A 56,359-nucleotide genomic window follows, 5' to 3' on the forward strand; every position below is an offset into this window, starting at 1 on the left:
CTGCCATATTGGCGTGCAATGCTGACCTGTTGTGGTTTGGCGGGATCGGTACATATGTGAAGGCCGCGTCGGAGAATCACATCGAGGTTGGTGACCCTGCCAATGACAAGATTCGCCTGGATGCGGAGCAATTGCGCGTGAAGGTGATCGGCGAGGGCGCAAATTTGGGGATTACCCAAGCTGCACGGATCGCCTTTGCGGCCAATGGCGGAAGGGTCAACACCGACTTTATCGACAATAGTGCCGGCGTCGATTGCTCCGATAATGAAGTCAATATCAAGATCGCGCTCAATCCGGAACTGGCCAGCGGTACTTTACAGCCCGACATGCGCAATAGCCTGCTGGAATCCATGACCGATGACGTTGGCGCGCTGGTGCTGGAAGACAACCGGCTGCAGGCCTTGGGTCTGTCCATCGCCGAAATGGGGGGGGCGAAATCGCTGCCTTCTTACATTCGCCTGATTGAGCAGTTTGAGGAAAAAGGCCAATTGAACCGGGCCGTGGAAGGACTGGCGAGCAATGAGGACCTGATCCGCAGGGGCCAGGAAAATCGAGGACTATACAGGCCCGAACTGGCCGTGCTGATCTCTACCGCCAAGCTGGTGCTGCAGGATGCCATTGAAAATAGTGATCTGGGTGATGATCCCGGACTGAACAGCGAGTTGCTCCAGGCCTTCCCGGCCGCGATGCAGGAAGGGCATGAAGCGGCCATACTCAACCATCAATTGCGTCGAGAGATTATTGCCACCAAGCTGGCAAACCGGATGATCAACCGGCTTGGTCTGATCGATCCGTTTGAATTGGCCGAAGAAGAAGGCTGTGCATTAGGAGAAGTGGCGCGCGCCTTTGTCATGGCCGAGCGCCTGTTCCACGCAGACCGACTATGGCACGCGCTGGAAACAGCCGACATTGCGGAAGATATCAGGATCATTCTCTTTGATCGCCTCGCTTATGTTTTGCGATCGCACATGGCAGATCTGATGCGGATCGGAGTCTCGGATGACCGGATTGACGATACCGTCAATATGCTGGCGCCGGGCGTGACCCTGCTCAACGAAAATGTCGAAAATCTGATTACCGCCGAAGGGCGCCTGCAGGCAACCAAGCAGATGAAAGCTCTGGTCGAGGCTGGAGCCACGCCGGAAATTGCGAACAAGATCGCCAATATATACAAGAATGATGGGGCGGCGGGCATTGCCTTTCTCGCCCACAGCCGGGGGATTGATGCTCTGGATGTTGCGGCTGCCTTTACCAAGCTGGGCAGCCAGCTTGGTCTCGACTGGGCACAAATAACGGCGACCCGAATCAATCCATCCGATCCCTGGGACCGCCTGCTTGTTACAGGCCTGGCGCGTGATTTTCAGCAGATGCGTCTCGATTTCCTGCGCCGGACCCGGGGCAAGGATATGCAGCAATTTGTAGAAAGCTGGGGCGAACGCAATATCGACCGCGTAGCTCAGTTCAGAAAAATCATGGACCGGGCGCAGCAAACACCCACACCGTCGATTGCCATGCTGGCGCAAATCGCAGGGCAGGCGCGGCTATTGCTCTCGCGTTAAATCCAGAGACCCAGTGTATGAAGGGACAAGCCGACCAGCCCGCCGACAAGGGTACCGTTCACCCGAATGAACTGTAAGTCGCGACCCACGGCATTTTCCACCCGGTCGGTGATGGTCTGGGCGTCCCAGCCGCGGATCGTCTCAGACACAAGTTTGACAATATTGTCGCCATAGCTGGCGACCACGCCAATGACTGCGCGCCTGCCGAACCGGTTGATCTGGAGATTGAGCTGCTTGTCCTGCTGCAGACTGTTACCCAGCTGGATCAGGGCGTCGCCAAATTGGCCAGCCAGCGCTGCATCAGGGTCGCGGGCCGCTCGGAGCAGCGCTTCCCGACCTTGCTCCCAAATGCCGTCAAGCCAGGAAGCGATGGCGGGATTTTCGATCATCTCGAGTTTCCACTCGTTCACTTTTTGGCGAAGCTCTGGATCATGCTGTAATTCGCCGGCGAGTTGCACGAGGCTCTCTTCGGTTTTGGCGCGGACCGGATGATGCGGGTCGGCGGCCATGTCAGCGAGCAGTTTGTAAAGGCCGTCGAGTACTTCATTCGCGACTCGGTCATCAAGACCAGTCCAGCGCATCACCGCATTGGCACGGTCAGTAACAATGTTGCGAATCACCGGTTCATTGCTGTCCAGCGTCCGATAGGCCCAGCGGATGGTGGAATCGATCAGTGGACCATGCCGTTTTTCAGCCATGACCGCAGCCAATATCTGTCCCATAGGTGTCGCGATGTCGAGGCCGACTGCCTGCGTCTTCACCGCACCTTTGAACATGGTTCCGAGGCGATCCTTGTCGAGTGATGCAATGGCGTCGCCCAGCAGTCGCGAGGCGCCGAATTTGAGTCTTCCTTCACCGCCGCTGGGTGATTTCAAAAAGCGTCCAATTCCGCTGGCCAGATCGACATTTCGCATGCGTTGGGCGACCAGACGCGAGATCAGGAAATTGTCCTTGAGAAAATTGGCCAGCGTGTCGCCGATCCGGTCCTTGTTCCGCGGAATGATCGCGGTATGGGGTATCGGCAGTCCCATGGGATGACGGAACAGGGCGGTAACGGCAAACCAGTCTGCCAGTCCGCCAACCATCGCTGCCTCAGCGAAAGCGCGGACAAAGCCTAGCGCCGGGTGAACCGCTTCATAGCTTTTCGAAGCAAAATAGATGACGGCCATGACCACCAGCATGCCGGTGGCGATAATTTTCATATCCCGGCCGGCATTATTGGCTTTCGTAGCAGAAGTTGATCCGTCGCCGCTGCCTGTTTGAGAAGAAATTGGCTTCACTCGGCGGGCTGAACCTCTGCGTCAGGATTGTCGTGCCGATCATCGCCGGGTTCGTACGTCAGCATTTTCCTGCGCAACCACGGTCCGGCCCGTCGCTCGAAACCGTCCGCCAGACTGAAGCCTGCGGGAACAATGACCAGGGTCAACAAGGTCGACACAATCAGGCCACCGATCACCACGATGCCCATCGGCGCGCGCCAAGCACCATCGCCTGACAGGGAAAGAGCGGTCGGCACCATACCCGCGGTCATGGCTACGGTGGTCATCACAATCGGCTGCGCACGCTTGTGTCCCGCATCCATGATCGCCTCGAACTTCGGCACGCCCTTCTGCATTTCCTCGATTGCGAAATCGATCAGCAAAATGGAGTTCTTACTGACAATTCCGAGCAGCATGAGAACGCCGATCAGTACCGGCATGGATACGGATGTGCCGGTAGCCCAGACCAGCAACATGCCGCCGAGCGGTGCCAGCGCGAGTGATCCCATGTTGACCAGCGGCGACATCAGCCGCTTGTAGAGCAGGACGAGCGTCGCGAACACCAGCAATATGCCGGCAATCAGAGCGATGATAAAATTGACCGCCAGTTCTGCCTGCCACTCGTCTTCGCCAAAGGCTTCATTAGACACGCCGGTTGGCAGGTTTTTCATGATCGGCAGTTCGAATATTTTGCCCATCGCCTCACCCTTGATCACATCTGGGGCCAGGTCGGCACCGACAAAAGTCCGGCGATTCTGGTTATAGCGCTGGATTGATGTGGGCCCCGAGCCGAAACTAACCGAAGCCACACGGCTGAGTGGCACGGTGCCGCCACTGGCAATCGGGATTGGCAGGTTTTGGATAGTGTTCAGATCAGTTCGCGATTCGAGCGGCAGCATGACGCGAATCGGAATCTGCCGATCCGACAGGGAAAATTTTGCCGCATTCTGATCGATTTCGCCCAATGTCGCGATCCGGATCGTCTGGCTGAGCGACGCTGTGGTCACGCCCAACTGGGATGCCAGATCCATATAAGGGGTAATGATGATTTCTGGCCGGCTGAGATCCGCTGCGACACGTGGTGCCCGCACCAGATTGATGTCTTTCATCTGCTCCACCAACTCGGCCGCCGTTGCATCAAGCAGGTTCGGGTCAGACCCGGTCAGCATGATGGAAATGTCGCGTCCCGTTCCACCACCGCCGCTTTGCGACTGAAAGGAAATCCGGGCATCGGGAATTTTCTGAAGCTCTGGCGCTAGGTCGCGTTCGAACTCGATCGATGTTTTCTTGCGATCTTCCTTCAAGCTGACGAAAACCGTTGCGTTCGTTTCGCGAACGCGTGTGAGAGCGCGATCGACTTCGGGCTGCGCATACATCAGCTCTGAAACCCGATCGGCGATTTTTTCGGTCTGTTCGAGCGTCGTACCGGGCACAACCTCGATCTGGACGCGGCTGTTATCTTCGTTGGTTTTCGGCTGAAATTCTGCGGGCGTGATCGCAAATAATATGACCGTCAAACCAAAGGCGACGATACCTGTACCCATCATCCACATGCGGTGATCATGGCCGCGCGCCCGGAAACGACCGGACCTATAGGCATACCAAAGAGCAAAACGGCCGCCAATGATACTCACCACGCGGTTGATTGCTTTGACCAGCAGAAGCGTAGCGAAGAAGCCAACCGCAACGCCGCAGATCAGGCTCAATATCGCTCGCAAAAAGTCGCTTGGCATCAAACTCGTCAGCATACCGTAGATCGAGACGCCTATCGCGCCTGATATTCCGGCGAAGACTGCAAAAATCAGTGCGAACAGAACAAAGCCTATCACATATTGCCACCACGCAGCTTTGGCTGGGACAAGTGTCTGCCGGATGCGATCGGCCTCTGAACGGTCCAATACCCACTGCAGCAACTGCATATATCGGTCCATCCAGACCCCTCCGCCATGCTCGGCCTGGCCTTTGGCCTTGAGGAAATAGGCCGCAATCATGGGCGTTATCATGCGGGCGACAGCGAGGCTCATCAGCACCGATATCACTACGGTGATGCCGAAATTCTTGAAAAACTGACCGGATATGCCGGGCATCAGGCCAACCGGCAGGAATACGGCGACGATACAGAATGAGGTAGCCACAACCGCGAGGCCAATTTCATCGGCCGCATCGATGGAAGCCTGGTAGGCGGATTTCCCCATGCGCATGTGGCGCACGATATTCTCGATCTCGACAATGGCATCGTCGACCAGCACCCCTGCAACCAGACCCAGCGCCAGCAGTGAAAGAAAATTGAGATTGAAACCGAGCAGATCCATGAACCAGAAGGTCGGTATCGCCGACAAAGGTATCGCGATGGCCGAGATGACCGTTGCTCGCCAGTCGCGCAAGAAGATGAAGACCACGACAACCGCCAATATGGCGCCTTCGATCATGGCCAGCATCGAGCTTTTATATTGCGATTTGGTGTAGGTAACGCTGTTGAAAAGCGGAATGAACTCGATTCCCGGCACTTCCGTTTTGATTTTGTCCATGACCTCTATCGCATTGTCATAGACGGTAACATCGGACGCGCCACGCGCGCGCGACATCGAGAAATTGACAACCTCGACGCCCTTGACCTTGCTGATGGAACTGCGCTCGCCAAATGAATCGTTCACCTCTGCGACATCGCTCAACTTGATCGTCTGGCCATTGCCCAGGGATATTTGTGTCTGTGACAGATCATACGCATCGTCAGCATTGCCCAAGACCCGGACCGACTGTCGCGTGCCGCCCACTTCTGCCCGTCCGCCGGCAGCATTGATGTTGATCTGGCGCAATGCGGCGTTCACCTGACTTGCTGTAACACCCAGTGCCTGCATCCGTTCGGGACGCAGAATGACCCTGATTTCCCTGTCGACGCCACCAAACCGGTCAACCTCCGCCATACCATCGACGGACAGCAGCCGCTTGGCGACGGTGTCATCGACGAACCAGCTAAGCTGTTCGACGGTCATGTCATCGGCTTTGACAGCAAAAAACGCGATCGGGCCACCCACTGCGTCGACCTTTGCGACTTGCGGTTCCAAAATACCTTCTGGCAAGGATCCGCGAACCTGATCGACCGCATTTTTCACTTCGTTGACGCTGTTGTTTACGTCCGCGCCAATTTCAAATTCTACAAATGTCCGGCTGCTGCCTTCGCTTGCCGTTGAGCTGATATTCTTGACGCCGCTGATCGAACGCACTGCTGCTTCCACCCGCTGGGTAATCTGGCTTTCGATCTCCGTCGGCGCAGCGCCCGGCTGGGCGATCTGCACAGAAACAGCCGGAAACTCGACCTCCGGGTTGTTTACGACATCCATGCGGTTGAAGCTTAGCAGACCCGCAAAAAGCAGGCCGGCGAAGAGTACCAAGGGGGCGACTGGATTGCGCGTGCTCCAGGCGGAAATATTGCGAAGGTTCATCGATCAGGCCTCAAATTGGCGCACAATTCACGTGCCGCTGGCTTTCTTTTGGACTTTCGGCTGAACGGTTTCGCCGGGGCTCAGGAAGCCGCCTGCCCGGAGCACCACCTTCTCGTTTCCGGTCAAGCCGGAAGTGATGGAAAGTCCTGCTGCCGATACTGCACCGATGACAACGTCGCGCCGCACTGCCTTGTTGTCCGGTCCGACAATATAGACAAAGCTGCCCTTGCTGTCATTTTGCAGCGCCGATTCGGGCAAAATTGCGACCTCGGAAGTTCCGCTCTGTATGCGTGCACTGGCGAAACCACCGGGTCGCAGGGCACTATCATAGCCCAGAGAAATTCTGGCGATGCCCTGACGGGATTGCGGATCGATCATCGGGGAAATCTGCCAGACATGTCCAGTCAGGACCTTGTCGGTGCCGACCGGGGTGACTTGCGTGGAAATGCCCACCGAAATATTGGCCAGATCACTTTCGCCCAGTTGCGCCTGCAATTCCATTTCGCCGTCTTGTGCCAGCAAGAATAATGTGCCGCTTCCTTGGGTTACCGTTTGTCCCGGTTCGACATTCCGTTCCAGAACAAAGCCAGATTTGGGAGCCACGACGTTCAATCGACTGTTGCGCGCACGGGTTTCGTTCAACTGGGCCTGCGACAGCCGCAAGCGGGCGGCAGCGGAATCGCGGGTTGCGGTCAACCGGTCCATATCAGCCTTGGAAATAAACCCCCGGTCCACCAGCTTTGCCGCACGATCCAGATTGGACTGCGCCAGATTGAGATCCGCGCGAGAAACGCCGACCGAAGCCTCAAGGCCAGCGGCTTGCTGGGACTGAACGGACCGATCGATGCTGGCCATGATCTGACCCTGTTTGACCCAGTCGCCAGCGTCGACAAAGACACTGGTTACCCGTCCGCCTTCACCCACGACACTGACCGGAATCTCTCGCCGTGCTGCAAGCGTTCCGGTCGCATTGATCGTTCTTGTAACCTGCTGTTTCCCGGGGGACATGACGGTAACCGTTGGGGCCTGGCTTGCAGAGTCATCTTCGACCGCACCGCCCGCAAAATAGTGATAGCCCATATATGCTAGCAGAAGCGCCACGACGACAACGCCAGCGATAATCAGCCGCCTACGGTTGGTAGCGCGTGCTTCGGTATCGTCCAGAATCGCGATATCTTCGCTGGGGATGGTGGATTCATAATTCATTTTATTACTCTTCAGTCGGGCTCTTATCGCATTTTCGCACTGCAATACATAAAAGAATCGCTGATTTCCCGGCCAATCCGGTTTTTCATCAGCTGTGTTACATCAATATGGCACTAGCAGCAAGCCGGAACAGTATTCGGCCAGTTTTTCAAGTCCAGGTTCGACCAACGACCAATGTCATCTTACAAAAAGGCCGATTCGCGAACGAACCGGCCCTTGATATTTCCAAGTTACGTGCCGAAAAGCGGCTTTTAGCGCACCCGGCCACGTTGGATGAGGTTGAGTATCAGCAACAGAACAACCGCGCCGACAAAAGCGGTGAGCAGCCCGGCGATCGAAAATTCCTGAATACTTCCGCCGAAGCCGAAATAGGCGCCGACGAAATTGCCGATCACCGAACCGATGATGCCGACGATAATATTCCAAAAGACGCCCATGGACGCATCACGCCCCATCACCATGCTAGCCAGCCAGCCTGCGATGCCACCGACGATCAATGCAATAATCCAACCCATATGTTCCTCCTGATTTTATGCGAGCGGAAATTTCTTGTGCTCGTAAATTCAGCTACATAGCGAATTATTGTGATGACTTGAAGGAATAAAAGGGACCGCCGGCATCCCGCCGACGATCCCTTCAATATTTTATGTGATTAAAAGCCCGTCAATATTTCTGCTGGCGCTCATACAAGTCGCGATAATGTTGGATTCGCGTGACCCGCAGCCCGGGCATGCCGGAACGGTCAACGGCCCGCTGCCAGGATGCAAATTCTTCCAACGAAAGATCGTAACGATCGCAGACTTCATCGACGGACAGCAAGCCGCCGTTGACTGCCGCGACGACTTCCGCCTTGCGGCGTACTACCCAGCGAGTCGTACCGGGTTTCGGCAAATCATCAATGGTGAGTGGTTCACCAAGGGGCCCGACAACTTGCGCTGGTTTTATTTTCTGGTTTTCAATCATACTACCCTCAATTTTGCCTTGCGGCATTTTACCCCGTTTTCCGTTACGTCTGGCCTTCGTAACGGTAGAGATTTTCGATTACCTGAACTGCCAAGGTAAACGTCGCGTTTATCAATTTGACTATTCTTTCATCTTGTTGATTTCCTGTTGGGCCAGATCAGGCCGAAAACTACCGGTCCTGAACAATATTTCTTCCTCTTGGCCGGCCATTTCGGAACGAGGCCTTCCGGCAAAAAAAGCCATCCGGTCATCCATGAAGGAGGCGCTGATCGCTCTCTTTGCACTTCCCAGTTCCTGCTTGGCCGCCACAAATTGCTGAGCCGACTGGCTGGATGTCTGTCTGGCAATGGCCTTCGCAAGCAACGCCTGTTGATCCGCGAACTGATCGGATACATCCTGGCCTTCATCAAGAACCAGCCATTCCAGGCCTTTATGGGGGAAGTTCATGTCCATAAATGTTGGTCTAGCAGCGAAGGTATAAGCTAGTGTAAAAGGGATGTTTACGAGGTCTTAGGACAAGTTAATCAATCCTTCCTTGTATCGCACCAATTCGTACCAAAATGGATCATATCGGGGCTCGGAAAGGGAAATGTTCGCTGCGCTGGCGCAAGCGGCGGGATTTCTTTAAGGGATGCAATTGTGATGATGGATTATATTAACGGAAATTTTCAGCTCGGCGACGATCTGACGGGCAAGCGCATTGTAGTGGCCATGTCGGGTGGTGTTGATTCAAGCGTCGTAGCGGCCCTGGCGGCCCGAACCGGTGCGGAAACCATTGGCATTACCCTGCAGCTTTATGACCATGGTGAAGCGGTCGGGCGCGTCGGCAGCTGTTGCGCTGGACAGGATATTCGCGATGCCCGCGCCGTAGCTGACCGGCTTGGCATCGCCCATTATGTCTTTGACCACGCCAGCCGGTTCAAGGATTCGGTGATGGATGTCTTTGCTGATGAATATATGGCCGGCCGGACACCGATTCCCTGCGTGCAGTGCAATATGGGTGTAAAATTCACCGATCTGCTGCAATTGTCCCGCGAACTGGGTGCTGACTGTCTGGCTACCGGTCATTATGTACGACGCGTTGCCGGTCCGGAAGGCGCAGAATTGCACCGGGCGCTCGATCCGGCGCGCGACCAGAGCTATTTCCTGTTTGCAACCACGCAGGATCAGCTGGATTATCTGCGTTTTCCGCTGGGGGACATGCCCAAGACGAAAGTGCGCGAAATTGCCGAAGAAATGGGGCTGGCGGTGGCCTTCAAGCCGGACAGTCAGGACATCTGCTTCGTGCCCAATGGCGACTATGCCAGCGTCGTACGCAAATTGCGCCCGGACGCAGACGATGACGGCGAGATTGTGCATATTGATGGCACGACTATGGGGCGACACAAGGGGCTGATCCATTATACTGTCGGGCAGCGCAAGGGACTGGAAATTGGCGGCCAGGCCGAACCGCTCTACGTTATTCGGCTGGAACCGGAAGCAAAACGCGTCATCGTTGGACCGAAAGCGGCTCTGGCGGTGGCCTCAGCATCGCTGCGAGATATCAACTGGATTGGCGGAGACTATGTCGGCCCGGTCGAGGTTAAGGTCCGTTCGATGGCCAAGCCAACCCTCGCTCGTTTAGAAGGGCAAGAGCTGCGATTCCACAACCCGGAATTCGGCGTTTCGCCAGGGCAGGCAGCGGTTTTTTATCACAAGGATCGGGTGTTGGGCGGAGGCTGGATCGACAGTACTGCTGCGGTTGAACAGCAGTGGCTGGCGGGCGTCGAAGTATAGTTTACTCGTTCGCCAGCTGATTGTCGGTGAGCATCACGCAGCCCCAGCCCTCGCGAAATTCAGCTGTAGCCGATTTTATCAACGGTACCGAAGCCGTCACCCTTTTGCGTTCTTCATCCACCGACAGGCCGATCAATTCCATGCCGGGTTCAAAATCTTTCCGGCAATCGTCGATATCGCGCCCTCCCACATAGTGGCAGGAACAGGCCACCCGGGCGCCATAAGCGGTGCCGACATTCAGCTGCCCTTTGATAAACGCATAATTATACGCCAGCACAGCGATCAGAATGAGCAGGAAAAGCGCTCCAATATGGACTGCCAGACGCCTTTTGGACAGCGGAGCACGTGATGTTCTTTTTACGGTTGCCATGGTGGCTTCTATTGGTGCAACGACATCGCATGCACAAGATTAAACTCGCTTTGATATCGGTTCTGACACTTGCTGTTTCCGGATGCGGCGGCACTCGGGATTCAGAGGCCGCACCGCATAAGACCGCTGCTGAACTAGCCTATATTTCTGACGCCAGCCCGATCGCCAAGGCACGGCTGGATGCAGCGATCGCACCGCTGTTCGAAAATCCTGAAATGGCTGAAACGCGGGCTTTCCTGGTTATGTACCGGGGAAAAATCATCGCCGAACGCTATGGTGAGGGCTATGATGAAGATACACGGTTCATCAGTTGGTCAATGGCGAAAAGCTTTACCGGAGCGCTGATCGGCTTTCTGGTTGCCGATGGCCGGCTGGTGCTTGACGATCCGGCACCAGTGCCAGCATGGCAAAGGCCTGGCGATCCGCGGGGCGAGATCACTTTGCGGCATTTGCTCCACATGTCCTCCGGTCTTGATCATACGGAAGTGCCCGAAGAGGGAGGCAAAACGATTTTCGAGGCTGACACCAACCGGATGCTGTTTCTGGATGGCGCTCAGGATGTTGCGGCTTATGCCGAAGCTCGCCCTATGGAGGCCAAAGCGGGAGAGAAATTCGAATATAGTACCCCAACCAGCATCATTCTCTCCGACATCATCACTCGGACGCTGACGAAGAGCACCGACCCGCAGGTCCGGCGCGATATCACCCTGCGCTTCATCCGCGGCCGACTGCTCGAGCCATTGGATATGGGCGGCACATTTCCGGAATTCGGGCCAAGCGGGACGTTTCTGGGCGGCAGCTTCATCCATGCAACCGCACGCGACTATGGCAAGTTCGGAGAATTTCTGCGCCACAATGGCGCTCGCAAAGGCGCTCAGCATTTACCCGTCAGCTGGGTGCGGTTCATGAAAAATTCGTCGCAAAATGATCCTGCCTATGGCGGCCATCTCTGGCTGAACAAAAGACGACCCGAGGGCCGCGGTCAGGTGCTGTTTCCGGACAATGGACCGGACACCATTTTTGCGGCACTAGGGCATCTTGGTCAGCAGATTGTGGTCTCTCCCGAACAGCAACTGACCGTGGTCCGGCTTGGCAAGACCCAGGACGATGTTCTGGAACCGATGAGTAACCAGATTGGCCGGATCATGGCGCTGTTCCCTATAAACGGGTAACTCCAGCCTCTATCAGGCTGCTACAGGCGAAACACGCCTTCCACTACGGTTATACATTTTCCGCCCAGCCAGGCGCGGTCGCCATCGAGGCGGCAATTGACGTAGCCTCCACGCTGGCTCGCCTGATAAGCGGTGAAACTATTGCGGCCCAACTGCTTGGCCCAAAAGGGTGTAAGCACCGCATGCGCAGATCCGGTTACGCTATCTTCGTCGACCCCGCCGCCTGGCACAAAAACCCGGCTGAGCACATCGGTGTCTTTTCCCGGCGCGGTGCAAATAAATTGCGCGTCACCGAGCGCAGCCAGCGCTTTCAGGTCGGGTTTTAGCGCCAGCACTTCATCGGCATTGGCATAGCGCAGCACATGATAACGCCCTTCGTGGAACTGGGTCTCGACAGGGCTGCCGCCAACCAATGCGACAATTTCGGGCATTTCTTTTGGCGCGGGGGCGTAAGAAGGCAAATCCAGTGCATAGCCGTCACCATCGCGCTTGACGGTCAAAATGCCTGCTTTTCTCGTCCGGAACGTGACTTGTTGCCGTTCGGGTTGTTGCGACAATATTATATGTCCGCTGGCCAGCGTTGCATGGCCGCAGAGTGCGATTTCCACCGTGGGAGTGAACCAGCGTAATTCGTAATCGGCATCGCCGCTCACATCGGGGAGATAAAATGCGGTCTCGGCGAAATTATTCTCTTCGCCGATTGCTTGCAGGACGTGATCCTCGAGCCAGCTCTCCAGCGGCATGACAGCCGCCTGGTTACCGGTGAAGGGGCGGTCGGCAAAGGCGTCTACATGATAATAAGGCAGGTTTGTCATGGGTAGAGCAGTCCTTCCGTCCAGTCGTCACCGTCGCGGACAAAGGTCCGCCGTTCGTGCAGCCGGTGCGCCCGGTCCTGCCAGAATTCAAACCGCGCGGGCGTCAGGCGATAGCCAGACCAGTGCGGTGGTCGCGGCACATCGCTTCCTTCGAATCGCTTGGTCATTTCCGCGAACCGATCTTCAAAGGTGGCACGATCCGCTAGGGAACGGGACTGATCCGATGCCCAGGCGCCGAGCTGCGAATCCCGGCTGCGCGAGGCAAAATAGGCATCTGCCAGATTATCTGCAACGGTCGAGATATGGCCTTCGATCCGGATCTGGCGGCGCAGGCTTTTCCAGTGAAACAGGATAGCTGCCTTGGGATTTTCCGCGATGTCGCCAGCCTTGCGGCTTTGCTGGTTGGTGTAGAAGATAAAACCATCGGGGCCGTGACCCTTTAGCAGCACCATCCGCGCCGACGGTTGTCCGTCGGCATCGGCGGTCGCGATGGTCATGGCGTTGCTGTCGTTGATCTCGGTTTCGCGCGCTTCGGCGAACCAGATCTCGAAAAGGGAAAATGGATCGGTCATGGCGCTTCCTCTAACATCCTGCCGGCGAGCGGCAAACAAACAAAATTTTGCCCGGCGACAAAGCGCTGTTTTCTGCTAGAAGCGCGGTATAGAGGGGGAGTTATGAACTGGGACCTGATATTTACGATCCCCAATAATTATGCATTGTTGATGTGGTTGATCCTCGCATTTGCACCGCGCACGAAAGCGATACTGACGGGGCTGTTCTATGGTGGCATCGGCCTACTGGCCTGTACTTATGCGCTGACCATCATCCCGTTGATGACGGGAATTGTCGACGGTGGCACCGCGGGTGTTCCTGATTTTTCGAGCCTGGCGGGTGTTCAGCAATTGCTTGCCAGCCCAGGCGGAGCGACCGTGGGATGGATCCACTATCTCGCCTTTGATCTGTTCGTCGGCCTGTGGGTCGCGCGCAATGCGGATAAATACGGGTTTGCACGCTGGATACAGATACCTATCTTGGCTTTTGTTCTGATGCTGGGGCCATTGGGACTGGTTCTTTATCTGCTGCTGCGTTTCACGCGACATAACAAGGTTGCAGATGCCGTTATACCCGAATAAGACAGTGGAGTTGAAAATTGGCGATAAATGCCAATCTCTGCATGGTAAGGATTTGAAAAAGGTCAAATAATGATAGATCCCTATCAAGCATTGGGTGTTGCCAAGGGTGCAAACGACAAGGAAATCAAGAGCGCCTATCGCAAGCTCGCCAAGGAACTGCACCCCGACAAGAACAAGGATAATCCCAAGGCGACGGAGCGTTTCTCCGACGTCACCAAGGCTTATGACCTGTTGCTGGACAAGGACAAGCGCGCGCAATTTGATCGCGGAGAGATCGATGGGGAGGGCAATCCTACCGCACCGTTCGGCTTCGGCGGCGGGGGCGGCTATCAGCGCGGTCCGGCTGGCCAGCAACATGATTTTGGCAATGCCGGTGCCGATTTTGGCGATATTTTTGAAGGCCTCTTTGGCGGCGGCGGCGGCGGTTCGCCTTTCGGGAGTCGTCAACGCAGCGCGCCGCCGCAAAAAGGCGCCAATGTAGCCTATCGGCTGAAGGTCGAATTTATCGCTGCAGCAACGCTACAGAAACAGCGTATCACGCTTGAAGATGGTAAAACCATTGATCTCAGCCTGCCCAAAGGTGTCGAGGAAGGCACGCAGATGCGGCTTAGCGGAAAGGGCCGTGCGGGTCCGGGCGGCAATGGCGACGCGATCGTGACGATTCATATCAATCCTCACCCATTTTATAAGCGCGATGGCGACAATATCACGCTGGAACTGCCGATCAGTCTGAAAGAGGCAGTGGAAGGTGCCAAGATCAAGGTGCCCACAGTGGATGGACCCGTGATGCTTTCCATTCCCGCTGGCTCGGATTCGGGCAAGACACTGCGCTTGAAAAACAGGGGTTTCCACGGAAAATCCGGTGCGCGTGGCAATCAGCTGGTCACTTTGATGATCACCTTGCCTGAAAAAGACGACAAGCTGGCAGAATTTGTGAAGGACTGGAATCCGAAAGACAATCCGCGCGCCAGTATGGGGGTTTAGGCTTGGCCGGGAATTTCCATGCCTGAACTCTCTCCCGAGGCTCGGCGCCGGGGCCAGAGGGATTTACCCGGCAATCGAACCGGAGAGGTGCTGGCCGATGAAGATCTGGCCGGTCGTGCCGCCATCATTATCAAGCGCACCGCAGTAGGTGTCTATTATGATGGTTTCACTTTTGCGGGGAATTTTGCCTATCTTTCGCTGCTGGCCGTATTTTCCTTCTTCATTGTTGCGGCTGCGGTAGTCGGCAGTTTCGGCCAGACCGCTGTCGGTACCGATTTTGTCGAGGCCTTTCTGGTGACCGTTCCGCCCTCGGTCGCAGCGGCGCTGCATGATCCGATCAATGACGCGATGACCGCCCGGACCGGCGCATTATTATGGTTCAGCGCAATCGTCGGATTGTGGACTACAACCAGCCTGATCGAGACGATCCGGCAAATTCTCCACCGTGCCTATGGTGTTCAGGCGCAACGCGCTTTCTGGGAATATCGCCTGACATCAATTGTGCTGATTTTATTCTCGGTGTTCTTTGCGATGCTGGCGCTCAGCGCGCAGTTTGTGGTGGCCGCTATCAGCGGGTTTCTGGGAACCTATTTCCCGGCGGTCGAGAGCGATGCGCTTTGGCTGTCGCTTTCCAACGCGATCCCTTTTCTGGTGCTGTTTGCGACTTTATATCTTTTGTTCCGCTTGCTTACGCCTCGCCAATATCGGTATCGCCAATATCCCAAATGGCCGGGTGCTGTTTTTATCAGCGGCTGGTGGCTGTTGATCACCGGATTGCTACCGGTATTTCTAAAATATGCGGCAAATTACCAGCTTACCTATGGCAGCCTCGCCGGGGTTATCATCACGCTCATTTTTTTCTACCTCGTCGGCCTCGGTATGGTTATTGGGGCAGAGATAAATGCTGCTTTGGCCGAGCGACCGTCGCGAAACGGGGCTAGTGAATGATCCGCTGGAAAATCATCCGGATAGCGTTTATCAGCAGCGATTATCTGATTTCAGGAGACCGGGGCAATGAGTGATTTAATGCAGGGCAAGCGCGGCTTGATCATGGGGCTTGCCAATAACAAGTCACTGGCCTGGGGTATCGCTCAGCGTCTGGCTGCGGATGGAGCCGAACTGGCGATCAGCTATCAGGGCGAGGTGATGGCCAAGCGCGTCAAACCGCTGGCAGAACAACTGGGCTGCGATTTCCTGATTGACTGTGACGTCAGCGATATGGACCAGCTGGATACGGCATTTGCCGAGCTTGAAAAACGCTGGGGCAAGATTGATTTTGTCGTCCACGCGATCGGTTTCACCAACAAGGAAGCGCTGCGCGGCAAATATTATGATGTGACCCTGGACGATTTTCTGATGACGATGAATATCAGCGTGTACAGCTTCACCGCCGTTGCCAAACGGGCTGCAGCACTGATGAGCGCGGGCGGATCCATGCTCACCTTATCTTATTATGGTGCCGAAAAAGTCATCCCTCACTATAATGTCATGGGTGTGGCTAAAGCGGCTCTTGAAGCCTCGGTCAAATATCTTGCGAATGATGTCGGTCCTGATGGCATTCGGGTGAACGCGATTTCCGCTGGGCCGATCAAGACACTGGCCGCTTCCGGAATTGGCGATTTCCGCTATATTCTGAAATGGAACGAGTTTAATGCACCGCTCCGGCGCAACGTGACAATTGACGACGTGGGTGCCTCGGCTCTTTATTTCCTGTCCGATCTATCCGCAGGCGTCACTGGCGAAACCCATCATGTAGACGCAGGCTATCATACTGTTGGCATGAAGCAGGAAGACGCGCCGGATATTGCGCTGGATTGATGGGCCACCAACCGTTGATGAATCGGTTTGTCTTTGAGCTTGGTTCCCATTAGGTAAATTCCATGAGCTTCAACACCTTCGGTCGCACCTTCCGCTTTTCCACTTGGGGAGAGAGCCACGGGCCTGCATTGGGCGCGCTGGTCGACGGCTGCCCGCCGGGACTGGCTCTGAGTGAAGCGGATATTCAGCCTTTTCTCGATGCCCGCAAACCCGGCCAGTCGAAATATACCACGCAGCGCAAGGAACCGGATGAGGTTAAAATCCTTTCCGGTGTGTTCGAGGGCAAAACGACTGGCACACCGATTTCGCTGATGATCGAGAATGTCGACCAGCGATCCAAGGATTATAGCGAAGTGGCGAAGGCCTATCGTCCCGGTCATGCCGACTATGCCTATGACCAGAAATATGGCTTTCGCGACTATCGTGGTGGTGGCCGGTCCAGTGCCCGGGAAACGGCGGCGCGGGTTGCGGCCGGTGCCGTGGCGCGGCTGGTGCTTCCGGATGTGACGATCCGGGCATGGGTTGCCGAAATCGGCGGCGATGCGATTGATCCGGCGAATTTCGATGCCAATGAAATTGGTAATAATCCCTTTTTCTGTCCAGATGCCGTTGCCGCGAAGCGCTGGGAAGCACTGGTCGATGGTGCGCGCAAGGATGGCAGCAGCCTCGGCGCGATAGTCGCCTGCGAGGCAACCGGTGTGCCCGCTGGTTGGGGAGCGCCCGTCTATGCCAAAATGGACAGCGAGATTGCCGCTGCGATGATGACGATCAACGCGACCAAGGGTGTCGAAATCGGTGACGGCTTTGCTGCCGCCCGTCTGCGCGGTGAAGAAAATGCCGATGCGATGCGGCCCGGAGCCAATGGTCCCGAATTCCTGGCCAACCACAGCGGCGGTACTGCTGGCGGGATATCTACCGGCCAGCCAATTTTCTGTCGAGTGGCGTTCAAACCGACCAGTTCCATATTGACGCCGGTAGCAACGATTTCGCCGGAAGGTGAAGCGACTGAAATATCGACCAAGGGCCGTCACGATCCCTGTGTCGGTATTCGGGGCGTTCCGGTTGTCGAAGCGATGCTGGCGCTGGTACTCGCCGACCAGAAACTGCTTCATCGAGCGCAATGCGGATGAAGAATCTGCTGGCAATCGCGGCCCTGTGGTTCTCGCTTTTCTACCCAGCGACCCCTGTTCAAGGTTATTCCTGATCCATGTTCGATCTGATCCTTCACATCATCGATGAATATATTCAGCAGCATAAGGCGATAATCGGTCTCGTCATTCTGGTGTGTCTATTTGCCGGGTTCATAATGGAGCGCTTTCCCGCTGCCGTGGTCGCGGTGCTCGGGGCTTGCATGTTTCTGTTCCTCGGGATCATCGATTCCGATGGCCTGTTTTCGGTCTTCTCCAATACGGCTCCGATCACGATTGCCGCGATGTTCATTCTGTCCGGTGCCTTGCTGCGAACGGGGACGATTGACGCGATCGCCGGGTTCATCATCAAGCGCGCCAAACGGCACCCCAAATTGGCAGTCGCCGAGATGTTTCTGGGTGCTTTCGTCGCGTCCGCTTTCATGAACAACACGCCGGTGGTGATCGTCCTGATTCCGATCATCCTCCGCCTGTCGCGGGCAACCGGCTTCTCGTCAAAGAAACTGCTTATCCCGCTGAGCTTCATCTGCATATTGGGCGGCACGACCACGCTGATCGGTACTTCGACCAACCTGATCGTCGATGCGGTTGCGCGCGATCAGGGTCTGGACGGATTCGGGATTTTCGAAATCACGCCTTACGGACTGATCGCTGCCGTCGCGGGTACGGTGATGATGGTATTGTTCAGCAGCTGGCTGCTTCCGAGCGGCGATGTCAAAGGCCAGTTTGACAGCAGCGATGAAAGCGATTTTCTCACTGAACTGACGGTGCGTCGAAATGCATCGGTGATCGACAAGCAATTGTCTGCGGTGCCCGAACTGCGACGGGCGGGTATTACCGTGACTGCGGTGAAGCGCCTCAGCAGCTATATCCGTCATGAACTGGATTTTCATGTGCTGCGGGCAGGCGACCGGATTGTCGCACAACTCGATCTCGCCGAGCTTATATCGCTGCGGAAATCGGAAGATTTCAAGGTCGGAATCGTTCGCTCCGGTGATGCTGGGCCCATGGGCGAGGAACTGGTCGAGGCCACGGTGGCGCCGAATCATCCCAGCATCGGTAACAGACTATTCGACATTCCCTTCCTGTCTCGACTCGATGTCCGGATATTGGGCATGACCCGCTATCGGAATTTGCCGCGGTCTGACCTGACCAATGCACGCATTCACGCGGCGGACAGATTGCTGGTGACGGGCTCCAGTGAAGATATCAACCGCATGTATCAAAACCCGAATTTGTTCGGGGTTGGACAGACAAAGATCCGTGCTTTTCGTCGGGACCGCGCACCGATTGCCATTGGAGCCCTGGTTGCGGTGGTGGTGCTCGCCGCGCTCAATGTCATTCCGCTGGCGGTCGCCGCCATTTTGGCGGTCGGTGCGATCTTGCTGGCTCGCTGTATTGACGCGGAAGAAGCCTGGGGCTCGATCGACGGCAATGTTCTGGTCCTGATATTCGGCATGCTGGCGGTGGGTCTGGGCTTGCAGCAGGCCGGCAGCGTTGACCTGATTGTCGCCGAATTGACGCCTTATCTGCGGGAAGTGCCGCCCTGGGGTCTGGTCTTCGCAATTTATGTCCTGTCGGTGATCATGACCGAGATTGTGACAAATAATGCGGTCGCCATCATCATCACACCGATTGCCATCGCGCTCGGCAATGATCTGGGTGTCGATCCCCGGCCTCTGGTCATCGCGGTCATGTTCGCAGCTTCCGCCAGCTTCGCGACGCCGATCGGCTATCAGACCAACACGCTGGTCTATGCAGCGGGCAATTACCGGTTCACCGACTTCTTCAAGGCCGGTATCCCGCTGACCTTTGGCGTCGGACTGTCGACCTGTCTGGCGATCAGCTTCTGGATGTAATCCCGGCCTAAAGGCTTGCCGCGCTCTCTTGCTGACGATAGGCATGGTCCGGGAAAAATACGGGGAAAATCACATGCTGGCATTCTGGTTCAAGATTCCGCTTTGGCAGCGAGTCATCGCGGCGCTTATCCTTGGTGTCATGTCCGGCCTGATATGGGGCCCCGAAGCCGAAGCCATCAAGTGGATTGGCGATTTCTTCATCAAGGCGATCAAGATGCTGGTCGTCCCGCTGATCTTTTTCTCGCTGGTGGCCGGCGTGGCTGCGCTTGGAGATCTCAAGAAACTGGGCAGCGTTGGCGGACGGGCGATGATTTTGTTCGTGATCACCGGTCAGATTGCCGCCTGGCTGGGGCTGGCGCTCGGCACCTTCTTTCAACCCGGGAACGGCGTCGATACCAGCGCGATAGAGAAGGGCGATACGCCGGTTCCCAATGACACGACTGCCGTTGACATGATCCTGTCGATCGTTCCGGACAGTCCTGTACAGGTCATGGCCGATGTCAGGGTTCTGCCGCTGATCGTCTTTGCCCTGCTCATCGGGATCGGCATATTGATGGCCAAGGAGGACGGCAAGCCACTGGCAAAGATTTTTGATAGCGGCGCGATCGTCATGCAGAAAGTCACCATGATCGTGATGGAATTGACGCCATTTGGCGTGTTTGCGCTGATGGCATGGGTCGCCGGAACACTCGGCATGGATGCCTTGCTCTCGCTGGCGCAGCTGGTCGGGCTTAATTATCTCGGCTGCCTGCTGATCATTGGAATAGTATATTCCGGGATGATCAAATTTATCGCGAAGCTCCCGGTGCGGGATTTCTTTCGCGGGATCATCGATGCAATGGCGGTCAGCTATTCCACAGCCTCGTCCAACGCGACCCTGCCGGTGACCCTGCGCTGCGTCGAACGCAATCTCGGCGTCAGCAATTCGGTGGCGAGTTTTGTCGTATCGCTTGGTGCGACGATCAACATGAACGGCACCGCCATGTATCTCGGCCTCGCCACATTGTTTGGCGCGCAGATATTCGGCGTGGATTTGAGCTGGGGCGACTATTTCCTGATCTCGATCACTTCGACGCTCGGCGCGATTGGTGCAGCAGGCATACCGGGCGCAGGCCTGATCATGATGGCGCTGGTGTTCGGCAGCGTTGGCGTCCCGCTGGAAACCATCGCCTTCGTGGCTGGCGTCGACCGGATCATGGACATGATGCGCACGACCACCAATGTCTCGGGAGATGCTGCAGTGGCGGTGACGGTGGCTTCGATGACCGGCGAGATCGACCGCGAGGAAATGATCTCGGCGGACGATGTTTGATATCTGGATATTGCCGCCGATCGTGTAGATATGGCGGGTCCAGAGGATAGAGCCCTTGGGTCTCTAGGAGATTCCCAAGAAATTTATGAAGCAAACATCACAGAGCATTTTGGCCACATTTCTTGCGAAATTAGCGAATTAGCCTAATCCGCAAATGGATCGGTCACCAATATCGTATCGTCCCGCTCCGGCGACGTGCTCACCAATGCCACAGGACACTGGATCAGTTCTTCCACCCGCCGGATATATTTGATCGCCTGCGCCGGCAGATCGGCCCAGCTGCGGGCACCGGCGGTGGATTCGCTCCATCCTTCCAGCGTCTCGTAGACCGGTTTGACCGCAGCCTGATCCTGATGATGGGGCGGCAGATAGTCGTAGGTCACGCCGTTCAGATCATAGCCAACGCAAATTTTCAATTCCGCGAAACCGTCGAGCACGTCGAGCTTGGTCAGCGCAATACCGGCAACGCCGGAGACCGCCAGAGCCTGCCGCACCAGCACGGCATCGAACCAGCCGCAGCGCCGCTGGCGGCCGGTGACGGTACCAAATTCATGCCCCCGTTCGCCAAGCCGCTGACCGATATCGTCATTCAGCTCGGTCGGGAAGGGGCCGGAGCCGACGCGGGTTGTATAGGCCTTGGTGATCCCGAGCACATAGCCGGTGCCGGACGGGCCGATGCCGGAGCCACCCGCAGCAGTGCCCGAAATCGTATTGGAACTGGTGACGAACGGGTAGGTGCCGTGATCGACATCGAGCAACACGCCTTGCGCGCCTTCGAACAGGATGCGCTTGCCGTCGCGCCGCGCTTCGTTGAGGCGCTTCCAGACCGGCTGTGCATATTGCAGCACGCTGTCGGCAATTTCCTTCAGATCATCCAGCAGCCGTTCGCGGTCGACTGGTGGTTCGCCAAAGCCCGCTCGGAGCGCGTCATGATGGGCGCACAGCCGGTCAAGTTGCGGGCCAAGATCGTCGAGATGAGCCAGATCGCAGACACGTATCGCGCGGCGACCAACCTTGTCTTCATAGGCGGGGCCAATGCCGCGCCGCGTCGTACCGATCTTGCCCTTGCCGCTGGCATCTTCGCGCATGGCGTCGAGATCGCGGTGGATTGGCAGGATCAGCGGGCAGGTTTCGGCAATGCCGAAATTATCGGTATTGATCGCGACGCCCTGGCTTTCCAGCTTCGCAATTTCTTCACGTAAATGCCAGGGATCGAGTACCACGCCATTGCCGATGATCGACAGCGCTCCGCGGACGATACCCGAAGGGAGCAGCGAAAGCTTGTAGACGGCGCCGTCGACAACCAGCGTATGACCGGCGTTATGGCCACCCTGAAAGCGAACCACGACATCGGCGCGTTCGGACAGCCAGTCGACAATCTTGCCTTTGCCTTCATCACCCCATTGTGCGCCGATTACCGTTACATTGGCCATTGATGAGTCACTTTCTTATAATGGTTCCGGCTGATCGCCGTTCAAGATATGAGAACAACCAAGCGCTTCTGCCTGGTCTTTGTCTGAAAGGGCCGCGACCGTGCGCCAACCATCGGTTCGGAGACGCGCTGCCACAGATTGGTTATGGCCAAGGGGCAAGAATATCTGTTCGCTGGTATGGGCGCCAAAGCCGGCATCGATCAGCGGATTGGGATAGAGCGAGAAGCCAACCGCCGCTTCCGATTTTCCATCGGAGTGCATGATTTCATAGCTTCCGCCGCGACCCAGCGCGCCGATAAATGTCTCCGCATAGAGCGTGAATCCGAACCAGTTCTGATATTCAAAGCCGTGCCGTTCGGTAGGGTCGAGAGTCAGGCTGGCTTTTCCCTGGATGCTCGCCGCGATCTGGGAAACACCGTCCAGCCGGGAATCCAGCAGGCCGCCCGTGTCAAATTTGCGCAGTTTTGCCATCGCTTCGTCAAACGGGCCGGTTGCCTCTATCAGAGGAAGATAGCCGGTCGCGCCCATGGCGCTCAGGCCACCGGCATCCTTCATATCCAGTTCTCCGCGCACTTCGCCAATCTGGGCTTCGTTCAATGGCAATGGGCCTGCCGCCAAAATGTCGATCAGGTCGGGCAAGGTAAAATCTACGGTGATGCCAGTGACGCCCGCTCGTTCCAGCGCCTCGATCGCGACCGATACAATTTCACTGGCGGCAATGACACTATCACTGCCGACAAGTTCCGCGCCAATTTGCAACCGGCTGCGCTCCGGTTGCAGCTGTCCCGAGCGCAGTTTCAAGACCTGTCCTGAGTAGCTGAGCCGGAGTGGACGCGGCCGATCGGCCAGGCTTGTCTTGGCAATACGGCCAATTTGCATGGTCATATCAGGTCGTAACGCCAATGTGCGCTGCGAAATAGGATCGACCAAGCGCATCAGGTCGTTGCGAGAAGTCCCCTGCATCCGATCGGTCAGGCCGTCTTCATATTCCGCCAGTGGCGGCGTCACCCGGGCATAGCCATGGCTGGCCAGCGTGTCGAGCACATCGCGTTCCAGTCGCGACGCCGCCTCGGCATAAGGCGGCAGCGCGTCGTGGAACCCTTCGGGCAAGAGATTGGATGGCTTTTGCATGGCCCTGCTCCATAGCCCAAGCACAGGCTCAGGCCATCTTTTTTCTTTGGTAAGGTGCTATCAAATCAAAACTTCAGCGCCTTGACCGTCTTCACGCCTTCGAGCTGGCAAATCGACCATAGTACCGGCTCTTTCACCGGCGAATCGATCGAGAGCAGCAATACCGCTTCTCCCCCTGGTGCGTCACTGCGACGGCCCAGGTGGAAGGTGCCGATATTGACGCCTGCTTCGCCGAGCGTCGAACCGACGCTGCCGATGAAGCCGGGCTGATCCTGGTTGACGATATACAGCATATCACCTTCGAGATCCGCTTCGACCTTGATCCCGAACATCTCGACCAGACGTGGTCCGGATGATCCGAACAGAGTGCCGGCAACCGATTTCTCGCCTTCGTCGGTGGTCACGGAAACCCGCACGAGAGTGTGATAATCGCCTTCGCGTTCATGGCGGATCTCGCGGACATCGAGTCCGCGTTCCTTCGCCAGATAGGGCGCGTTGACCATATTCACGGTGTCGCTATAGGCCCGCATCAGACCAGCCAGGACGGCTGCCGTAATCGGCTTCTGGTCCAGTTCGGCCGCCGCGCCTTCCACTTCAACGGCAACGCCCTTTATCTGGTCGGCAGCGAGTTGGCCTACGAGAGAGCCCAATTGTGTCGCAAGCGCCATATAGGGTTTCAGCTTCGGTGCCTGTTCTGCCGAAAGGCTGGGCATGTTGAGCGCATTTTCGACGCCGCCATTGACCAGATAGTCGGCCATTTGCTCGGCCACCTGGATAGCAACATTTACCTGTGCCTCGCTGGTGGAAGCGCCGAGATGCGGTGTGCAAATCAGGTTGGGAGCGCCAAACAGAGGGTTTTCCTTTGCCGGTTCCTGCGCAAAAACGTCGAGGGCTGCACCTGCGACCTGGCCGGATTCCAACGCCTCCTTCAATGCCACTTCGTCGATCAAGCCGCCGCGAGCACAATTGATGATCCGGACACCGGGCTTTGTTTTGGCAAGGGCTTCGGCCGAGAGGATGTTGCGGGTTTGGTCGGTGAGGGGCGTGTGCATGGTGATAAAGTCGGCGCGGGCGAGCAGATCGTCCAGCGAGACTTTCTCGACGCCCATTTCAACTGCCCGCTCTTCGGTCAGGAACGGATCATAGGCGACAACCTTCATCCGCAGGCCAATGGCGCGTTCGGCGACAATCGAACCGATATTGCCGGCGCCGATCAGGCCGAGCGTCTTGCTGGTCAGTTCCACGCCCATGAATTTCGATTTTTCCCATTTGCCGGCCTGGGTCGAGGCGTCGGCGGACGGCAGCTGGCGAGCGAGCGCGAACATCAACGCGATGGCGTGTTCAGCTGTGGTGATGCTGTTGCCGAACGGCGTATTCATGACTACGACACCCTTGGCAGAAGCGGCCGGGATATCGACATTGTCGACGCCGATGCCGGCACGGCCTACCACTTTCAGGTTGGTTGCGGCTTCCAATATTTCGGGTGTGACCGTGGTGGAAGAGCGGATGGCAAGGCCATCATAGTCGCCGATGATCTTCATCAGCTCTTCGGGAGTCTGACCGGTGATTTCGTCCACTTCGCAACCGCGCTCGCGAAAAATCTCGGCGGCTTTCGGGTCCATTTTGTCGGAAATAAGTACTTTTGGCATGATATATGTTCCTTGTCGGAATGATCGCGCCGGCACGGGCCGGCTTCGAGACCAATGACGCTATCGCAGGACATTGGTCTGGCCCCGGCTCTCGCCGGGGCGACACAAATATTAGGAAAGTTCGGCTTTCACCTGGGCATAAGCCCATTCGATCCACAGCAGCAGACGGCGAACATCTTCCTGCTCGACGGTCGAGCCGCACCAGATGCGCAACGACGGCGGTGCGTCGCGATAGCCGTTGAAATCATAGGCAATGTCCATCTTCTCGAGCATTGCAGCGATTTTCTTGGGCACGGAGGCCTTTGCATCATCATCGAGACCATCATACCAGTCACCCTGGAACACCATGCAGACGCCGGTGTTGGTCCATTTGGCCGGATCGCTGACCATATTGCGCATCCACGGCGTCGCTTCGATCCAGTCGTGAACGGTTTTGGCGTTGCGGTCGGCGCGGGCATGCAGTTCGGACAAGCCGCCAATCGACTTCGCCCATTCGAGCGCAGCAATATAATCTTCGGTGGCGAGCAGAGATGGCGTGTTGATCGTCGCGCCTTCGAAAATCGCGGTGTTGAGCTTGTCGCCCTTTTTCACACGGAAGATTTTCGGCAGCGGCCAAGACGGGGTGTAGCTTTCAATCCGTTCGACGGCGCGCGGGCTGAGAATCAGCATACCATGAGCGGCTTCCGATCCCATGACCTTCTGCCAGCTAAACGTCGTGGCATCGAGTTTTGACCAATCCATAGGCTGGGCAAAGACGGCGCTGGTCGCGTCGTTGATGGTGACACCTTCACGGTCGGCGGCAATCCAGTCGGTATCGGGAATTCTGGCGCCCGAGGTCGTGCCGTTCCAAGTGAAGACAATATCGTCACCTTTGTCGATTCCGCCCAGGTCAGGAATTTCGCCATAATCGGCTTCAAGCACGGTCAGGTTTGCAGGCTTGAGCTGTTTTACAGCGTCCTGGATCCAGACATTGCCAAAGCTTTCCCATGCAGCGACGGTCACCGGACGGGCGCCCAGCATATTCCACATCGCCAGTTCGACGGCTCCGGTATCGGAAGCCGGCACGATGCCGATCAGATAGTCGTCGGGGATGCCGAGCAGCTCGCGGCTCAGATCAATGGCATATTTCAGCCGTGCCTTGCCGGTGGCGCTACGATGGGAGCGGCCCATGGCGATGGTGTTGATCTTGTCGAGGGACCAGCCGGGGAATTTGGCTGTCGGGCCCGAAGAGAAATTCGGGCAGTCAGGACGCAATTCTGGCGTCGGTACATTGGTATCGGTCATTTAAACGCTTCTCCTTACAGAGAGCTCGCGCGGCGTTGGGACCGCGTGGCCCGGCGCCGCTTTGTCTTGTGCGGCGCAGCATGTCAAGCGCGTTCTTGGTTGCGGATGATACCGTCTATTGCTTGCGGAAAAGAACCTTGCCGCGGCGTGAAACCAGCAGTTTTTCAAGCGTTACAGGGTGGAAATAGGCTTCAACCTGTTCGCCTTCGGGGGTAGTGCCATATACCTCATAGCAGCCGCCATCGACCTTGGATTTTTTGACCGTCCAGCCCAGCGTGACCAGAGCGGCTTCCAGTTCTGCCCGCGCTTTCCAGCTCGCTTGCGGTCCAGCGTCACAGGTCATCTTGCCGGTAGCAAGAGCGGGAGCGGACAAGCCGGCAGTGGCGATTAATGCGGCAGCTGCAGCAGTGATTACGGTATATTTCATCTTCATATTTTCCAATGCTAATCGGTTTGCAGCGATTCGAACTGCATCGCTTCAGACTTCCTTCTGCCATATCTGACAATGGCTCGCCATAGTTCCAATAGTAGAAGTAGAAGAAAATACGCATGGGCGCCGGTAATGCCATCGTCAACGGCGGCCAGTCCGAAGCAGCGATGGTCATGCATTTTTATCGGGCATATGATCCAGCAACATTTCACTGTGATTGTTCCCGGCAGCGAGTTGACTGTTCGCCAAGCTTTTATTGACCATGCTCGTTAGCCTGATTTTAACCATCTTCCGCTAGGTCATAGATATGAGAACCGGGAATGAGCAGAGTCGATCGATGCGTGGTATATTTGCGTTAGCCATGGTGTCAGTGCTGCTCAGCGCTTGCGGCGCAATCCCGGGGGGTCGAAGCGAGCAAGCGGCGCGCCCTTCACCAACAGCGGGCCTTGGTGCATTTGATCCCAGCCCTTCTGCTCGTCAATGTTTCAGCGACCTTGGCAAGGCCAATGTTCGCTTCTCTCCGTTACCCAACCGGCAGTTCAGTGGCGGTTGCAGCCAGATTGATAGTATCAAGCTGCTCGATGTCGGCGCAGATGTAACCAACCTGGGGCCAGTCAAATGTGAATTGGCGGGCAAATTTGCCGCATGGACCGAATATGCCGTGAAACGTGCGGCGCGCAAATATCTCGGCAGTGACCTCAAGCGGATCGAAACCATGGGCAGCTATAGTTGTCGCAATATCGCCGGATCCGGAAAATTGTCGCAGCACGCCCACGCCAATGCAATCGACGTGTCCGCTTTTGTGCTCACCGATGGCCGCCGGATAACGGTTGAGAATAACTGGAAGAGCGGTCGCCGGGAGATGCAATTTCTCACCGCGATCCATGACAGCGCCTGCAAGCGTTTTGGCACCGTTCTCAGCCCCAATTACAATGCTGCTCATCGCGATCATTTCCATCTCGACATGAGCGGTAATGGATATTGCCGGTAGGGGAATAAGGCTACTGGTCAGCCACAAATCTTTGCTCTAGGGCGAAGCCATGACCAATAAAGATCTCCACGACCGTCGCTTTTACCATGCCAAAGAGGAAGCCGAATTTGCCGAAAAGGCTGATATCGGCACTGCTCAGACCCGCGACCCGGCCTATCGGCTGGCGTTTCAGGATACCGAGTTTCTTCTCCGTGAAGAACTGCGTCCTGTCCGCTTCCAGCTTGAACTGCTCAAGCCCGAAATGCTGCTCGACGAGGCGGGCATCGGTTCGACATTGGTGATGTACGGGTCGGCGCGCATCCCGGAGCCAAGCAAGGCTGATGCTCTGATCGAGGCTGCGGCTGATGATGATGCGCGCAAGATTGCCGAGCGGCTCAAGGAGAAGGCCAAATATTATGACGAAGCCCGCGAACTGGCGCGGCTTGCGAGCGCCTGCGGTATCTCGGAAAATGGCAAGCGCGATTTCGTTGTCTGCTCCGGTGGCGGACCTTCGATCATGGAAGCAGCCAATCGCGGCGCTGCCGATGCCGGCAAGGAGTCGATCGGGCTCAATATTGTGCTGCCGCACGAACAGGCACCCAATGAATATGTCACGCCGTCACTGAGTTTCCAGTTCCACTATTTCGCGCTGCGCAAGATGCACTTCCTGCTGCGCGCCAGAGCGGTGGCTGTGTTTCCGGGTGGCTTCGGGACGCTGGACGAATTTCTCGAGCTGGTCACTCTGGTGCAGACCGGCAAGATGGAAAAGCTTCCGATCCTGCTGTTCGGGGAAGCCTTCTGGAACCGGGTGGTCAATTTCGAGGCGCTGGCCGAGGAAGGCACGATCAGTCGCAAGGATCTGGACCTGTTCCAGTTCGTCGAAACCGCCGACGAGGCCTGGGGCATCATCCAGAAATTTTACGGGATCGACTGCGCCTAAGCAGCCGACGAGCAGGTTATTTTATTCGGCTGGTGCTGCTTCTGCGGCGACGGGTTCCGCGCCTTCAACTGGTGCTTCTTCGCCAGTAGCCGGAGCTTCTTCACCTTCAACCGGAGCTGCTTCTACTATCGGTGCAGCCGGCAATGGCAGGTTCGAACCCTGTGCATTGAGATAGACCATCAGATTGGCCCGGTCTTCCGCTTTGCCAAGGCCGGCAAAGGTCATCTTCGTACCATTGGCATATTTACGGGGCGAGGTCAGCCACGCATCCATGCTCGCCCAGTCCCAATTGCCGGGAACGCTTTTCAGCGCATCGCTATAGGCAAAGCCGGCGACATGGCCATGCGGCTTGCCCATGGTTGCCCACAGATTCGGACCGATACCATTGGCGCCGCCCTGATTGATCGTGTGGCAGGCGGCACATTTGCCAAAGACCTTTTCACCCGCAGCGGCGTCAGCGGTCTGCAACAGGGTTTCGATCGACGGGCCCGAATCGGCACCACCGGAGGTTTCAACGCCTTCGATCACATAGCCCATGACTTCTGGGCGCTCGTGCTTGCCGGCGTGAAAATATTTGCCGCTGACAATGGAAAAGCCGAGGGCCGCGATGCCGCCAGCCAGTACCCAACCTGCGATGGTGTTATTGTTGCTCATAAATTGTCTCAAACCCCTGAGTGAGCGGCGGCCAAGGGCCTGCCAAATTTGTGCTGTCTGTAAAGAGAGCAATCGGGCAACGCAAGGCCTCAATTGCCGTAAATTGCGCTCGCCCCGATGGCAAATGCGCAACGCTCTGCCGGTTAGGCCACTTCCCTCTTGCCCCGCTGCGTCCCGTTCGACTATCGCAACAGTGCAAAAGAGGGACGAGATGGATAGTTTTCCTAAAAACGCATTGGGCATGGTCAGGAAAATGACCGTGAAAGGCGCTGAAAACCCGGAAAAGGCGATTGCCTTCCAGGGCGCGCCCGGTGCCAATTCCCATCTTGCCGCGCTCGACTATGCGCCGGACGGACTGCCGGTTCCCTGCTTCGCCTTCGAGGATGCGATCGATGCGGTGAAGCATGGCACGGCGGGAAGCGCGATCATCCCGATCGAAAATTCGCTCAACGGGCGGGTTGCCGATATCCATTTTCTGCTCCCCGAATCGGGCCTGCATATCGTCGACGAATATTTCATGCAGATCAGCCATTGCCTGATGGCGCGATCGGCCGATGCCGAAATCCGCACGGCGATGAGCCATCCGCAGGCGCTTGGCCAATGCCGCCACTATCTGCGCGCGCGCGGGATCATCCCGGTAGCCTATGCCGATACCGCCGCTGCCGCCGCCTTTGTCGCGCAGCAGGACGATCCCCATGCCGCCGCCATTGCGCCCAAGCTTGCCGCGCAAATTTACGGCCTGCAGCCGATTGCCGATGCGATCGAGGATGCGCCGGACAATATCACCCGTTTCGTCGTGCTCGCGCCGGAGGCGGCAAAACCGGAACCCAATGGTCCGCTGATGACAACCTTCATTTTCGAGGTCAAAAATATTCCCGCCGCGCTCTACAAGGCGCTGGGCAGCTTTGCGACCAATGGCGTCAACATGACCAAGCTGGAAAGCTACCAGCAGGGCAGCAGCTTTGCCGCCACCGAATTTTTCGCCGACATCGAGGGTGCTCCCGGTGATCCGGCGATTGATCGGGCGCTCGCGGAGCTTGGCTTCCACTGCAACAGCGTGCGGATATTGGGCACCTATCGGCAAGCGCGACCGCGGACCGCCAGCGTCTAGCTGGTTGGTCTCACCGGCTTTCAGGGCCGGTTTTTCAGGCGTTCGACGATTCGACGTCATTGCCGAACAGCACGATCATCACCCCGAGTATCGCCAGCAGGATGAAGCCCGCACCCTTGAGCCGGTTACCGGGGATCAGGAAGGCCCGCCGCGCGGCTATCACCGATTGCAGGGTGTAATAGAGCGCAAAGGCACGGCTGGCGTAAGCGATGATCTGGAAAATATTGATGCTCCAGGTCATGAACAAGCCGATGCCGACCAATATGGCATAGCCGGTGCGCGCCTTGACATGTCCCCTGGTCAATTCCTCCACCAGCCCGCCCGAGCCGCTGGTATCGGCGATCGCCGCGCTGAACTGCGCCGCCAGCGCGGCGGCGACCAGCAGCAGCGGCAGGATCGGGGTTATGATTCCCATCATGTCGATGATCGCGGTTTCGGTCAGGGCGAACTGCTCGCGTTCGAAACTATAGGCGAACAGGCCGATGTAGATCATGTAGATCACCGCGCTGACGATCTGCGCCAGGCGCATCGAACTGATCCGGGTCGTCGCATCATAGTTTCGGCCGAGATAGCGCGAGGTTTCGAAACCCTGCACGGTGATGATCAGGCCGAAGGCGAGGGTGAGCGCAGGCCAGCCGGAAAGCAGCGGCGGGTGGACAAACAGCGTCGCATCGCTCGCCTTCTGGTAGAAATACCAGGTCAGGCCGACCAGCAGACCGACGATGATCGCCAGCTTCAGTGTCACGGCACTATATTCCATCTTTTCCAGCGCTTTGAATCCGCGAGTCCAGCCGACGATCAAGATAATTATATAGATTGCCGAGGTCAGCAGCTTGGCGTTGGCCGGGTTGTCAAAGGCGGTCAGGCTGACGCCGAAGGCGCCGAACAGATTGAGATAATAGCCGACCGAAATGGTGAAGGCGAAAACCAGCGCCCATGAGGCGGCAATTTCCAGCCGGTTGATCCCGTCATCCCGGACCGGTTCGCGGATATTGCGGTGAAAGATGTTGAAGCGGATCGCCGCCCCGAACAGATAGGCACCGAGACAAAGTCCGGCCATGATGGCCGGTGCCATATAGCCGTAATCCGATACCAATATCGGTGCGAGTACCAGGAATCCGCTGCCGATGATCGAGGCCAGCGGCGTCACCGTCGCGCGCCAGACAAGCGATTTTGACAAGCGCGGCGCAAGCAATATCAAGCCGGTCGCGATCACCGACAGGATGATGATGATATTGAATATCAAGGCAAGGTCCGATGGTTCCGCTTCTTGTTCGGGGAGAATAGGCCGGTCACTGATCTCTTGTCGACGGGTTTTTCTTGGACGGCCTGAATGGCGATCGGGAGTCTTGCAGGGTCACACGGGTCACACCCCCTTTAGTGGAAAGATGAATCATCCTCTGCGGAGCCATTCTCTCCGGGGCCATTCTCTCCGGGGCGATCCTCTGCCGGTTGATCCCATTCGTCGTCGCGATCACTGCCGTCGGGGTTCGCCTTTTCCCAGAAGCCCGGCTCTGCCGTCATGCCGCTGCGCTCGGCTCGCGCCCATTGCAGCTCATCCCAGTCGTCTGCCTCGTACGGATCGAGATCGGATGTGTCGATATCCTCGGGCGCGGTCTCCAAGATCCGTTCGCGTTCGTCAAACATCTCGATTCGGCTGATTATTTCTGCTTCGCTAAGGCCTGCAAGGCCAGACCGGGGGGCGGGTGCGCGGCGGGCCTTCGCGGCCTGATCCTGCGCCTCGAGCATGGCGGTGCAATCCTTGCCGTCTCCGATCGCTTCTACCATTTCTTCGAAATCCGCCGCCGCTTCGCGGGCGGGATCGCCTGCCATATCCATGCCGTCGGCCTTGGCGTCAAGACGTGCCAGTGCGGCGAGCAGCAGCCCCGGCGAAAAACGCGTACGCTCACCCACTTCCTCGCCATGATACCAGACGGTCTCGGTCCAGCCGTTGAGCCCGGTATCGAGCAAGGTCTCGGCATAAAGATCGCGGGCATGGATCAGTGCCGCGTCCCAGGCGCGCGCGAATGCTTGCCCCTCGTCCCGCCGGCGCAGCCGCTAGGCCCCCTCCCGGCTCATCCCGGTGTAAGCAGCGGCCGCCTTTACCGACCCGCAGCGGGTCAGCGCCTCAAGGAAGGTTCGCTGCTTTTCGGAGGTCCAGCTGGGTGCGGGCGATGGGGGCGTATCGATGGGCGGAAATTGGTCGTTCATATCATTTGCCTCCTTTATTGGCTAGAAAATGCAAATGAAATAACCTATTTGGTAATATGTAGGAAAGAATATGTTGCCCGTCCCACTTTCCCGGTGACGCGATCAGCGAGATTGTTATCTGCCAAGAGAAAGCCGAAATTCCCGGATTAACCGGTGGATTTTCGATCCGTGCAGCGGGTTGTATATTGTGCCCTCATGTCCGCCGCTGCGCTGGCCAGGATCGCTGAGGGGCCTTCGGTGGCCATCTCGTCGAGCATATCCGCATATGGTTCGGCAGAATCGCAACCGCCTTCCCGTTCGATTTCCGTCAATCCGCGTTTGTATAAAATCTGTCCCTGCACCAACAGCCGATCATAAGAAGACCTGATCCCTTCCGAAATTGTAAAGGCCTCTTTCAGAAGACCAACTGCTTTTTCCATATCCTGCACTGGCCCTTCCCGGGCATAGATCCGCGCCTCCAGCAACTTGGCTTCTGCCTTTTGCGAAATGGTCTTGCGAGTGCGCCAATATTCTTCAAACACTTTCAGAGCATCTGCGGTGCGATATTGCAAAATCAGGTGATGGGTTAATATCTGCAGTTCCGCAGGACGGAAATAGGACGGGTTGCGAAGCCAGTGATCATATGTTTCTGCAACAATCCGGTCGCGGCGCGCGACGACAGCGGCTTCTGTGGCTTGGGCGCGCCCGTCTTGCCCTTCATCCTGTAGCACGTAAACTTTTTGATCCATGGTCTGTATCGCTTCGATATTTTGCCGCACTTGCGCTATCGATTTGCTGTCCTGGCCGACTGCTCCGAGAATGATCGTATCCCAGAAAGCGACAAGCGCCATTATCAGGGCGATGGGGAGAGACACTGTCTTGAGCGCATCCTGCCACGAGTCAAAGGTCCAGAACGGCTTTTTCTGTTCCTCGGCCAACTGGTTCTCCAGCTCTGTGATACGCTGCCTCAGAACCAGCGGATTGTCTGAATCGATCTCCGACAACCGGCTTACCAATGTTCCGATTTGGCATGTCCACAGCGTTTGCAGTCAAAGCCGCCGGGAGGATCTACAAAGGAAGGGCAGGAGCAGCCGCCGACCATGCATTTTCCATCTCCCATAACTGTATCACTCTGCCTGCTGTCATCGTCAAGATCTGCAGCCGGACTGTGCAATGAACCTTGCTTGTCGAACATGATAACCCCAAACTTTAGCTGTTTTCGGATGTTTCTATATTACAGAAAACTACCAAATATACAACTATAGCTAGTTTTAGCGGAAGTGTACTTAATCAAAAATCTTAGCAATATTGCCGATTGCTTGAGTGGGTATTAAAAAAATGCTTTATTGAGAGACAGGTAGGGAGAATGTTCCACGTGCATCCGCACGCAATTTTCGGCTGGTCTGTTCAGCATGGAGCGCTTGGTCCGGACAAATGCAGCGATGTCCTGCGCGATACTTGTCCTGTCGACCCTTTCATTCTCCGGAACCTTTTGGGGGACAGGACGTATAGCTACCATGCATTTTGCGATTTTATATCGCCACCAGCCGACCATGATCGCTGACGCTAGCTGATCTGCGGGCATCATATTGCATGTTAGGGAAGGACGCCTTTTAGATGGAAACCACAGAATTGAGCGTGAACGGCACAACCCATAAGTTGAAGGCCGATAGCAGAGTGACCTTGCTGGATGCGCTGCGTAACCATCTCGGGCTGACCGGAACCAAGAAGGGTTGTGACCACGGACAATGCGGCGCCTGCACCGTGATCGTCGAGGGTCGCCGGATTAACAGCTGCCTGACGCTCGCCTGTATGCATGACGGCGATGATATCACGACAATCGAGGGGCTGGGCGAACCGGGCAACCTGTCGGCTTTGCAATCTGCCTTTGTCGCTCATGACGGGTTCCAGTGCGGATATTGCACGCCAGGGCAGATTTGTTCGGCGACGGCGATGATCGAGGAAGCAAAAGCGGGATGGCCAAGTTTTGTGTCCGGCGATCTTGATGGTCCCGAAGGCCTGAGCAACGAGGAAATTTCAGAGCGGATGAGCGGCAACCTGTGCCGCTGCGCCGCCTATCCCAATATTGTCAATGCGATCCGTCAGGTTGCCGGAGAAGAGTCATGAAGCCATTTGCTTATGCCAGAGCCAGCGAACGCGCCGATGCAACCGCACAGGCGGCGAATAATGCGACCTATATTGCAGGCGGCACAAATCTGCTCGATCTGATGAAGCTGGAGGTGATGACTCCCGACAAGCTGGTGGATATTAACCGGCTCGACCTTTCCGAAATCACCGTGACCGATGACGGCGGTCTTCGGATTGGCGCGCTGGTAACCAACAGCGATTGCGCCGCCGATGCACGTGTCCGGAGCGATTATCCTGTCCTGTCGCGTGCTATTCTGGCCGGTGCCAGCGGACAGCTGCGCAACAAGGCGACCACGGGTGGCAATTTGTGCCAGCGGACCCGCTGCTATTATTTTTATGACACGGCAATGCCGTGCAACAAACGCGAACCTGGTTCTGGCTGTCAGGCGCTGGCAGGCTTTAACCGTATTCACGCAATTCTGGGGGCGAGCGATGCCTGTATCGCTACCTATCCCGGAGACATGGCGGTAGCGATGACGGCGCTGGATGCGCAGATCGAGATTGAAAATGTCGACGGCGAGATCAGGCAGGTGCCGATCCAGGATTTTCACGTCCTGCCGGGCGATAATCCTGAAAGAGACAATATCCTGGAGGCTGGCGAGTTGATTACTGCAGTGATCTTGCCGCCTCCGATTGAGGGAAAACATATCTATCGCAAGGTCCGCGACCGGGCCTCTTATGCCTTTGCGCTTTGCTCTGTGGCAGCCGTCGTCGAGATGGACGGCGATACCATTGCTTCCGCCGCGCTGGCCTTTGGCGGACTGGCGCACAAGCCGTGGCGCGATGCCGCCGTCGAGACGCTTTTGACCGGTGAGAAGCCGTCATCAGCATTATTTGGCAGGGCAGCAGATCAATTGCTCGCCGAGGCCGAGGGCTATGGTCACAATGATTTCAAAATACCGCTGACCAGACGGGTGCTGATCTCCGTCCTGCAAGAAGCCACCGGAACAGGAGCAGCCACATGACCGCACATCTGAAAATGGACAAGGCGGATTCGCGTAACCGGCTTGATGATATGGTCCAGGGGCTGGTCGGATCGCCGATGGATCGTCCGGACGGGCCGCTCAAGGTTTCCGGACAAGCGACCTACGCCCACGAATGGGAAATGCCGGGCTTGATTCACGGCGTGCTGGTCCGCGCCACCATAGCCAAGGGCCGGGTGACCGACGTCGCGAGCGGCGAACTGATCGGCAAGAACGGTGTCCGGGCGGTGGTCACGGATGATCGCTTGCTGCGCCGACCGGCGCAAGGCGGTGCCGATGAAGCGCCGGCGCAAGGGGCCAGGCAGGTCGACTATTTCGGCCAGCCGATCGCGCTGGTGGTCGCCGACACGTTTGAACAGGCGCGCCATGCGGCCAATATATTGAAGGTCAGCTATGAACCTGCGGGCAATGCCGCGTTCGATCCGGAGACGGATGAAACTGACACCGATAAACCGGAGGAAGATCAGCTTGATCAGGGCGATCTCGACAAGGCCATGGCCGATGCCGCCTTTACCGTCGACCAGATCTATCGCACGCCGGGACATAATAGCGCTGCCATGGAGCCGCATTGCGCCATTGCCAGCTGGGAAGGCGACAAGCTGACTCTGCGCGGCAGCTATCAGATGCTCAATTTCAACATCAACGAGCTGGCGGATGCGCTGCACATCGTGCCGGAGAATATCCGGATGCTGTCGCCATATGTCGGCGGCGGCTTTGGCTCGAAACTGGGCATTTCGCCCGAAGCCGTTGCCGCTGCGCTCGCTGCCAAGGAGGTCGGGCAGCCGGTCTGCGTTGCCTTGTCGCGGCCACAGGTGTTTGAAGCGACCATGCGCCGGTCGGAAACCCGCCAGCATGTCCGGCTGGCTTGCGGAGAGGACGGTGTTCTGACGGGTCTTGGCCACGAATGTCTGGTGTCAAATCTTCCCGAAGAAGAATTTTACGAGCCGGTCACCCAGGCAACCCATTTCATGTATGGCGGCAAAAACCGCAAGCTCAGCATCGAAGTGGCGCGGGTTAATCGCACTTGCGGCGGCTCGGTCCGGGCGCCGGGCGAGGCGGTCGGCATGCAGGTGCTGGAAAATGCAATGGATGAACTGGCCGAAGCATCCGGCATTGATCCGGTTGAACTTAGAAGACGAAATGTTCCTGACCGTCATCCGGAGCAGGATATCCCTTATTCGTCCCGCCGGTTCATCGAAGCGCTGGATGAGGGCGCCAAATTATTTGAATGGGACAAACGCAACAAGAAGCCCGGATCATTGCGCGAAGGCGACTGGCTGGTGGGGCACGGGATGGCGGGTGCTGCCCGGGTCAATATCCTCTCGGAAGCGAAAGCCAAAGTGACTCTGCTTGCCGATGGTAGCGCCGTGGTCGAAACCGACATGACCGATATTGGAACCGGCACTTATGCGATATTGACGCAAATTGTCGGCGACATGCTGGGATTGCCGGCGGAGAAAATAGAGACGAAGCTTGGGGATAGCGACTTTCCGGCAGGACCGGGTTCGGGTGGTTCCTGGGGTGCATCCTCTTCCGGCTCGGCGGTTTTTCTGGCCTGCGAGGAGATTCGCAAAGCGATTGCGAAAAAGCTGGATAGCGACGAAGCCGATCTGAAGCTGGCTGATGGCAAAGCGGGAACCGGCGACACGGCGCGGCCGATCACGGACATTCTCGACGGAAAGCCACTCTCCGCAGTCGGTCATATTGAACCGGGCCAGACGCTCGAGGAGATGCAACAGGCAACTTACGGATCCTATTTTGCCGAAGTTGCCGTCAATGCGGTGACCGGTGAAACAAGGGTGAGGCGGATGCTCGGGGTATTTGGCGCAGGCAGGATCCTGAACGAGAAAACCGCGACATCGCAATGCTATGGCGGTATGATCTGGGGTATCGGCAGTGCCCTGACCGAAGAGCTGGTCTTCGATGGAAGAGACGGACATATCGTCAATCACGACTTGGCGGAATATCATATTCCGGTAAATCTGGATGTTCCGCAAATTGAAGTGGTGCTGCTCAAGGAGCGGGATGAATTTGCTAGCCCGATACAGGCCAAGGGCATTGGTGAGCTGGGCATTTGTGGCGCCGCGGCAGCGGTTACCAACGCGATATATAACGCGACAGGCATTCGGGTTCGCGATTATCCGGCCACGCTGGACAAGCTGCTTGCCGACTTGCCGAGCGAATAGACCGGGGGCATCCACATCGGCCAAATCCCGGCCTCCAAAACGGCATCGAGCGGCAGAGATAATGATGCTGCTGGCGAGGCTGTGTGCGCTATATCCGTCACGATCTGACCATCTGAACACAAGTGGAGCTGTCGCTGCTATATGGCGATAGCAGTCGCAGCATGGCGCTCCGGTTCTATGCCGGGCTACCCGCGGCTCCGAGCCGCTCTTAACAATTTATTGGTGGTTTACCATTAGGCGATGCGCATATTTGTCGTTTGTGTCTGACCAGGATGACGACGTGGTTGTTCAGGGGGGGACAATGAAATTTTCGCGACGTAGCTTCATGGCTGGCGCCGGGATCGCGGGCTTGGCGGGCTTGACGGGTTGCACGGGAAGCTTTGGCTCGGCAAATTCTTATCTGACGCCAATATTGCGGCCGCAATATCACAATATTGTAACCCACTGGTGTGATGTTCTCTTTCAGCAGATCCGCGATCAACGCGTGCCGCCGCCGCGAGCGGCCTATAATCTGGCCATGCCGACCGTTGCCGGTTTCCTCGCCGCGAACGGCATTATGCAGGCCTATGACGATCCCTTTGGCATTGGCCCGGCGCCGCGGGGAGCCGATCCGGCAATGGCTTATGCTGTGGCTTTTGCCACGGCTGCTTCGGAAGTGTTCCAGCAACCCTTTGTCGGAGAACGCAGGGATTTTGCCAATGCTATCCCCGATAGTGAGGCAAAATCGCTCGGGGCTGCCTGGGGCAGGCAGGTCGGTTTGAAAATCGTCAAAATGCGGACACGCGACGGATCGCAACCCAGCAAGGTCAACTATTATCTGAACCGCTACCAGCGACGTCATGACGCGCTGCAATGGACGCCGACCGGACCGCTTTACAGCGCCAAGCCCGGTCCGGCATTCGACAGTTTCTCGCGTCCGCTTTATCCGGGTCACGGACAGATTGAGCCATGGACGATGGGCCGCGTCGAAAATTTCCGCGTCGCTCCCTTTCACGATCCGGCCAGCCCGGAATTCGCCGATGAGTTTGATCAGGTTCGGACTTTGGGCGGGGCTGACAGTCGCGAGCGCACCGCTGACCAGACCGAGATTGCGATGTTCTGGGAAGATGGTCCCTGGGGCATTACTCCACCCGGCCATTATATGCTGATGGCCATACAGGTGCTGCAGGACCGCAACCTGTCGTTCATCGAATGGGCGCGGGCGATGGCGCTGATCGCGATGACCCAGTGCGATGCATCGATCCAGGCCTGGGATACCAAATATAGCCATGACGTCATCCGGCCGGAAACCGCGATCCGGCACCGGGCACCGCAATTCGGCAACCGCGATCCGCGGGTCGTGCGAGAGAAACAGTGGCGCAGCTATATCCCGACGCCGGGTTTCCCATCCTATACATCCGGCCATTCAACCTTCGGCGCGGCGGGTGCCATGATGATTGCGCATATATTGGGCACGGATGCCGTGCGCTTCTCGCACCAGTCGCCCGATCAGGTGCTGTGGCCACAATTGCGCGGTGTCACCCGGCACTGGACGCATCTGAGTCAGGCGGCCGACGAAAATGGCCTGAGCCGTATCTATGGCGGTGTGCACTGGATGCGCGATCATATGGTCGGGATGGACGCCGGCAAGGCGATCGCCAACCACGCCCATGCCAATTATTTCCGGCGGAGGGTCTGAATGAAGAAATCCAGATCTTCCCGCGCTTTGCTACAGTCGGTTGCTGTCGGGGCAATTGTCATGACCGCTGGCTCCGCCCAGGCGCAGATCAGTCTCAACTACGACAATCTTTCTTCCTTTGAAGAGCCTCTGGCTTTTGAAATCGGTGAAGCCACCGTGTTGGTTGGCGGTATCGTCGATGTGCCGGTGAAGCTGACGGTCGATGATAGTGTTTTTGACGGTGATGTGGATGTCAGTGTGGTCACCAATCTCGATATCAATGTCGAGATGCAGCTTGCCAACCGGTGGAATGTCGGGGTCTCCTATTTCGGGCAATATGACGAGAACAGGCGGGACTATGAAGATAATGTAGCCGGTTTTATCCGCACAAGCTGGGGCAGTCTGATCGGCGGCAATGTCAACGGCCTGGTGCGGGAAGCGACAAGGCGCCGGCGTGCGGTTGGCAATTCCAATCTGGTTTTTGATGATTTCTACGGCCGGACAAACCAATGGGGTGGCGGTTACAGCGGGCGCTTTGGCCCGACAACCCTGACCGGGATTGTTGATGGCGACGGTCATTTCGAACTGGGTGCGCAATTTCAGCGGCCGATCGGCAGAAAAGATTATCGCTTTACAACGCGCGTTGCCAAGGCCCGTTATCTTGCTGCCGATGATGTGACGCATTTCGCGACCATCGGAGCGGGTGTCGTCGGCGAATTTGTCTATGGCAGCAGCCTGTTTGATATTGGATTGGGCTATGAGAATCTGCAGGCCGGCACCATCGATATTGATCGCTGGTATGTTTCTGGAGGAGCGCAAACCAAGATTGGCGTGCTTAGCCTGTCCGCTGCCGGCCATTATGGCGAGCTTGACGGTACACCGGAAAGCTCTGCTTCACTGGGTGTCCGCTATGATATCGCCCGCGGTCTGTCGACCAACCTCGGCGTCAATGCTCGCAAGGCCGAGATCGCGCGCGACGGTGTGTCGATAGTCGATGAAGATGAAACCAGCGCGACTGCTTCCGTGCGTTACAGCTTCTAGACGTCCGGACTATTTGCCAGCCAGCTTTTTCGCATCTGCCAGATGGGTGCGGCCGATGCGGATTTCGGTGCCGCATTTGAGGCAGGCCATCCACACGCCGCCACCGTCATGGCGCAAGCCGGCAATCCAGTCACGCCGGACCAGATGCGAACGGTGCAGGCGGATAAATTCTTCGGGGTCGAGCCGCTCTTCAAGGCCGGTGATGGTCTGGTGCAGCAGATAGCTGACGGGGCCGACATGCAGGCGCATATAGTCCCGCTCGGCTTCGACCCGGTCGATTTCCGTGGCCACAATACGGCGCAACTCGGACTTGTAAGGTACCCAGAATTCTTCTGCCCAGGGCGAGTCTTCCGCTTCATCATTGCGCGGTTCCGCAGTCCGCTCCCGGACCCGGGAAATGGCCAGTGTCAGTCGCTCGTTCTCGACTGGCTTCAGCACATAGTCGATCGCTGCCACGTCAAAGGCCTCGACCGCGAAGCGATCAAAGGCGGTGACGAATATGATCGCCGGGGCATCGGCCTTGCCGGACAGGGCGCGTGCGACGTCCAGTCCATCCTTGCCCGGCATCGCGATGTCGAGCAGCAGCAAGTCCGGTTTCAATTGTTCAGTGAGGCGCAGCGCCGCCTCGCCGTCGCTGGCGGTTCCGATCAGATTGATATCCGGTTGCCGGGCGCAGAGCAGTTGCAGCCGTTCGATCGCCAGCGGTTCATCGTCGACGATCAATGTTGTAAGCGGTTTGCGTTCGATTTCTTCGATCATGGGTTGTCCAGCATCAAGGGCAAGGTCAGTTGGGCAATATAGCCACCTTCTGCCGGACGTACAGTCTGCAGACTCGCTTGTCGGCCAAAGCGCGTTTCGAGTCTGTCCCGGACATTCGCAAGCCCGATGCCGCTGCTCTTGCCATCATCGTTCAAATCCACCGGCCGCGGATCGCCATCATCGGCTACCGTCAGGATCAGATTGTCACCATCGGACCGCGCGCTGATCGCAATGGTCACCGGGCGTTTGCTGTGCGCCACGCTATGCTTGATCGCGTTTTCGACCAATGGTTGCAGAATCAATCCGGGCACCAGTACGCCGAGCAGATCGTCGGGAATATTCACCTTTGTCCGGAGCCGCTCGGGGAAGCGCACCGCCTCGATATCGAGGTAGAGATTCTGCAGATGGACCTCTTCCGACAGGGGGACGTCTTCCAACGGATCGCCCGACAGGCTGGTGCGGTAGAATTTCGAAAGGTTGAGGATCATCTCCTCCGCTTCTTCCGGCTGACTGCGCATGACCAGAGTACTCAGGCTGTTGAGCGTGTTGAACAGGAAATGCGGGTTGACCTGATAGCGCAGCGATCGCAATTCTGCATCCTGCGCGGCCTGGGCAAAGCGGGCCGCCTTGCGCTCGATCTGGCGGACTTCCCCGGCATAGCTAAGGGTCAGATAGAGCGAAGCCCAGCTGACCAGGAAGAAGAAGCGGGAAGTGGCATCCTCGGAAATCGCCTTGAGGGCGAGATTGTCTTGGGACATATATTTGCGCATTTCCTCGACATGCGCTTCGTCCCACAGATTTTCCGGATAATAGACATTGAAGACGTAGTGATTGCACCAGGCGATGATGATGGCGCAGGGAATCGCGGCGGCGAAAGCAGTGATAATGCGGGTGGAAAGCGCCTTGTCCTCAAAGCGGCGGAGAAACAGGTAGAGCAGATAGGTGATGCCGATGCCGAAAATCGTCACGACGATGCGGCGCATCGCCATTTCACCCTGCGACGGCCAGTCACCGATCGATGCGCGCAGTGTCAGGACAATCACATAGAAAAGCCAGAATCCGAGTATCGACAGGATGGCAACCTGATGTCCGACCGACGGCTTGTGATTTCCCAGTTCAAATTTTCTCATATATATTCAATTCATGGTTTCAATGCAGCTTAGGGCAATATGGTATCAATTGTCTCTAGGGGAATCGTGCCCGGTCGAACCATGGTTGCGGTTGGTCGAAACTTTCTAAGCAGGGCGCGCAATTTTCCGAATTTGGAAGCCCGGCGGGCAATGAATCTGCTTCTCCTTAACCAATTGCTAACCATGTTTGGCTTTAATGACTGCGTGGCATGAGTCCATGAGGAGTTGCGAAAGCATGACCAAGGAAATACGATCCGTTCCAGGCGCGATGACGCTGGCTGAAATGAAAGAATTTGCGAGCTTCAGCTCTGCTGCCCAGCGCTATATCCGACGCTCACTGGATGTTGGCCTCGAGCGTTCCGATGCCGTTGAAACATGGTCGCGCGACAAGGTTGAAGAAGCGGGGATCAAGGTCCAGATATCATTGTACCGGCGGCTCGCCGACATTCGCAAAGCCATTCCCCAGGATTGCGCGATCGACAATATCGAAGCGTTCATGCCCTCGCTGATTTCGCTCGCTGCCTATGATCTGGGGCAGGGCCGTATCCACAGTTTCCCCGCCTTTCGCTTTCTCTATGAGCGGTTGCTGGGTCCGGATGCGCGTCCGTGGCTGCCCGGAGCCTTTTGTGCAGCGTCGGCGCTACCCCATCTTCACCCGAAAACCCGCAAGGGCTTGCTACAGTCGATCAGCGAAGCCGCTGCAACTGCGCCCGGATGGTCCAATCGCGAACCCAGCTTTTTTCCGGAATGGGTCGACAAGGTCGACATGAGCAAGGCGGCGCATTGACCACTGTTACCTAGGCAGTCGCCGGGCGTCCGGTTAGGGCCGCTTCATATTCGCTTTCGGCGCGCTGGATCAGATGCCGGTCATCTTCGTTCCACGGATGAAATCCGGGCAGGAAGAATTTGATCCACGGGATGATGATCGCCCGCGCTATGCCCGGCTCGACGAGCAGGAACTTCAGCAGTCTGAGCTTTACCCGCCATCCGGTCATGCCGTCCTGCGCGAGCAGATCGAGCGTGTCGTTCCAGCGATTGCCCCAGAAATTTCTGGTAATGACGAGCATCATCAACGCCTTCACTTTCCAGCGTTGCCAGCGGCTCCACTCCCGGGTCGCGTAGAGCCATGTGTCATAGGCGACGCCTTTATGTTCGATCTCTTCCAGTGCGTGCCAGCGCCACAGGTCGGCGGTTTCCTCATCGGAATCTTTCCAGTGCCGGGGATTGGCGAGAAATTGCTGTGCCATGATCGCGGTAAAATGTTCGAGGATCATTGTCGCCGCCAGATTGGTAATCTTGGGCCGGCCCTTGGTCATGCCGAGCGATTCGGTGATGCGCTGTTCGATCCGGCTGGTGTCATAGCCGTTTTCCTCGACCCGGCGATTGAGTGCCAGATGTTCGCGACTGTGGATCACTTCCTGCTGGACGAAGGCGCGGATTTCCTTTTGCAGTTTTGCCGGCGTCTGATCGCGAAATTCTCTCACGCTTTCGATGAAGAATGCTTCGCCGCGCGGGAATGTGAGCGACAGGCAATTGTAGAATGCGGTCGCTACAGGGTCGCCGTTTTGCCAGTATTTGCCGGGTGCATAACCCTCTTCCCGTCCGAAGCGGCGGTCGCGGGGGGTGATTTCATGGCCTGCAGGCGTGGGCGTGCAGATGGGTTTCGGTTCGATGTTGTCGGAGTGGAGCATATTCATCGGATGTTTCCATTATGCGAAATACGGCCTATAGCTAACATGAATGATAATAAGGTTACTTACATAAATGTCAATAGCGAAGCGACGTCTCTCCCCGGAAGAAAGCCGCGGCATGGCGCTGGCAGCAGCCCGCGATTTGCTGATCGAAACAGGACCTCAGTCGGTCACGTTGAAAGCCGTTGCCGGGCGGATTGGCCGCACCCACGCCAATCTTTTGCACCATTTCGGCTCTGCCTCAGGCCTGCAAAAGGCGCTGGCGGCCTATTTGTCCGACGAAGTCTGCGGAATGATCGCGCAAGCGATCCTGAAATCCCGCTCCGGTGAAGGCTGTGCGCGGGATATTGTCGACCTGACTTTTGATGCGTTTGACAAACAGGGTGCTGCAGCGCTCTGGTCCTGGATGATGCTGACCGGCAATGAAGACGCGCTCGACCCGATCGTCGAAGCGATTCACAAGCTGGTCGACGATGTCGGAGAAGGCGGTCACCAGGATCGCGAGATGCACGAAGATACGCTGGCGCTGGTGCTGATGGCATTGGGTGATGCGTTGATCGGTGAGCGCTTGTCCGGATCGCTGGGGCTGGCGCGCAACAGCGCTCGCGACATGGCTGAGCGGCAACTGGAAGATGGCCTGGATCGCTGGGAAAACGAGCAGAACGCTTAAGCTTTCGCAAGCCGGTCAATCTTTGGCGAAAAGCTGATCATCACTGGCGAAGGCCTTGAACTCGAGCGCATTGCCGCTCGGATCATGAAAAAACATTGTTGCCTGTTCGCCGACCTGTCCCTTGAACCGGATTGTCGGCGGGATGACAAAGTGGATAGCGGCTGCGGACAGACGGTCTGCGAGAGCCTGCCATTCGGACATCGTCAGCACGACGCCAAAATGTGGCACCGGAACCTGCTCGCCATCGACCGGATTTACCAAGGGCCGGGCCGCGAAATTCTTGTCGAGATGGGTGACGATCTGATGCCCGTACAGACTGAAATCTATCCAGTGCGGATCGCTGCGACCTTCTTCACAATCGAGCAGGTCGCCGTAGAAACTGCGTGCGGCATCAAGATCATGTACCGGGAAAGCGAGATGGAAGGGTCGCAAAGAGGGGTGGGGGTCAGTGCTCATATTTGCGCTGCTTGTCTTCGGGAGCGGCAAGGGTGAAGCAATGTTCAAAATCCAGATCGGAGCCCTGACCCCGAGATTCTTTCTGCTTGGCATCGGCCAGCATCGCTTCCCGGCCCTGCGTCAATAATATATCGCTTTCCTGACCGCTGAGCCCCTCGGCCCGCATCTTGTCGCGGGCACGGCTGTCGAGCACGGCGGCTAGTGTTTTCAGATCCTGGGCGGTCTTGGACAGGCCTTCGCGGTCGTGGACTTCCTCATAGGCCAGTTGCAGCATCCCGGCGCACTGGGTCAGGTCCGGCTTTGGCTTGGGCGGGACTGCAGCGTCGAGCAGCGGCAGGCAGGTCGCCATTTCACTTCTGACCACCTCGTCCGGATCGGCTGCCTCTTTTCCCAAAGCTTGCTGGGCCGCTACCGCTGCCAGAATTTCTTCCCGGACCTGCTCTCTGCTTCGACCGCTATCGTCCATGATTCGCTGGCCGATCAGCCCGGCATAAGTGGCACCGCGCTCACTGAGCAACGGAAAGTCGAGCGCGCTCTCCACCCCGCGCTCCTGTTCCGAAGCGATGATCGCCAGAACGGCAACACAGGAGAGGTCACGCCGCTGGATTTCGTCGAGCGGCGCGGGTGGACTGGCTGCCGGCTGCGACAGTAGGAGCATCAGGAGTGAAATGAAGTTCATGGACGGGCAATAGCAAGCAAATGCGCGTTCGAGCAATTAGCAATTGAATGGTGATCACGAACACGGCAAAAGCCGCTGGTGTCAAAACTCCATGAAATGATCGCCCGCCATCCCTACGCAATCTCGCTGTTTGCGGGCGGCCTGAGCGCAACCGGCTTCGCGCCGCTGAACCTGTGGCCGCTGACGATATTGATGCTGGCCTTGTGGATGGCGATCGTGATGCAGGCCAAGAGCCGCAAGGCCGCCTTTTTCACCGGCTGGCTGTTCGGCTTGGGCCATTTTGTCATCGGCCTCAACTGGATTGCCAAGGCCTTTACCTTTCAGGCGGCAATGCCGGAGTGGCTGGGCTATGTCGCTGTGGTCCTGCTGTCGCTTTATCTGGCGGTGTTTCCGGCATTGGCAGCCTTGGTCGCCTTCTGGGTTGGCAAGGAGAGACCCGTGACGTTCGTGCTGGCATTGGCGGGAATGTGGATCATCACCGAATGGCTGAGAAGCTGGGTGTTCAGCGGGTTCATCTGGAATCCTCTGGGGGTGATCGCGCTGCCGCTCGGCCAGATGGCGAGTCTCAGCATGTTTGTCGGATCCTATGGTCTTTCCGCGCTCCTGTTTGCCGGAGCCGGTGGTCTGTGGCTGCTATTCCAGAAAAGATGGCAGGCTGCCTTCCCGCTGATGGCCATTTTCGCGGGGCTTTCTTTGATACCGCATCAGGTGAAGCAGATTTCGCCGGAGCAACCTCTGCTCACCGTGGTCCAGCCCAATATCGGTCAGCAGGATAAGTGGCAGGCGGGATATGAGCAGCAGAATCTGGCGAAACTCGCCGAACTGACGCTCCGCGAAGACGACCGACCGCGGATCATTTTCTGGCCGGAAGCGGCAATTCCCGATTATCTCGAGACCGGCTATCCGGCGCGCTATTATTACGGTCGCCCACCGGAATTTGTCCGTCAGCAACTCGGCGGGCTGATGAAGCCCGACGATGTGCTGGTGCTGGGTGCGCTCAAGCTGGAATTTGACGAGGCCGGCGGACGCGCCGTCGGTGCCCGCAACAGCGTCTTTGCGATGGATGCGCAGCATGAGCTGCTCGGGCGCTATGACAAGTCCCATCTGGTTCCTTATGGTGAATATCTGCCGATGCGGCCGTTATTGTCTGCTCTTGGCCTGTCCCGTCTGGCACCGGGAGATTTTGATTTCTGGCCTGGGCCCGGCGCTCGTTCGCTTGATCTCGGTCAATTCGGGAAGGCGGGTCTGCAGGTCTGTTATGAAATCATATTCTCGGGACAGGTTGTCGATCCAGCGAACCGCCCGGATTTCATTTTCAATCCGTCCAATGACGCCTGGTTCGGCAGCTGGGGGCCGCCGCAGCATCTGGCACAAGCACGATTGCGGGCGATCGAAGAAGGGCTGCCGGTGATCCGTTCGACTCCGACTGGCATTTCGGCGGTAATTGACGCGAACGGAACGGTCAGAGCCAGTGTCGCCATGGGACAAGCGGGCCGGATTGACAGCCGACTACCAGAGGCAAAGGCGCCAACGCTGTTCGCCCGTTATGGCAATATCCTGTCCCTCGGTCTGGCGCTGATTTTGCTGTTATCTGCCATTGCCATCCGCGTGCGCGGTCGTTAAAGTAGATATAAACATTCCCTTATGTCCGATGGGTCAGCCTCTTTCTGATCAAAAATCAGGAATTTATTATGCGTTCAGAATTTATTTTTACCTCCGAATCGGTCTCTGAAGGCCATCCTGACAAGGTCTCCGACCAGATATCCGATGCTATTGTTGATCTGTTTCTTTCCAAAGATCCGGAAGCCCGGGTTGCTTGCGAAACCCTGACCACGACTGAACGCGTAATTCTTGCAGGGGAAGTTCGCGGTTCCGGCATGATCGATACGGACGGCAATTGGGCGCCCGGTGCTCAGGAAGAAATCCAGAGCGTCGTCCGCGAAACCGTCAAGAAAATTGGCTATGAACAGGACGGGTTCCACTGGCAGAATTTGACGTTTGAAAATTATCTGCACCCGCAATCGGCGCATATTGCGCAGGGCGTGGACGAAAGCGGTAACAAGGACGAGGGCGCCGGTGACCAAGGGATCATGTTTGGCTATGCCAGCGACGAGACCCCGGACCTGATGCCGGCAACGCTACAATATTCCCACCAGATATTGAAGCAGATGGCCGCCGATCGCCACAGCGGGAAAGCGCCGTTTTTGGAGCCAGACAGCAAGAGTCAGGTTACCCTGCGCTATGTCAACGAAGTACCGGTAGAGGCCGTTGCTCTGGTGGTCTCGACGCAGCACGCACCTGGCTATTTCAAGGACAGCGACAATCCCGCGCTTTACGAAGAATTGCGCGACTATGTGATGGGTGTGTTCCATAAGGTGCTGCCCGAAGGCTTTATCACCGACAAGACTGTGATTCACGTCAACCCGACCGGCCGGTTTGAAATTGGCGGGCCGGATGGTGACGCTGGCCTGACTGGCCGCAAGATCATCGTCGACACTTATGGCGGTGCAAGCCCCCATGGTGGCGGTGCCTTTTCCGGCAAGGACCCAACCAAGGTCGATCGCTCTGCAGCCTATATCACTCGGTATCTGGCGAAAAATGTCGTCGCCGCCGGCTTGGCCAAGCGCTGTGCGATACAACTTTCCTATGCGATCGGCGTTGCCGAGCCATTGTCGATCAATGTTGATTTGCACGGCACCGGTACGGTGAGCGAGGAAAAGCTGGAAGAAATATTGCCGCAGCTGGTGCGTCTGACGCCCAAAGGCATTCGCACCCATCTCGGCCTGAACAAGCCGATCTACTCACCGACCGCCGCTTATGGTCATTTCGGTCGCAAGGCCGAGGGTGATTTCTTCACTTGGGAAAAGATCGATTTGGTAGACGCGCTAAAAGCCGCTATTTGAAGATGATTTTGTCCGCAGATGCTTCCGAGCAATGACAGCATTTAAAGAGGGCGATCCCACCACTATCCGCCAGCTCTATGGGCGGAGGCAGGGCCATGCTTTGCGCGACCAGCAGGTGGAACTGGTCGAAAAGCTGCTGCCGCAAATCGCGGTGCCAACGGAGGGCCCGGTTACGGCAACATCGCTGTTTGGTAGTGATCGTCCGCTGCATTTCGAGATTGGCTTCGGCGCCGGCGAACATCTGGCCGCTCGCGCAGACATGCTGCCCGATCATGCTTTTATCGGTTGCGAACCCTATCTCAATGGCGTGGTTGGAGCGCTGCAGCATATTCGTGACGGTCACCTGGGCAATGTCCGCCTGCATATGGGCAATGCGCTGGATGTGCTGGAGCGAATTCCGGACGGCAGCCTGAGCTTCGTTTATCTGCTGCATCCCGATCCCTGGCCGAAAGCACGGCATGCCAAACGGCGTTTCATGAATCATGGCCCGATCGGCCTGATTGCGCAGAAGCTGAAGCCCGGCGGCGAATTTCGGTTCGGTACCGATCATCCGGTCTATCTGGAATGGGCCTGCATGATCATGAACCAGCGCGATGAATTTGACTGGCTGTGCGAAAGTTCGGAAGACTGGATGATCCGCCCGGGCGGCTGGCCGGAGACGCGTTACGAAGCGAAGGCGCGCCGGCAGGATCATGATGTCTGGTATTTCCGCTACCGCCGCAAATAAGCCAGTTGAACCAAAACCCACCGCACCCGTTCATATTTGAACTTGGCCGATATCCGCCAATGCCGCTGCGAATAACAGATTTTTAACCCTGTATCTTAGGCATGCTTCCCCGCCGATCCTTAACCTTCCTTATCTATTCAGCGCTGAACCAAATCACGGGTCGCGCCGGAATGAATTTGAACTGGGAGGTTCACGAACAGATATGGACATTGCTCCGACTATCGCTGATGCAGCGACCGAATTTAGTGCGCACGAAAAAAGCGCGACACCCGCTGACCTTCATATTCGACCCCGCAACCTGAATTTTGCCAGTGCCGTTATCGAGCGGCGTCGCTGGGTGGGCGGTGACCCTTTTGCTTCCGCCTTTTTCAACGCCCTTTCCGTCACTTTTCCGAAAGGCGAGCTTTTTTTCATCGATTCGCTCAAGAAATTCGTCAACCGGGTGCCGCCAAAGCTGCGTGGTGAGATTCGCTCCTTCATCCAGCAGGAAGCAATTCACAGCCGGGAGCATCATTGCTTCAACGAACATCTGAAAGATTGCGATTTCGATATTAGTCGGCTGGAGCAGACGATTGCCAAGGTCGTGCAGGACATTCGTGCCAGATCGGAATATGACCATCTGGTGGCGACCATGTGTATCGAGCATGTTACAGCAATTCTCGCCGCCGAAGTGATCGGCAATCCGGCGCATCTGGAATATGCGGATGAAGATCAGCGCAACCTCTGGCTATGGCATGCTTCGGAAGAAATTGAGCATAAGGGCGTTGCCTATGATACCTGGCTGCATATGACCAAGGACTGGAATCCTTTGAAATGCTGGTTTGTGCGTTGCAGCTTCATGGCAAAAATCTCGTTTGGTTTTGCAAAAAACCGGACGAGGGGCATTTTGGATATACTGCGACAGGATGGTATTTCCGGACCACGCGCTTGGTTTGGGCTGGCGCATTATGCACTAGTCGGCAAAGCGCCTTTTCGCAGGACATTATGGCCTTTGTTGCAGTTTTTCAAACCCGGCTTCCATCCCTGGGACATTGATGACCGGCCGCTTATAAAGCTTGCCGAGAGCGAATATGAAGCCGCGATCATGGATGAAGCTGATGCCGGATCACAAGAGCCAGCATCTACCGGCAGCCGCCAGGCGGGATTGTTCAAAAAAGTAGCCTGATTCAGGGGATCATGCTGCCAGTGGTCGCATGACCTCGCATTCCTGTTCCTCATCCAGCAGGCAGGAAAACCCTATTGCTCGAGCCTCCCCGTTCCGGCCGCGGCTGAAAATTTCGAAGGTTTGACCGGTTGGCGTGAAACCCAACTTGCGCAGCACGGTTCCCGAGACCGGATTGTCCGCGAAATGGCTGGCGACCAGCCGCCTGTGGCCGAGCGTCCGTGCGTTCTGCAATACCGCCCGACCGGCCTCGGTGGCATAGCCTCGGCCCCAATGCTGGCGGCTAATCCAATAGCCGAGTTCGACATCGCCATTGTCCTGCACATCAATACCGATGCAACCGGCCAGTTGCGGCGAGGCGCTCGTCCGGTTGAAAATCAGCCAGCGGGGGCTGTCAGCATGGGTGGGCAGGGAGAGAAACTTCCGGGCATCGTTCAGCCGATATGGCCAGGGTGCACTCGCAAGGTTGCGAACGATAGCCTCGTCATTGATTGCATTGAATAATGCGCCGGCATCTTCGGGCCAGCCGGGTCTCAGCAATAATCTTGGTGTTACGGCGAACATCGGGACTCTCCATCATCGTAGCGCGACGCCCCTGTCTTGACTGGTTAGCCCGCTAGCAGGCCGCCGTTACAAGACTGTGACGTCACAGCAGGGAGAGACAAAAAAAAGGGAGAGGATGACCCTCTCCCTGAAATTGGTGGTTCTATCGAACCTACCGGGTCATCCCTCTGGAGGATAACCCTTTATCGATTATCCGGTTATTCTGCGGCTTCCGCCATGAGGTCCACGGACACATATTTGCGACCGAGTTTACCCTTGTGGAATTCCACCTTGCCGTCGACGAGCGCGAACAATGTGTGGTCCTTGCCCATGCCGACATTGCGACCCGCATGAGTCTGCGTTCCGCGCTGGCGGATGATGATGTTACCAGCGACAACGGCTTCGCTGCCAAATTTCTTAACGCCCAGACGACGACCTGCTGAGTCGCGCCCGTTGCGGGATGAACCACCTGCTTTTTTATGTGCCATGGTTTAGTCCTCTTTCTTCGCAGCCGGCTTTTTGGCTGCTGGCTTCTTAGCTGGAGCCTTCTTGGCAGCAGCTGGTTTTGATTCGGTTTTCGCAGCAGCTTTTTTCGCTGGTGCTTTTTCGGCCGGAGCCTTTTCAGCCGGTGCAGCCTTGGCTTTCGCGGCAGGCTTCTCTTCGGCTGGAGCAGCTTCCTTTTTAGGGGCCGCTTTCTTTGGCGCCTTGTCAGAGCCGACGGCGCTGATCTTCAGCACGGTGTGATGCTGGCGATGGCCGTTTTTCCGGCGATAATTATGCCGGCGGCGCTTCTTGAAGATAATGACCTTCTCGCCTTTTTCCTGTGCGATGATCTCAGCCGCAACGGTCAGGCCCTTGACGTCCTTTATGTCGTCGCCGTCACCGGCAAGCAAAACGTCATCCAAGGTTATCGAATCACCAGCTTCACCAGCTAATTTTTCGACTGCGATAATATCTCCTGCGGCAACCCGATATTGTTTGCCGCCGGTGCGCACAATTGCGAACATGGCTATTTTTCCGTTTCAAATTTATGGTTCCAGCGCACAAGGCCGTTAACGCGAGTCTCTCGGCTCACGCTGGAAAGAGTGGGCAGCTAACCGATGGCACTGGCGCTGTCAACCAGCTTAAGGCGATTTTGGCTATTCAAGGCGACCCGGCGACGCTCCGCTTCCTGGTTGGAGATTCGCCGTTGCAGACCGGATAAGCCTCTCGTAAAGACAGGGCAATGAAAAAACTCCCTGCTTTGGTGACGATTATCACGGTTACGCTGTCCGGTTGCGCAATGCAGGAGGGCGATTTCCCTTCGCTACAGAAGCGGCCCTATGAAGACGAGTCGGTCATGGACGAAGCGGTAGCCCCTGCTGCCGCCATTTCTTCCCTGTCAGCCGATCTGCAAATCAAGCTGGACGCAGCGGTCGCGCAAAGCCGTGCGGCTCATGACCGGTTCCAGGCCAAGCTGCCGGCCGTCAAAAGCCGAGTCGATGCAGCGCGCGGCGCGGCAGTATCGAGCGAATCATGGGTGGTCGCGCATATGGAGCTGGCCGCGCTCGAGATACAGCGGAGCCCATCGGTCGAGGCGTTGGCCGACATCGATGCAATTTTCAAAGCGCAGATCGAACGCGAAACGGCCGAAGATCAAACCGGCGGAACGACCATCATCGAGAAACAGCGTGATGCTGTGCAGGCGCAGGTGGATCGTCAGCAAGCCGAAATCGAGACCATGAAGAACCGGCTGCGCTGATTCGCGCCGGCCGGCCCTTCCGCCAAAGTCAGACGGATACTTCCAGCACCATATTGGTCGGTGTTTCGGTCGCGCGCCTCACTTTTCCGAATCCGGCTTGATTGAGCACGCCCGTCAGCCGTTTCTGCCCGGCTTGCGCTCCGAGTCCCAGGCCGACGTCCTGCGCCAGCGAGGCTGGCGTGCATATGGTGGTCGAGAAGGCATAGAAAATCTGGCCAAGCGGATGTAGATTTTCTGCCATAGTGTCGCCGGCGAGCGGCTCCACCAGCATGAACGTGCCGTCCGGTCGCAGCGCTTTGCGTATATGCTCGGCGGCGCCAACCGGATCACCCATGTCGTGCAACGCATCGAAAATACAGGCGAAGTCAAAATCGCCACCGCTGAAATCCTGTGCTGAGGCGACCTGGAATTCGACATTGGTCACTCCCGCCGCTGCGGCTTTTGCGCGCGCCTCGATGATCGACGGTTCGTGAAAATCGATTCCGTGGATCACCGAATTGGGATAGGCTTTTGCCATCAGGACCGTGGATGAGCCATGGCCGCAGGCGATGTCGGCAACTTTGGCCCCTGCTTTCAACTTTGCTTCCACGCCTTCCAGCGCCGGAATCCACTGATCTGTCAGACATGCTTCATAGCCGGGCCGGAAAAACCGGTCCGTGCCGCAGAAACAGCAAGTCGAATGATCTCCCCAGGGCCTGCCCTTGCCAGACTTGAATGTTTCTACCGCTTTTCCCTGAGTCTCGAACTGAGATACGACACTCTGGAAAAATCCCTGCATGCAGGCGGGCTGTCCTTCGCGGGAAAGGACCAGCGCCTGTTCCGGACTCAATGAAAATAGGTCGCCATCGGGGTGGTGCGTGACATAGCCGGCCGCAGCATTGGAGCCGAGCCACTGGAGCAAATATTTCGGATTGAGACCGGTTTTTTCGGCCAGCGCATCGACGGTCAGGGCTCCGGCCCCGTCCATCGCTTCATAGACGCCCGCCTGATCGCCCAGATAGGACATGAAAACCGCCATTGCACCGGCAACATCGCCAATGACCTTGCCTGCCAGTTGCTCTACTTTGCTTTCGTCAATTTGTTCCGTCATCTCGCCGTCTCCCGATAACAGCGACCCTGCAGCAGGGTACCAGATCAGGACAAAAAACTACAGTGCGTCGATCGTCGCTTTGTGCGCCTTGGCATTTTCGACATAATGAGCAACGCCCATGCGCATGCCGGCAATGGCTGGTTCGGTCAGGTCGCGCATATATTTCGCCGGTGATCCAGCCCAGAGTTGCCCGGATGGAATCCGTTTATTCGGAGTGAGAGTCGCCCCGGCGGCAAGCATCGCATCGCCCTCGATCACGCATCCGTCCATAACGGTCGTGCTCAGGCCGACAAAGGCGCGGTCTTCCAGAGTCGCGCCGTGCAGCATCACCATATGGCCGACCAATACGTCATCGCCGATGATCGTCGGATTGCCATTGGGTGTCACCGGCGTCGCGCTGTCGCAATGGATGGTGGTGCCATCCTGAATATTGCTGCGCGCACCGATTCGGATGAAATTCACATCGGCGCGAATCACGCAATTATACCAGACGCTCGATTCGGGGCCGATTTCGACATCGCCGATGATCTTGCAGCCCGGCGCAATGAAGGCGCTGGGATGGATTTTGGGGGTTTTGCCATTGAACGGCAGGATGAGGGCTTGGGTCATATTCTGGAATTCCATTCATCAGCTGTGATTTTGTAGACGATGGTCGGGTTCAGATCTTCGCCATAATTGGGATCGTGAAAATCCAGCTCGGGACGGTGGCTCATGCCCAGCCGCTTCATCAATCCCCAACTCGGTTCGTTGCCGGCCACAGTCAGCGCCACGACATAGGGTGCGTTCCAGCGCGTGAATGCTGCGTCCATACAGGCGCTCGCGGCTTCCTTGGCATAGCCTTGACCCCAGGCGTCTTCGCGCAGGCGCCAGCCGATTTCATGGGCGCCGGTCAGTTTTGGTTGCGGAGCGTTGACCCGCTTGAGGCCGCAAAATCCCAGAATTTCTCCGTCGGACTTGCGTTCGACAATCCAGAAAGTGTGGCCGAAGCTGCGGTCATAGCCTTCGAGTCGCTGCATTGCGGCGTCGAATTTTTCCCGGCTTTGCACGCCACCCAGCCAGCGCATCACATTGCGGGTGTTGAGATGCTCCATGAACGGCTCGATATCGCTTTTCCGCCATTTGCGCAGGAGCAGCCGTTCTGTTTCCAGTATGATATCGGCGGCTGTCTCACCCATGGAGCAAGCGCGCCGCATCGGCAGCAAAATAGGTGAGTATGCCCGAACATCCGGCCCGCTTGAACGCGAGCAGCTTTTCCATCATCAATGCGTCATGATCGCCGACTCCGGCGGCTGCACCGATCTTGATCAGCGCATATTCGCCGGACACCTGATAGGCGAAGACCGGCACGTTGAATTCCGACTTGGCGCGATAGATGATGTCGAGATAGGCAAGGCCCGGCTTGACCATGATGCTGTCGGCACCCTCGGCAATATCGAAGGCAATCTCGCGAATCGCTTCGTCGCTATTGGCTGGATCCATCTGATAGGTTTTCTTGTCGCCCTTTAGCAGCCCTCCCGATCCCACGGCATCGCGGAACGGGCCATAAAAGGCGCTGGCATATTTGGCCGAATAGGCCATGATCTGGACATTGTGATGATGCGCCAGTTCGAGCACATCGCGGATCGCGCCGACCCGGCCATCCATCATGTCGGAAGGCGCAATGATATCAGCTCCAGCATTGGCCTGATTCAGCGCCTGTTTGGTCAACATCTCGAGGGTGCGATCATTTTCGACATAGCCCTTGTCGTCGATCAGCCCGTCCTGGCCATGGCTCGTGTATGGATCCAGCGCTACATCGGTCAATATCCCGATATCATCGCCCAGCGCGTCCTTCACCGCCCTGGTGGCGCGGCACATCAGATTGTCGGGATTAAGCGATTCCTTGCCGTCATCACTGCGCTTCTCCGCCGGTGTGTTGGGAAACAGGGCGAGGCAGGGGATGCCGAGATCGCGGGCTTCTCGGGCCCGCTCGACGATGCCGTCGACGGACCAGCGCGAAACGCCCGGTAGCGCAGCGATCGGCTCTTCCACGCCCGAGCCTTCGGTGATGAACAGCGGCCAGATCAAGTCGGAGGACGACAGGCGCGTCTCCCGGACCATTTCCCGGCTCCAGCCATGGCTGCGGGTGCGGCGTAAACGAGTGTGCGGGAAAGATGCTTGCTGTGACATGAAAAAGGCTTAGCC

At 57.0% G+C, this 56,359-nt stretch carries 55 protein-coding genes (1 of these 55 running past the window's edge); 25 read left to right on the forward strand and 30 right to left on the reverse strand.

The genetic code is table 11. The annotated features are described in order from the left end of the window. Positions 1-1,559, forward strand: the 3' portion of a protein-coding gene (locus AZE99_RS01395; RefSeq protein ID WP_067197360.1) for an NAD-glutamate dehydrogenase. The gene continues 3,118 nt to the left of window position 1, outside the view; 1,559 of the gene's 4,677 nt are visible here — the last part of the coding sequence; its start codon lies beyond the left edge, outside the window; it ends in the stop codon at positions 1,557-1,559. Here the strand turns inward: AZE99_RS01395 and AZE99_RS01400 are convergent. From AZE99_RS01400 to AZE99_RS01425, 6 genes are all read right to left on the reverse strand, one after another. Then, entirely contained in the window at positions 1,556-2,761 is a 1,206-nt protein-coding gene (locus tag AZE99_RS01400) for a DUF445 domain-containing protein (RefSeq protein ID WP_067197363.1), read from the reverse strand. The genes AZE99_RS01395 and AZE99_RS01400 overlap by 4 nt on opposite strands. Before the next feature lie 74 nt (positions 2,762-2,835). Next, complete coding sequence (locus AZE99_RS01405; protein WP_067197366.1) at positions 2,836-6,261, reverse strand: efflux RND transporter permease subunit; 3,426 nt, start codon at positions 6,259-6,261, stop codon at positions 2,836-2,838. A 27-nt stretch (positions 6,262-6,288) separates the two neighbouring features. Further along, the gene (locus tag AZE99_RS01410; RefSeq protein ID WP_067197367.1) at positions 6,289-7,467 is read right to left on the reverse strand and encodes an efflux RND transporter periplasmic adaptor subunit; all 1,179 of its coding nucleotides are present in this window, start codon (positions 7,465-7,467) and stop codon (positions 6,289-6,291) included. Positions 7,468-7,718: 251 nt separating this feature from the next. Next, complete coding sequence (locus AZE99_RS01415; RefSeq protein WP_067197369.1) at positions 7,719-7,982, reverse strand: GlsB/YeaQ/YmgE family stress response membrane protein; 264 nt, start codon at positions 7,980-7,982, stop codon at positions 7,719-7,721. 148 nt (positions 7,983-8,130) lie between these two features. Further along, positions 8,131-8,430 (reverse strand): CtrA inhibitor SciP, encoded by a 300-nt coding sequence (gene sciP / locus AZE99_RS01420; protein WP_067203167.1) that lies wholly within the window; start codon positions 8,428-8,430, stop codon positions 8,131-8,133. Between the two features lie 120 nt (positions 8,431-8,550). Beyond that, the gene (locus AZE99_RS01425; protein ID WP_067197372.1) at positions 8,551-8,883 is read right to left on the reverse strand and encodes a hypothetical protein; all 333 of its coding nucleotides are present in this window, start codon (positions 8,881-8,883) and stop codon (positions 8,551-8,553) included. 189 nt (positions 8,884-9,072) lie between these two features. On the opposite strand from AZE99_RS01425, the gene mnmA reads away from it, so the two are divergent. Continuing rightward, positions 9,073-10,206, forward strand: coding sequence for a tRNA 2-thiouridine(34) synthase MnmA (gene mnmA / locus AZE99_RS01430; RefSeq protein ID WP_231862665.1), 1,134 nt, complete (start codon positions 9,073-9,075; stop codon positions 10,204-10,206). A gap of 1 nt (position 10,207) precedes the next feature. Here mnmA and AZE99_RS01435 read toward each other — a convergent pair whose 3' ends face one another. Next, on the reverse strand, positions 10,208-10,576 hold the full coding sequence (locus tag AZE99_RS01435; RefSeq protein WP_067197378.1) for a hypothetical protein: 369 nt from the start codon (positions 10,574-10,576) through the stop codon (positions 10,208-10,210). 29 nt (positions 10,577-10,605) lie between these two features. Here AZE99_RS01435 and AZE99_RS01440 point away from each other — a divergent pair, with 29 nt between their 5' ends. Then, positions 10,606-11,748 carry a serine hydrolase domain-containing protein gene (locus tag AZE99_RS01440; RefSeq protein ID WP_067197381.1) on the forward strand — a complete coding sequence of 381 codons (1,143 nt, stop codon included), beginning with the start codon at positions 10,606-10,608 and terminating at the stop codon, positions 11,746-11,748. Positions 11,749-11,768: 20 nt separating this feature from the next. On the opposite strand, the gene AZE99_RS01445 is transcribed toward AZE99_RS01440, so the two are convergent. Together AZE99_RS01445 and pdxH are read right to left on the reverse strand one after the other, a co-directional pair. Next, positions 11,769-12,563 (reverse strand): PhzF family phenazine biosynthesis protein, encoded by a 795-nt coding sequence (locus tag AZE99_RS01445; protein WP_067197383.1) that lies wholly within the window; start codon positions 12,561-12,563, stop codon positions 11,769-11,771. Then, positions 12,560-13,135, reverse strand: coding sequence for a pyridoxamine 5'-phosphate oxidase (pdxH, locus tag AZE99_RS01450; protein WP_067203171.1), 576 nt, complete (start codon positions 13,133-13,135; stop codon positions 12,560-12,562). Before pdxH ends, AZE99_RS01445 begins: the two co-directional genes overlap by 4 nt. Positions 13,136-13,237: 102 nt before the next feature. Between pdxH and AZE99_RS01455 the strand changes: the two genes are divergently transcribed. The 7 genes from AZE99_RS01455 to AZE99_RS01485 all read left to right on the forward strand — a co-directional run bounded on the left by AZE99_RS01455 (position 13,238) and on the right by AZE99_RS01485 (position 20,817). Continuing rightward, a complete protein-coding gene (locus AZE99_RS01455; RefSeq protein ID WP_067197386.1) occupies positions 13,238-13,696 on the forward strand; it encodes an ABA4-like family protein in 459 nt (152 codons plus the stop codon). A 69-nt stretch (positions 13,697-13,765) separates the two neighbouring features. Next, on the forward strand, positions 13,766-14,680 hold the full coding sequence (locus AZE99_RS01460) for a DnaJ C-terminal domain-containing protein (protein WP_067197389.1): 915 nt from the start codon (positions 13,766-13,768) through the stop codon (positions 14,678-14,680). An 18-nt stretch (positions 14,681-14,698) separates the two neighbouring features. After that, positions 14,699-15,628, forward strand: coding sequence for a YihY/virulence factor BrkB family protein (locus tag AZE99_RS01465; RefSeq protein ID WP_067197391.1), 930 nt, complete (start codon positions 14,699-14,701; stop codon positions 15,626-15,628). A 66-nt stretch (positions 15,629-15,694) separates the two neighbouring features. Then, the gene (gene fabI / locus AZE99_RS01470; protein WP_067197394.1) at positions 15,695-16,498 is read left to right on the forward strand and encodes an enoyl-ACP reductase FabI; all 804 of its coding nucleotides are present in this window, start codon (positions 15,695-15,697) and stop codon (positions 16,496-16,498) included. Between the two features lie 62 nt (positions 16,499-16,560). Next, on the forward strand, positions 16,561-17,628 hold the full coding sequence (gene aroC, locus AZE99_RS01475; RefSeq protein WP_067197397.1) for a chorismate synthase: 1,068 nt from the start codon (positions 16,561-16,563) through the stop codon (positions 17,626-17,628). A gap of 77 nt (positions 17,629-17,705) precedes the next feature. Then, entirely contained in the window at positions 17,706-19,505 is a 1,800-nt protein-coding gene (locus tag AZE99_RS01480; protein ID WP_067197399.1) for an SLC13 family permease, read from the forward strand. A 73-nt stretch (positions 19,506-19,578) separates the two neighbouring features. Continuing rightward, the gene (locus AZE99_RS01485) at positions 19,579-20,817 is read left to right on the forward strand and encodes a dicarboxylate/amino acid:cation symporter (RefSeq protein WP_067197402.1); all 1,239 of its coding nucleotides are present in this window, start codon (positions 19,579-19,581) and stop codon (positions 20,815-20,817) included. A 143-nt stretch (positions 20,818-20,960) separates the two neighbouring features. Here AZE99_RS01485 and AZE99_RS01490 read toward each other — a convergent pair whose 3' ends face one another. The 5 genes from AZE99_RS01490 to AZE99_RS01510 form a co-directional block, all read right to left on the reverse strand. After that, a complete protein-coding gene (locus AZE99_RS01490) occupies positions 20,961-22,250 on the reverse strand; it encodes an adenylosuccinate synthase (protein ID WP_067197405.1) in 1,290 nt (429 codons plus the stop codon). 15 nt (positions 22,251-22,265) lie between these two features. Next, a complete protein-coding gene (locus AZE99_RS01495; RefSeq protein WP_067197408.1) occupies positions 22,266-23,381 on the reverse strand; it encodes an ATP phosphoribosyltransferase regulatory subunit in 1,116 nt (371 codons plus the stop codon). Positions 23,382-23,446: 65 nt separating this feature from the next. Then, positions 23,447-25,030 carry a phosphoglycerate dehydrogenase gene (gene serA / locus AZE99_RS01500; RefSeq protein ID WP_067197411.1) on the reverse strand — a complete coding sequence of 528 codons (1,584 nt, stop codon included), beginning with the start codon at positions 25,028-25,030 and terminating at the stop codon, positions 23,447-23,449. Between the two features lie 111 nt (positions 25,031-25,141). Beyond that, positions 25,142-26,314, reverse strand: a complete 1,173-nt coding sequence (locus AZE99_RS01505; protein ID WP_067197413.1) for a phosphoserine transaminase — start codon at positions 26,312-26,314, stop codon at positions 25,142-25,144. A 115-nt stretch (positions 26,315-26,429) separates the two neighbouring features. Continuing rightward, complete coding sequence (locus AZE99_RS01510; protein WP_231862666.1) at positions 26,430-26,741, reverse strand: PepSY domain-containing protein; 312 nt, start codon at positions 26,739-26,741, stop codon at positions 26,430-26,432. Positions 26,742-27,081: 340 nt separating this feature from the next. Between AZE99_RS01510 and AZE99_RS15865 the strand changes: the two genes are divergently transcribed. Next, positions 27,082-27,735, forward strand: a complete 654-nt coding sequence (locus tag AZE99_RS15865; protein ID WP_231862667.1) for an extensin-like domain-containing protein — start codon at positions 27,082-27,084, stop codon at positions 27,733-27,735. Positions 27,736-27,784: 49 nt separating this feature from the next. Then, positions 27,785-28,654 (forward strand): TIGR00730 family Rossman fold protein, encoded by an 870-nt coding sequence (locus AZE99_RS01520; protein WP_067197420.1) that lies wholly within the window; start codon positions 27,785-27,787, stop codon positions 28,652-28,654. Positions 28,655-28,675: 21 nt separating this feature from the next. Here the strand turns inward: AZE99_RS01520 and AZE99_RS01525 are convergent, their stop codons facing one another. Further along, complete coding sequence (locus AZE99_RS01525) at positions 28,676-29,308, reverse strand: c-type cytochrome (protein ID WP_067197422.1); 633 nt, start codon at positions 29,306-29,308, stop codon at positions 28,676-28,678. 241 nt (positions 29,309-29,549) lie between these two features. Here AZE99_RS01525 and AZE99_RS01530 point away from each other — a divergent pair, with 241 nt between their 5' ends. Continuing rightward, positions 29,550-30,419, forward strand: coding sequence for a prephenate dehydratase (locus AZE99_RS01530; protein ID WP_443027825.1), 870 nt, complete (start codon positions 29,550-29,552; stop codon positions 30,417-30,419). A 34-nt stretch (positions 30,420-30,453) separates the two neighbouring features. On the opposite strand, the gene AZE99_RS01535 is transcribed toward AZE99_RS01530, so the two are convergent. The 3 genes from AZE99_RS01535 to AZE99_RS01545 all read right to left on the reverse strand — a co-directional run bounded on the left by AZE99_RS01535 (position 30,454) and on the right by AZE99_RS01545 (position 33,613). Then, positions 30,454-31,665 carry a hypothetical protein gene (locus AZE99_RS01535; RefSeq protein ID WP_197460223.1) on the reverse strand — a complete coding sequence of 404 codons (1,212 nt, stop codon included), beginning with the start codon at positions 31,663-31,665 and terminating at the stop codon, positions 30,454-30,456. Between the two features lie 131 nt (positions 31,666-31,796). Beyond that, positions 31,797-32,390, reverse strand: coding sequence for a hypothetical protein (locus AZE99_RS01540; protein WP_067197427.1), 594 nt, complete (start codon positions 32,388-32,390; stop codon positions 31,797-31,799). A 386-nt stretch (positions 32,391-32,776) separates the two neighbouring features. Beyond that, a complete protein-coding gene (locus tag AZE99_RS01545) occupies positions 32,777-33,613 on the reverse strand; it encodes a hypothetical protein (protein WP_067197430.1) in 837 nt (278 codons plus the stop codon). A 613-nt stretch (positions 33,614-34,226) separates the two neighbouring features. Here AZE99_RS01545 and AZE99_RS01555 point away from each other — a divergent pair. The 5 genes from AZE99_RS01555 (at position 34,227) to AZE99_RS01575 (ending at position 40,624) form a co-directional block, all read left to right on the forward strand. Beyond that, positions 34,227-34,736 (forward strand): 2Fe-2S iron-sulfur cluster-binding protein, encoded by a 510-nt coding sequence (locus AZE99_RS01555; RefSeq protein ID WP_082788184.1) that lies wholly within the window; start codon positions 34,227-34,229, stop codon positions 34,734-34,736. Further along, a complete protein-coding gene (locus AZE99_RS01560) occupies positions 34,733-35,722 on the forward strand; it encodes an FAD binding domain-containing protein (RefSeq protein WP_067197436.1) in 990 nt (329 codons plus the stop codon). Before AZE99_RS01555 ends, AZE99_RS01560 begins: the two co-directional genes overlap by 4 nt. After that, positions 35,719-37,926, forward strand: a complete 2,208-nt coding sequence (locus tag AZE99_RS01565; RefSeq protein ID WP_067197439.1) for a xanthine dehydrogenase family protein molybdopterin-binding subunit — start codon at positions 35,719-35,721, stop codon at positions 37,924-37,926. Before AZE99_RS01560 ends, AZE99_RS01565 begins: the two co-directional genes overlap by 4 nt. A gap of 301 nt (positions 37,927-38,227) precedes the next feature. Continuing rightward, positions 38,228-39,604, forward strand: a complete 1,377-nt coding sequence (locus AZE99_RS01570; protein WP_156472048.1) for a vanadium-dependent haloperoxidase — start codon at positions 38,228-38,230, stop codon at positions 39,602-39,604. Beyond that, positions 39,605-40,624 carry a hypothetical protein gene (locus AZE99_RS01575; protein WP_156472050.1) on the forward strand — a complete coding sequence of 340 codons (1,020 nt, stop codon included), beginning with the start codon at positions 39,605-39,607 and terminating at the stop codon, positions 40,622-40,624. Between the two features lie 9 nt (positions 40,625-40,633). On the opposite strand, the gene AZE99_RS01580 is transcribed toward AZE99_RS01575, so the two are convergent. After that, a complete protein-coding gene (locus tag AZE99_RS01580; protein WP_067197446.1) occupies positions 40,634-41,383 on the reverse strand; it encodes a LytR/AlgR family response regulator transcription factor in 750 nt (249 codons plus the stop codon). Next, a complete protein-coding gene (locus tag AZE99_RS01585) occupies positions 41,380-42,513 on the reverse strand; it encodes a sensor histidine kinase (RefSeq protein WP_067197449.1) in 1,134 nt (377 codons plus the stop codon). Before AZE99_RS01585 ends, AZE99_RS01580 begins: the two co-directional genes overlap by 4 nt. A 235-nt stretch (positions 42,514-42,748) precedes the next feature. On the opposite strand from AZE99_RS01585, the gene AZE99_RS01590 reads away from it, so the two are divergent. Further along, a complete protein-coding gene (locus tag AZE99_RS01590; RefSeq protein WP_067197451.1) occupies positions 42,749-43,300 on the forward strand; it encodes a hypothetical protein in 552 nt (183 codons plus the stop codon). Between the two features lie 10 nt (positions 43,301-43,310). Here AZE99_RS01590 and AZE99_RS01595 read toward each other — a convergent pair whose 3' ends face one another. Continuing rightward, the gene (locus AZE99_RS01595; protein WP_067197455.1) at positions 43,311-44,210 is read right to left on the reverse strand and encodes a metal-dependent hydrolase; all 900 of its coding nucleotides are present in this window, start codon (positions 44,208-44,210) and stop codon (positions 43,311-43,313) included. A gap of 67 nt (positions 44,211-44,277) precedes the next feature. Between AZE99_RS01595 and AZE99_RS01600 the strand changes: the two genes are divergently transcribed. Beyond that, the gene (locus AZE99_RS01600) at positions 44,278-44,874 is read left to right on the forward strand and encodes a TetR/AcrR family transcriptional regulator (protein ID WP_067197457.1); all 597 of its coding nucleotides are present in this window, start codon (positions 44,278-44,280) and stop codon (positions 44,872-44,874) included. Positions 44,875-44,889: 15 nt separating this feature from the next. On the opposite strand, the gene AZE99_RS01605 is transcribed toward AZE99_RS01600, so the two are convergent. Both AZE99_RS01605 and AZE99_RS01610 read right to left on the reverse strand, forming a co-directional pair. Further along, positions 44,890-45,330 carry a VOC family protein gene (locus tag AZE99_RS01605; protein ID WP_067197459.1) on the reverse strand — a complete coding sequence of 147 codons (441 nt, stop codon included), beginning with the start codon at positions 45,328-45,330 and terminating at the stop codon, positions 44,890-44,892. Continuing rightward, positions 45,320-46,009: a hypothetical protein gene (locus AZE99_RS01610; RefSeq protein WP_067197461.1), complete on the reverse strand. Its 690-nt coding sequence runs from the start codon at positions 46,007-46,009 to the stop codon at positions 45,320-45,322. The genes AZE99_RS01605 and AZE99_RS01610 overlap by 11 nt, the downstream gene beginning before the upstream one ends. A gap of 96 nt (positions 46,010-46,105) precedes the next feature. Between AZE99_RS01610 and lnt the strand changes: the two genes are divergently transcribed. From lnt to AZE99_RS01630, 4 genes are all read left to right on the forward strand, one after another. Further along, positions 46,106-47,632, forward strand: coding sequence for an apolipoprotein N-acyltransferase (gene lnt, locus AZE99_RS01615; protein WP_067197464.1), 1,527 nt, complete (start codon positions 46,106-46,108; stop codon positions 47,630-47,632). Between the two features lie 68 nt (positions 47,633-47,700). After that, positions 47,701-48,912: a methionine adenosyltransferase gene (metK, locus tag AZE99_RS01620; RefSeq protein WP_067197467.1), complete on the forward strand. Its 1,212-nt coding sequence runs from the start codon at positions 47,701-47,703 to the stop codon at positions 48,910-48,912. Positions 48,913-48,943: 31 nt separating this feature from the next. Further along, a complete protein-coding gene (gene trmB, locus AZE99_RS01625) occupies positions 48,944-49,639 on the forward strand; it encodes a tRNA (guanine(46)-N(7))-methyltransferase TrmB (RefSeq protein WP_067197470.1) in 696 nt (231 codons plus the stop codon). Between the two features lie 202 nt (positions 49,640-49,841). Then, positions 49,842-50,804: a metal-dependent hydrolase gene (locus tag AZE99_RS01630; protein ID WP_082788186.1), complete on the forward strand. Its 963-nt coding sequence runs from the start codon at positions 49,842-49,844 to the stop codon at positions 50,802-50,804. Between the two features lie 9 nt (positions 50,805-50,813). Here the strand turns inward: AZE99_RS01630 and AZE99_RS01635 are convergent, their stop codons facing one another. The 3 genes from AZE99_RS01635 to rplU all read right to left on the reverse strand — a co-directional run bounded on the left by AZE99_RS01635 (position 50,814) and on the right by rplU (position 52,351). Further along, the gene (locus tag AZE99_RS01635; protein ID WP_067197473.1) at positions 50,814-51,365 is read right to left on the reverse strand and encodes a GNAT family N-acetyltransferase; all 552 of its coding nucleotides are present in this window, start codon (positions 51,363-51,365) and stop codon (positions 50,814-50,816) included. A 197-nt stretch (positions 51,366-51,562) separates the two neighbouring features. Then, complete coding sequence (gene rpmA / locus AZE99_RS01640) at positions 51,563-51,832, reverse strand: 50S ribosomal protein L27 (protein ID WP_067197476.1); 270 nt, start codon at positions 51,830-51,832, stop codon at positions 51,563-51,565. A gap of 3 nt (positions 51,833-51,835) precedes the next feature. Further along, complete coding sequence (rplU, locus tag AZE99_RS01645) at positions 51,836-52,351, reverse strand: 50S ribosomal protein L21 (RefSeq protein WP_067197479.1); 516 nt, start codon at positions 52,349-52,351, stop codon at positions 51,836-51,838. Positions 52,352-52,569: 218 nt separating this feature from the next. Between rplU and AZE99_RS01650 the strand changes: the two genes are divergently transcribed. Next, entirely contained in the window at positions 52,570-53,085 is a 516-nt protein-coding gene (locus tag AZE99_RS01650) for a hypothetical protein (protein ID WP_067197481.1), read from the forward strand. Between the two features lie 28 nt (positions 53,086-53,113). Here AZE99_RS01650 and AZE99_RS01655 read toward each other — a convergent pair whose 3' ends face one another. From AZE99_RS01655 to hemB, 4 genes are read right to left on the reverse strand one after another with little or no spacing between them, the layout of a single operon-like run. Next, entirely contained in the window at positions 53,114-54,175 is a 1,062-nt protein-coding gene (locus AZE99_RS01655; protein WP_067197483.1) for a class I SAM-dependent methyltransferase, read from the reverse strand. Positions 54,176-54,232: 57 nt separating this feature from the next. Further along, positions 54,233-54,784, reverse strand: a complete 552-nt coding sequence (locus tag AZE99_RS01660; protein ID WP_067197486.1) for a gamma carbonic anhydrase family protein — start codon at positions 54,782-54,784, stop codon at positions 54,233-54,235. Continuing rightward, positions 54,781-55,350 carry a GNAT family N-acetyltransferase gene (locus tag AZE99_RS01665; protein WP_067197489.1) on the reverse strand — a complete coding sequence of 190 codons (570 nt, stop codon included), beginning with the start codon at positions 55,348-55,350 and terminating at the stop codon, positions 54,781-54,783. The genes AZE99_RS01660 and AZE99_RS01665 overlap by 4 nt, the downstream gene beginning before the upstream one ends. Next, positions 55,343-56,344, reverse strand: coding sequence for a porphobilinogen synthase (hemB, locus tag AZE99_RS01670; protein ID WP_082788187.1), 1,002 nt, complete (start codon positions 56,342-56,344; stop codon positions 55,343-55,345). The genes AZE99_RS01665 and hemB overlap by 8 nt, the downstream gene beginning before the upstream one ends. Between the last annotated feature and the right edge of the window lie 15 nt (positions 56,345-56,359).

It is taken from the genome of Sphingorhabdus sp. M41, assembly GCF_001586275.1.
Taxonomy (GTDB): domain Bacteria; phylum Pseudomonadota; class Alphaproteobacteria; order Sphingomonadales; family Sphingomonadaceae; genus Parasphingorhabdus.

What these genes read in the sequence shown, in the direction of transcription:
- metK (WP_067197467.1), top strand. Translation starts at nt 47,701, where the DNA reads ATGCGTTCAGAATTTATTTTTACCTCCGAATCGGTCTCTGAAGGCCAT.
- AZE99_RS01460 (WP_067197389.1), top strand. Translation starts at nt 13,766, where the DNA reads ATGATAGATCCCTATCAAGCATTGGGTGTTGCCAAGGGTGCAAACGAC.
- fabI (WP_067197394.1), top strand. Translation starts at nt 15,695, where the DNA reads ATGAGTGATTTAATGCAGGGCAAGCGCGGCTTGATCATGGGGCTTGCC.
- AZE99_RS01520 (WP_067197420.1), top strand. Translation starts at nt 27,785, where the DNA reads ATGACCAATAAAGATCTCCACGACCGTCGCTTTTACCATGCCAAAGAG.
- AZE99_RS01660 (WP_067197486.1), bottom strand. Translation starts at nt 54,784, where the DNA reads ATGACCCAAGCCCTCATCCTGCCGTTCAATGGCAAAACCCCCAAAATC.
- AZE99_RS01415 (WP_067197369.1), bottom strand. Translation starts at nt 7,982, where the DNA reads ATGGGTTGGATTATTGCATTGATCGTCGGTGGCATCGCAGGCTGGCTG.
- AZE99_RS01495 (WP_067197408.1), bottom strand. Translation starts at nt 23,381, where the DNA reads ATGCAAAAGCCATCCAATCTCTTGCCCGAAGGGTTCCACGACGCGCTG.
- lnt (WP_067197464.1), top strand. Translation starts at nt 46,106, where the DNA reads ATGATCGCCCGCCATCCCTACGCAATCTCGCTGTTTGCGGGCGGCCTG.
- AZE99_RS01440 (WP_067197381.1), top strand. Translation starts at nt 10,606, where the DNA reads ATGCACAAGATTAAACTCGCTTTGATATCGGTTCTGACACTTGCTGTT.
- serA (WP_067197411.1), bottom strand. Translation starts at nt 25,030, where the DNA reads ATGCCAAAAGTACTTATTTCCGACAAAATGGACCCGAAAGCCGCCGAG.
- trmB (WP_067197470.1), top strand. Translation starts at nt 48,944, where the DNA reads ATGACAGCATTTAAAGAGGGCGATCCCACCACTATCCGCCAGCTCTAT.
- AZE99_RS01575 (WP_156472050.1), top strand. Translation starts at nt 39,605, where the DNA reads ATGAAGAAATCCAGATCTTCCCGCGCTTTGCTACAGTCGGTTGCTGTC.
- AZE99_RS01485 (WP_067197402.1), top strand. Translation starts at nt 19,579, where the DNA reads ATGCTGGCATTCTGGTTCAAGATTCCGCTTTGGCAGCGAGTCATCGCG.
- AZE99_RS01595 (WP_067197455.1), bottom strand. Translation starts at nt 44,210, where the DNA reads ATGAATATGCTCCACTCCGACAACATCGAACCGAAACCCATCTGCACG.
- AZE99_RS15865 (WP_231862667.1), top strand. Translation starts at nt 27,082, where the DNA reads ATGCGTGGTATATTTGCGTTAGCCATGGTGTCAGTGCTGCTCAGCGCT.
- AZE99_RS01435 (WP_067197378.1), bottom strand. Translation starts at nt 10,576, where the DNA reads ATGGCAACCGTAAAAAGAACATCACGTGCTCCGCTGTCCAAAAGGCGT.
- AZE99_RS01600 (WP_067197457.1), top strand. Translation starts at nt 44,278, where the DNA reads ATGTCAATAGCGAAGCGACGTCTCTCCCCGGAAGAAAGCCGCGGCATG.
- rplU (WP_067197479.1), bottom strand. Translation starts at nt 52,351, where the DNA reads ATGTTCGCAATTGTGCGCACCGGCGGCAAACAATATCGGGTTGCCGCA.
- AZE99_RS01465 (WP_067197391.1), top strand. Translation starts at nt 14,699, where the DNA reads ATGCCTGAACTCTCTCCCGAGGCTCGGCGCCGGGGCCAGAGGGATTTA.
- AZE99_RS01565 (WP_067197439.1), top strand. Translation starts at nt 35,719, where the DNA reads ATGACCGCACATCTGAAAATGGACAAGGCGGATTCGCGTAACCGGCTT.
- AZE99_RS01525 (WP_067197422.1), bottom strand. Translation starts at nt 29,308, where the DNA reads ATGAGCAACAATAACACCATCGCAGGTTGGGTACTGGCTGGCGGCATC.
- AZE99_RS01605 (WP_067197459.1), bottom strand. Translation starts at nt 45,330, where the DNA reads ATGAGCACTGACCCCCACCCCTCTTTGCGACCCTTCCATCTCGCTTTC.
- sciP (WP_067203167.1), bottom strand. Translation starts at nt 8,430, where the DNA reads ATGATTGAAAACCAGAAAATAAAACCAGCGCAAGTTGTCGGGCCCCTT.
- AZE99_RS01455 (WP_067197386.1), top strand. Translation starts at nt 13,238, where the DNA reads ATGAACTGGGACCTGATATTTACGATCCCCAATAATTATGCATTGTTG.
- AZE99_RS01405 (WP_067197366.1), bottom strand. Translation starts at nt 6,261, where the DNA reads ATGAACCTTCGCAATATTTCCGCCTGGAGCACGCGCAATCCAGTCGCC.
- AZE99_RS01635 (WP_067197473.1), bottom strand. Translation starts at nt 51,365, where the DNA reads ATGTTCGCCGTAACACCAAGATTATTGCTGAGACCCGGCTGGCCCGAA.
- AZE99_RS01530 (WP_443027825.1), top strand. Translation starts at nt 29,550, where the DNA reads ATGGTCAGGAAAATGACCGTGAAAGGCGCTGAAAACCCGGAAAAGGCG.
- aroC (WP_067197397.1), top strand. Translation starts at nt 16,561, where the DNA reads ATGAGCTTCAACACCTTCGGTCGCACCTTCCGCTTTTCCACTTGGGGA.
- AZE99_RS01555 (WP_082788184.1), top strand. Translation starts at nt 34,227, where the DNA reads ATGGAAACCACAGAATTGAGCGTGAACGGCACAACCCATAAGTTGAAG.
- AZE99_RS01630 (WP_082788186.1), top strand. Translation starts at nt 49,842, where the DNA reads ATGGACATTGCTCCGACTATCGCTGATGCAGCGACCGAATTTAGTGCG.
- AZE99_RS01650 (WP_067197481.1), top strand. Translation starts at nt 52,570, where the DNA reads ATGAAAAAACTCCCTGCTTTGGTGACGATTATCACGGTTACGCTGTCC.
- AZE99_RS01510 (WP_231862666.1), bottom strand. Translation starts at nt 26,741, where the DNA reads ATGAAATATACCGTAATCACTGCTGCAGCTGCCGCATTAATCGCCACT.
- AZE99_RS01410 (WP_067197367.1), bottom strand. Translation starts at nt 7,467, where the DNA reads ATGAATTATGAATCCACCATCCCCAGCGAAGATATCGCGATTCTGGAC.
- AZE99_RS01580 (WP_067197446.1), bottom strand. Translation starts at nt 41,383, where the DNA reads ATGATCGAAGAAATCGAACGCAAACCGCTTACAACATTGATCGTCGAC.
- AZE99_RS01490 (WP_067197405.1), bottom strand. Translation starts at nt 22,250, where the DNA reads ATGGCCAATGTAACGGTAATCGGCGCACAATGGGGTGATGAAGGCAAA.
- AZE99_RS01505 (WP_067197413.1), bottom strand. Translation starts at nt 26,314, where the DNA reads ATGACCGATACCAATGTACCGACGCCAGAATTGCGTCCTGACTGCCCG.
- AZE99_RS01590 (WP_067197451.1), top strand. Translation starts at nt 42,749, where the DNA reads ATGACCAAGGAAATACGATCCGTTCCAGGCGCGATGACGCTGGCTGAA.
- AZE99_RS01560 (WP_067197436.1), top strand. Translation starts at nt 34,733, where the DNA reads ATGAAGCCATTTGCTTATGCCAGAGCCAGCGAACGCGCCGATGCAACC.
- AZE99_RS01425 (WP_067197372.1), bottom strand. Translation starts at nt 8,883, where the DNA reads ATGGACATGAACTTCCCCCATAAAGGCCTGGAATGGCTGGTTCTTGAT.
- hemB (WP_082788187.1), bottom strand. Translation starts at nt 56,344, where the DNA reads ATGTCACAGCAAGCATCTTTCCCGCACACTCGTTTACGCCGCACCCGC.
- rpmA (WP_067197476.1), bottom strand. Translation starts at nt 51,832, where the DNA reads ATGGCACATAAAAAAGCAGGTGGTTCATCCCGCAACGGGCGCGACTCA.
- AZE99_RS01665 (WP_067197489.1), bottom strand. Translation starts at nt 55,350, where the DNA reads ATGGGTGAGACAGCCGCCGATATCATACTGGAAACAGAACGGCTGCTC.
- pdxH (WP_067203171.1), bottom strand. Translation starts at nt 13,135, where the DNA reads ATGACCGATCCATTTTCCCTTTTCGAGATCTGGTTCGCCGAAGCGCGC.
- mnmA (WP_231862665.1), top strand. Translation starts at nt 9,073, where the DNA reads ATGATGGATTATATTAACGGAAATTTTCAGCTCGGCGACGATCTGACG.
- AZE99_RS01570 (WP_156472048.1), top strand. Translation starts at nt 38,228, where the DNA reads ATGAAATTTTCGCGACGTAGCTTCATGGCTGGCGCCGGGATCGCGGGC.
- AZE99_RS01655 (WP_067197483.1), bottom strand. Translation starts at nt 54,175, where the DNA reads ATGACGGAACAAATTGACGAAAGCAAAGTAGAGCAACTGGCAGGCAAG.
- AZE99_RS01480 (WP_067197399.1), top strand. Translation starts at nt 17,706, where the DNA reads ATGTTCGATCTGATCCTTCACATCATCGATGAATATATTCAGCAGCAT.
- AZE99_RS01445 (WP_067197383.1), bottom strand. Translation starts at nt 12,563, where the DNA reads ATGACAAACCTGCCTTATTATCATGTAGACGCCTTTGCCGACCGCCCC.
- AZE99_RS01400 (WP_067197363.1), bottom strand. Translation starts at nt 2,761, where the DNA reads ATGAAAATTATCGCCACCGGCATGCTGGTGGTCATGGCCGTCATCTAT.
- AZE99_RS01610 (WP_067197461.1), bottom strand. Translation starts at nt 46,009, where the DNA reads ATGAACTTCATTTCACTCCTGATGCTCCTACTGTCGCAGCCGGCAGCC.
- AZE99_RS01585 (WP_067197449.1), bottom strand. Translation starts at nt 42,513, where the DNA reads ATGAGAAAATTTGAACTGGGAAATCACAAGCCGTCGGTCGGACATCAG.